The 57671-nt window shown below is 32.9% G+C and carries 57 protein-coding genes and 1 pseudogene; 7 read left to right on the top strand and 51 right to left on the bottom strand.

The annotated features are described in order from the left end of the window. Positions 1 to 596: 596 nt before the first annotated feature. The 7 genes from ACX6U0_RS18940 to ACX6U0_RS18910 form a co-directional block, all read right to left on the bottom strand. The gene (locus tag ACX6U0_RS18940; RefSeq protein WP_464961413.1) at positions 597 to 797 is read right to left on the bottom strand and encodes a hypothetical protein; all 201 of its coding nucleotides are present in this window, start codon (positions 795 to 797) and stop codon (positions 597 to 599) included. After that, on the bottom strand, positions 794 to 1108 hold the full coding sequence (locus tag ACX6U0_RS18935; protein WP_464961412.1) for an AbrB/MazE/SpoVT family DNA-binding domain-containing protein: 315 nt from the start codon (positions 1106 to 1108) through the stop codon (positions 794 to 796). The genes ACX6U0_RS18940 and ACX6U0_RS18935 overlap by 4 nt, the downstream gene beginning before the upstream one ends. Positions 1109 to 1177: 69 nt before the next feature. Then, complete coding sequence (locus ACX6U0_RS18930; protein WP_464961411.1) at positions 1178 to 1855, bottom strand: response regulator transcription factor; 678 nt, start codon at positions 1853 to 1855, stop codon at positions 1178 to 1180. Positions 1856 to 1956: 101 nt separating this feature from the next. Continuing rightward, positions 1957 to 2175 (bottom strand): DUF2187 family protein, encoded by a 219-nt coding sequence (locus ACX6U0_RS18925; RefSeq protein WP_464961410.1) that lies wholly within the window; start codon positions 2173 to 2175, stop codon positions 1957 to 1959. A 58-nt stretch (positions 2176 to 2233) separates the two neighbouring features. Next, complete coding sequence (locus ACX6U0_RS18920; RefSeq protein ID WP_464961409.1) at positions 2234 to 2923, bottom strand: LuxR C-terminal-related transcriptional regulator; 690 nt, start codon at positions 2921 to 2923, stop codon at positions 2234 to 2236. Between the two features lie 22 nt (positions 2924 to 2945). Further along, the gene (locus ACX6U0_RS18915) at positions 2946 to 3314 is read right to left on the bottom strand and encodes a hypothetical protein (protein WP_464961408.1); all 369 of its coding nucleotides are present in this window, start codon (positions 3312 to 3314) and stop codon (positions 2946 to 2948) included. Between the two features lie 47 nt (positions 3315 to 3361). After that, entirely contained in the window at positions 3362 to 5068 is a 1707-nt protein-coding gene (locus ACX6U0_RS18910) for a HAMP domain-containing methyl-accepting chemotaxis protein (protein ID WP_464961407.1), read from the bottom strand. A gap of 747 nt (positions 5069 to 5815) precedes the next feature. Here ACX6U0_RS18910 and ACX6U0_RS18905 point away from each other — a divergent pair. Continuing rightward, positions 5816 to 7267, top strand: coding sequence for a helix-turn-helix domain-containing protein (locus tag ACX6U0_RS18905; protein ID WP_464961406.1), 1452 nt, complete (start codon positions 5816 to 5818; stop codon positions 7265 to 7267). Positions 7268 to 7690: 423 nt separating this feature from the next. Here ACX6U0_RS18905 and ACX6U0_RS18900 read toward each other — a convergent pair whose 3' ends face one another. From ACX6U0_RS18900 to ACX6U0_RS18890, 3 genes are read right to left on the bottom strand one after another with little or no spacing between them, the layout of a single operon-like run. Then, positions 7691 to 8419: a DUF4386 domain-containing protein gene (locus tag ACX6U0_RS18900; protein ID WP_464961405.1), complete on the bottom strand. Its 729-nt coding sequence runs from the start codon at positions 8417 to 8419 to the stop codon at positions 7691 to 7693. A gap of 59 nt (positions 8420 to 8478) precedes the next feature. Further along, positions 8479 to 8700, bottom strand: coding sequence for a helix-turn-helix transcriptional regulator (locus ACX6U0_RS18895; RefSeq protein WP_335426401.1), 222 nt, complete (start codon positions 8698 to 8700; stop codon positions 8479 to 8481). After that, the gene (locus ACX6U0_RS18890) at positions 8701 to 9147 is read right to left on the bottom strand and encodes a hypothetical protein (RefSeq protein WP_464961404.1); all 447 of its coding nucleotides are present in this window, start codon (positions 9145 to 9147) and stop codon (positions 8701 to 8703) included. A gap of 441 nt (positions 9148 to 9588) precedes the next feature. Between ACX6U0_RS18890 and norA the strand changes: the two genes are divergently transcribed. Then, positions 9589 to 10788: a multidrug efflux MFS transporter NorA gene (gene norA / locus ACX6U0_RS18885; RefSeq protein WP_464961403.1), complete on the top strand. Its 1200-nt coding sequence runs from the start codon at positions 9589 to 9591 to the stop codon at positions 10786 to 10788. Positions 10789 to 10820: 32 nt separating this feature from the next. Continuing rightward, a complete protein-coding gene (locus tag ACX6U0_RS18880; protein WP_464961402.1) occupies positions 10821 to 11666 on the top strand; it encodes a MerR family transcriptional regulator in 846 nt (281 codons plus the stop codon). A gap of 319 nt (positions 11667 to 11985) precedes the next feature. On the opposite strand, the gene ACX6U0_RS18875 is transcribed toward ACX6U0_RS18880, so the two are convergent. Continuing rightward, complete coding sequence (locus tag ACX6U0_RS18875) at positions 11986 to 12342, bottom strand: DUF2500 domain-containing protein (RefSeq protein ID WP_464961401.1); 357 nt, start codon at positions 12340 to 12342, stop codon at positions 11986 to 11988. Positions 12343 to 12498: 156 nt separating this feature from the next. Then, the gene (locus ACX6U0_RS18870) at positions 12499 to 12840 is read right to left on the bottom strand and encodes an ArsR/SmtB family transcription factor (protein WP_464961400.1); all 342 of its coding nucleotides are present in this window, start codon (positions 12838 to 12840) and stop codon (positions 12499 to 12501) included. 123 nt (positions 12841 to 12963) lie between these two features. Between ACX6U0_RS18870 and ACX6U0_RS18865 the strand changes: the two genes are divergently transcribed. Next, complete coding sequence (locus tag ACX6U0_RS18865) at positions 12964 to 14340, top strand: MFS transporter (RefSeq protein WP_464961399.1); 1377 nt, start codon at positions 12964 to 12966, stop codon at positions 14338 to 14340. Between the two features lie 196 nt (positions 14341 to 14536). Here ACX6U0_RS18865 and ACX6U0_RS18860 read toward each other — a convergent pair whose 3' ends face one another. The 5 genes and pseudogenes from ACX6U0_RS18860 to ACX6U0_RS18840 all read right to left on the bottom strand — a co-directional run bounded on the left by ACX6U0_RS18860 (position 14537) and on the right by ACX6U0_RS18840 (position 18025). Further along, complete coding sequence (locus ACX6U0_RS18860) at positions 14537 to 14872, bottom strand: hypothetical protein (RefSeq protein WP_464961398.1); 336 nt, start codon at positions 14870 to 14872, stop codon at positions 14537 to 14539. A gap of 138 nt (positions 14873 to 15010) precedes the next feature. Continuing rightward, the gene (locus ACX6U0_RS18855) at positions 15011 to 15706 is read right to left on the bottom strand and encodes a class I SAM-dependent methyltransferase (protein ID WP_464961458.1); all 696 of its coding nucleotides are present in this window, start codon (positions 15704 to 15706) and stop codon (positions 15011 to 15013) included. A 36-nt stretch (positions 15707 to 15742) separates the two neighbouring features. Further along, positions 15743 to 16393, bottom strand: a pseudogene (locus tag ACX6U0_RS18850) (glycosyltransferase family protein); the annotation flags it as partial. Positions 16394 to 16870: 477 nt separating this feature from the next. Next, positions 16871 to 17365: a GNAT family N-acetyltransferase gene (locus ACX6U0_RS18845; protein ID WP_464961397.1), complete on the bottom strand. Its 495-nt coding sequence runs from the start codon at positions 17363 to 17365 to the stop codon at positions 16871 to 16873. A gap of 273 nt (positions 17366 to 17638) precedes the next feature. Further along, positions 17639 to 18025, bottom strand: coding sequence for a cupredoxin domain-containing protein (locus tag ACX6U0_RS18840; RefSeq protein WP_464961396.1), 387 nt, complete (start codon positions 18023 to 18025; stop codon positions 17639 to 17641). A gap of 337 nt (positions 18026 to 18362) precedes the next feature. Between ACX6U0_RS18840 and ACX6U0_RS18835 the strand changes: the two genes are divergently transcribed. Further along, positions 18363 to 19061: an FHA domain-containing protein gene (locus ACX6U0_RS18835; RefSeq protein ID WP_464961395.1), complete on the top strand. Its 699-nt coding sequence runs from the start codon at positions 18363 to 18365 to the stop codon at positions 19059 to 19061. A gap of 104 nt (positions 19062 to 19165) precedes the next feature. Here ACX6U0_RS18835 and ACX6U0_RS18830 read toward each other — a convergent pair whose 3' ends face one another. Beyond that, positions 19166 to 19333: a hypothetical protein gene (locus ACX6U0_RS18830; RefSeq protein ID WP_464961394.1), complete on the bottom strand. Its 168-nt coding sequence runs from the start codon at positions 19331 to 19333 to the stop codon at positions 19166 to 19168. 422 nt (positions 19334 to 19755) lie between these two features. Here ACX6U0_RS18830 and sspL point away from each other — a divergent pair, with 422 nt between their 5' ends. After that, positions 19756 to 19890, top strand: coding sequence for a small, acid-soluble spore protein L (gene sspL / locus ACX6U0_RS18825; RefSeq protein WP_088071561.1), 135 nt, complete (start codon positions 19756 to 19758; stop codon positions 19888 to 19890). Positions 19891 to 20215: 325 nt separating this feature from the next. On the opposite strand, the gene ACX6U0_RS18820 is transcribed toward sspL, so the two are convergent. The 32 genes from ACX6U0_RS18820 to hag all read right to left on the bottom strand — a co-directional run bounded on the left by ACX6U0_RS18820 (position 20216) and on the right by hag (position 54037). Then, the gene (locus ACX6U0_RS18820) at positions 20216 to 20509 is read right to left on the bottom strand and encodes a hypothetical protein (protein ID WP_464961393.1); all 294 of its coding nucleotides are present in this window, start codon (positions 20507 to 20509) and stop codon (positions 20216 to 20218) included. A gap of 10 nt (positions 20510 to 20519) precedes the next feature. Then, positions 20520 to 20906: an SHOCT-like domain-containing protein gene (locus tag ACX6U0_RS18815; RefSeq protein WP_464961392.1), complete on the bottom strand. Its 387-nt coding sequence runs from the start codon at positions 20904 to 20906 to the stop codon at positions 20520 to 20522. A 13-nt stretch (positions 20907 to 20919) separates the two neighbouring features. Beyond that, complete coding sequence (locus ACX6U0_RS18810) at positions 20920 to 21285, bottom strand: DUF2089 family protein (RefSeq protein ID WP_464961391.1); 366 nt, start codon at positions 21283 to 21285, stop codon at positions 20920 to 20922. Between the two features lie 284 nt (positions 21286 to 21569). After that, positions 21570 to 22103: a DinB family protein gene (locus ACX6U0_RS18805; protein ID WP_464961390.1), complete on the bottom strand. Its 534-nt coding sequence runs from the start codon at positions 22101 to 22103 to the stop codon at positions 21570 to 21572. Positions 22104 to 22398: 295 nt separating this feature from the next. After that, complete coding sequence (locus ACX6U0_RS18800) at positions 22399 to 22887, bottom strand: VanZ family protein (RefSeq protein WP_464961389.1); 489 nt, start codon at positions 22885 to 22887, stop codon at positions 22399 to 22401. A gap of 237 nt (positions 22888 to 23124) precedes the next feature. Further along, complete coding sequence (locus ACX6U0_RS18795) at positions 23125 to 23634, bottom strand: DinB family protein (RefSeq protein ID WP_464961388.1); 510 nt, start codon at positions 23632 to 23634, stop codon at positions 23125 to 23127. A gap of 213 nt (positions 23635 to 23847) precedes the next feature. Then, positions 23848 to 25041 (bottom strand): PDZ domain-containing protein, encoded by a 1194-nt coding sequence (locus ACX6U0_RS18790; RefSeq protein ID WP_464961387.1) that lies wholly within the window; start codon positions 25039 to 25041, stop codon positions 23848 to 23850. 238 nt (positions 25042 to 25279) lie between these two features. Beyond that, positions 25280 to 26713 carry a S41 family peptidase gene (locus tag ACX6U0_RS18785; protein ID WP_464961386.1) on the bottom strand — a complete coding sequence of 478 codons (1434 nt, stop codon included), beginning with the start codon at positions 26711 to 26713 and terminating at the stop codon, positions 25280 to 25282. A gap of 174 nt (positions 26714 to 26887) precedes the next feature. After that, positions 26888 to 28354: a catalase gene (locus ACX6U0_RS18780; protein ID WP_464961385.1), complete on the bottom strand. Its 1467-nt coding sequence runs from the start codon at positions 28352 to 28354 to the stop codon at positions 26888 to 26890. Positions 28355 to 28652: 298 nt separating this feature from the next. Beyond that, complete coding sequence (locus ACX6U0_RS18775; protein WP_464961384.1) at positions 28653 to 29954, bottom strand: murein hydrolase activator EnvC family protein; 1302 nt, start codon at positions 29952 to 29954, stop codon at positions 28653 to 28655. A 131-nt stretch (positions 29955 to 30085) separates the two neighbouring features. After that, a complete protein-coding gene (ftsX, locus tag ACX6U0_RS18770; protein ID WP_088001093.1) occupies positions 30086 to 30979 on the bottom strand; it encodes a permease-like cell division protein FtsX in 894 nt (297 codons plus the stop codon). Beyond that, on the bottom strand, positions 30969 to 31655 hold the full coding sequence (gene ftsE, locus ACX6U0_RS18765) for a cell division ATP-binding protein FtsE (RefSeq protein WP_464961383.1): 687 nt from the start codon (positions 31653 to 31655) through the stop codon (positions 30969 to 30971). Before ftsE ends, ftsX begins: the two co-directional genes overlap by 11 nt. 340 nt (positions 31656 to 31995) lie before the next feature. Beyond that, on the bottom strand, positions 31996 to 32322 hold the full coding sequence (gene cccB, locus ACX6U0_RS18760) for a cytochrome c551 (protein WP_464961382.1): 327 nt from the start codon (positions 32320 to 32322) through the stop codon (positions 31996 to 31998). 78 nt (positions 32323 to 32400) lie between these two features. Then, positions 32401 to 33264 carry a YitT family protein gene (locus ACX6U0_RS18755; protein ID WP_464961457.1) on the bottom strand — a complete coding sequence of 288 codons (864 nt, stop codon included), beginning with the start codon at positions 33262 to 33264 and terminating at the stop codon, positions 32401 to 32403. A gap of 377 nt (positions 33265 to 33641) precedes the next feature. Then, a protein-coding gene (gene prfB, locus ACX6U0_RS18750) for a peptide chain release factor 2 (protein ID WP_464961381.1) occupies positions 33642 to 34740 on the bottom strand; the annotation gives its coding sequence in 2 pieces (ribosomal slippage) (positions 33642 to 34667 and positions 34669 to 34740; 1098 coding nt in all). A 138-nt stretch (positions 34741 to 34878) separates the two neighbouring features. Further along, complete coding sequence (secA, locus tag ACX6U0_RS18745) at positions 34879 to 37389, bottom strand: preprotein translocase subunit SecA (protein WP_464961380.1); 2511 nt, start codon at positions 37387 to 37389, stop codon at positions 34879 to 34881. 496 nt (positions 37390 to 37885) lie between these two features. Next, positions 37886 to 38428: a ribosome hibernation-promoting factor, HPF/YfiA family gene (gene hpf, locus ACX6U0_RS18740; protein WP_464961379.1), complete on the bottom strand. Its 543-nt coding sequence runs from the start codon at positions 38426 to 38428 to the stop codon at positions 37886 to 37888. 322 nt (positions 38429 to 38750) lie between these two features. Next, on the bottom strand, positions 38751 to 38948 hold the full coding sequence (gene cspD, locus ACX6U0_RS18735) for a cold-shock protein CspD (protein WP_088001105.1): 198 nt from the start codon (positions 38946 to 38948) through the stop codon (positions 38751 to 38753). 210 nt (positions 38949 to 39158) lie between these two features. Next, on the bottom strand, positions 39159 to 40982 hold the full coding sequence (locus ACX6U0_RS18730) for an APC family permease (protein WP_464961378.1): 1824 nt from the start codon (positions 40980 to 40982) through the stop codon (positions 39159 to 39161). A gap of 200 nt (positions 40983 to 41182) precedes the next feature. Continuing rightward, positions 41183 to 41533, bottom strand: a complete 351-nt coding sequence (gene fliT / locus ACX6U0_RS18725) for a flagellar protein FliT (protein ID WP_464961377.1) — start codon at positions 41531 to 41533, stop codon at positions 41183 to 41185. Continuing rightward, complete coding sequence (gene fliS, locus ACX6U0_RS18720; protein ID WP_464961376.1) at positions 41533 to 41934, bottom strand: flagellar export chaperone FliS; 402 nt, start codon at positions 41932 to 41934, stop codon at positions 41533 to 41535. The genes fliT and fliS overlap by 1 nt, the downstream gene beginning before the upstream one ends. A 25-nt stretch (positions 41935 to 41959) precedes the next feature. Next, on the bottom strand, positions 41960 to 43465 hold the full coding sequence (locus tag ACX6U0_RS18715) for a flagellar hook-associated protein 2 (RefSeq protein WP_464961375.1): 1506 nt from the start codon (positions 43463 to 43465) through the stop codon (positions 41960 to 41962). A 15-nt stretch (positions 43466 to 43480) separates the two neighbouring features. Next, a complete protein-coding gene (gene flaG / locus ACX6U0_RS18710) occupies positions 43481 to 43834 on the bottom strand; it encodes a flagellar protein FlaG (RefSeq protein WP_464961374.1) in 354 nt (117 codons plus the stop codon). 168 nt (positions 43835 to 44002) lie between these two features. Beyond that, the gene (pseI, locus tag ACX6U0_RS18705) at positions 44003 to 45037 is read right to left on the bottom strand and encodes a pseudaminic acid synthase (RefSeq protein WP_464961373.1); all 1035 of its coding nucleotides are present in this window, start codon (positions 45035 to 45037) and stop codon (positions 44003 to 44005) included. Then, positions 45034 to 46563 carry a UDP-2,4-diacetamido-2,4,6-trideoxy-beta-L-altropyranose hydrolase gene (gene pseG / locus ACX6U0_RS18700; protein ID WP_464961372.1) on the bottom strand — a complete coding sequence of 510 codons (1530 nt, stop codon included), beginning with the start codon at positions 46561 to 46563 and terminating at the stop codon, positions 45034 to 45036. The genes pseI and pseG overlap by 4 nt, the downstream gene beginning before the upstream one ends. A 4-nt stretch (positions 46564 to 46567) precedes the next feature. After that, entirely contained in the window at positions 46568 to 47293 is a 726-nt protein-coding gene (locus ACX6U0_RS18695) for a cytidylyltransferase domain-containing protein (protein WP_464961371.1), read from the bottom strand. A 14-nt stretch (positions 47294 to 47307) separates the two neighbouring features. Next, entirely contained in the window at positions 47308 to 48486 is a 1179-nt protein-coding gene (pseC, locus tag ACX6U0_RS18690; protein WP_464961370.1) for a UDP-4-amino-4,6-dideoxy-N-acetyl-beta-L-altrosamine transaminase, read from the bottom strand. Continuing rightward, complete coding sequence (gene pseB, locus ACX6U0_RS18685; protein WP_464961369.1) at positions 48470 to 49474, bottom strand: UDP-N-acetylglucosamine 4,6-dehydratase (inverting); 1005 nt, start codon at positions 49472 to 49474, stop codon at positions 48470 to 48472. The genes pseC and pseB overlap by 17 nt, the downstream gene beginning before the upstream one ends. 244 nt (positions 49475 to 49718) lie before the next feature. After that, the gene (locus ACX6U0_RS18680; protein WP_464961368.1) at positions 49719 to 50978 is read right to left on the bottom strand and encodes a motility associated factor glycosyltransferase family protein; all 1260 of its coding nucleotides are present in this window, start codon (positions 50976 to 50978) and stop codon (positions 49719 to 49721) included. 8 nt (positions 50979 to 50986) lie between these two features. Continuing rightward, positions 50987 to 51331, bottom strand: coding sequence for a DUF8042 domain-containing protein (locus ACX6U0_RS18675; RefSeq protein WP_464961367.1), 345 nt, complete (start codon positions 51329 to 51331; stop codon positions 50987 to 50989). Continuing rightward, a complete protein-coding gene (locus tag ACX6U0_RS18670; RefSeq protein WP_464961366.1) occupies positions 51328 to 53109 on the bottom strand; it encodes a motility associated factor glycosyltransferase family protein in 1782 nt (593 codons plus the stop codon). The genes ACX6U0_RS18675 and ACX6U0_RS18670 overlap by 4 nt, the downstream gene beginning before the upstream one ends. 112 nt (positions 53110 to 53221) lie before the next feature. After that, positions 53222 to 54037 (bottom strand): flagellin Hag, encoded by an 816-nt coding sequence (gene hag / locus ACX6U0_RS18665; protein ID WP_464961365.1) that lies wholly within the window; start codon positions 54035 to 54037, stop codon positions 53222 to 53224. 375 nt (positions 54038 to 54412) lie between these two features. Here hag and nagE point away from each other — a divergent pair, with 375 nt between their 5' ends. Further along, a complete protein-coding gene (gene nagE, locus ACX6U0_RS18660) occupies positions 54413 to 55765 on the top strand; it encodes an N-acetylglucosamine-specific PTS transporter subunit IIBC (protein WP_464961364.1) in 1353 nt (450 codons plus the stop codon). 71 nt (positions 55766 to 55836) lie between these two features. Here nagE and ACX6U0_RS18655 read toward each other — a convergent pair. Beyond that, positions 55837 to 57671, bottom strand: a 1835-nt coding sequence (locus ACX6U0_RS18655; RefSeq protein ID WP_464961363.1) for a hypothetical protein, incomplete at its 5' end; no start/stop codon positions are given.

Raw genomic sequence — 57671 nt, 5'->3', positions numbered from 1 at the left:
GTTTTCAACAGTCTATTTATCATTAAAATAGCACATAAATCAGCATAGACAATGGTTATTGTCCAATGTTAATTAATATGTTAATTTACTGCTATTTTTAGTTCTTATTTAACGAAAACCTTGATTTGACAATAAAAAAGACAGACCATTTTCTTGTTAATTGGCTGTCATTAATCAATTTAATTTCTATTTTTCTCTCCCAAAGGTGAACCCGTTACAAAATAGCTACTCGTTTTTATTTTTGGTTATAATACCATTTTAGAATATTAAATATTGCTCAAGCTTTTGTATATACGATTTTTCATAAATCAGTGTTGGCATTACAACAAAACAATCTCTATGAAACTCACGAACTTTGTTTGTTAACAATGATAAAACACAATATGAATATAATAATTGTATAAAAAAAATGTATATTGAATAGTAATTCGTTCATCTGAAAACTCCTAACATAGCAATCCAGCATATCGAAGTTGTTTTGCTTTATATCAATTAGTTTTTAGTACTTTTGATTACCATTTGATCAGACTTATGGTGATTAAGTAGTGGAGTTTTGTGCATTGTATGTAAAGATTACATCCATTACCTTTTCACTTTTATAGTTTTGTATATCCAATGATTTTAAATTCTTCAGTTTGTCGATTAATAAATTTTGCTAAAGCTATTTGTACTCTTTTTGTAAGCTCTTCTTCGTTTTGGATGTTTTCAACTTCAACTGCTGCAAAAGTATCAGTACTATTCATTATTATTTTCCCTGCAACTTTAACCGATGACCTGTATTGCACCATTACTCTCATTTATTTGTCTCCTTGCTAGTATTCTGTTTAACTTTTGCTATTTTGATTTCTTTCGTTATTTCAGCCCTTAAGATTTTAGCTCCTTCAGTGCTGACAACAATTTTCCCGTCTGCTAGTTTAATCATATTACCTGTGTTATCACCAGTAATCAGACATTTCGTATCAACACCTTTTCTAACAATAATATTACCTGAATCTATTAATACTTCCATCATGTCACCGAATTCGATATTTAATAATCTTCTGATTTCTTTTGGAATAACAATTCTTCCTACTGAATCCACTCTTTTCTCAATCCCAATTACTTTCAAAGATACTACCTCCATTACGTTGTAAAAGTAAATATGAATCTTATAGGACAATACAAGTAAATTAAAGCTTTACATTTTTCCCCACTTAAGCTTTAAAAACTTTATAACAGCATTTAATTTATCTTTTACTTCCAGCTTCTTTATGATATTAGAAATTTGAAATCTAGTTGATCTTTCTGAAATGGCCAGCTTATCAGCTATTTGTTTACATGAATAACCTTCTGCAACTAGATTTATAACCTCATATTCTTTATTCGTTAATAATTCCTTTAAATTTATTGCTTTTATCGGTTTATTTTGAAGTGAATCTATCTTTAATCTACGATAATCTTGTATTAATAATTTTAAATACCGGTTTTCTATGAATATATACCCTAATAAAACTTGCTGAAAAGCTTGAACAAGTTCATCCTCTTCCATTTTATTCGATAATATTCCCCTCACACCTAAATCTACTAGCTTCTCAATCTCATTTATTTCTACCTTGTTACTGATTGTGATAATTCTAGTGGATGCATCCTTTGATAATAGTAACTTTGCTTTACGTAGCATCGATTTTTTTGAAACCTTTGTTATCAATATAGTGTTTTGATATTGAATATCCAATAAATTTTCATATTCTATCATCTCTATTTTTAAGTTATAGCAATCTAAAATTCTATAAACCCCAAGGACAATTAATGAATTCTCTACAAGTATTACCGTATTATGTTGATAAATATGATCTTTTACTACTTTTGTTATCACTTGCTAACTCCTTTTTTGGAATTTCAATTGTTTCTTACATTCATGAAACAACTAGTGTAGATTAGATGAAAAGAATAGACTCAATGAAACCATCTATTTTTTCATATTAAAATCGTGTAGTTTTTATGATTTACAACTGTAAAATCTTCATCGAATATTTTTAATTTGCGAACGTCTACGAGTACACAATTCTCATAAACCATGAGTACTTTAGCTTTTACAATCTTTGACTTGATATTGTTTATATGGATTTTTGCATCAAAACTTATATAATCTCCGACTTTAACAATTTGATTATGTAGTGTTGTTTTTTTCTTCATAACTGACTTCTTCCCATTTTATTTTTCCGTCTTAACTACAAATTTTGAGAACACTTACCTAACAAGCATCAATTGTTATCCAATTATGTCTTAATCCTTTAATTACAGCATTTAAGCGATCTTGAACTTGCATCTTTGCTAATATATTAGAAACATGATTTTTAACTGTTTTCTCTGAAATGTATAATCTTTCGGATATTTGGGAGTTTGAGCAACCTTTAGCTAAAAGAGTTAATATTTCATATTCTCTTTTTGTTAATACGGTATGAATTGATTCAAAATCAACTGGTTGTCTTTGTTTGTGAATTCTTTTATACGATTTATATTCACTTAAAATTTCATTCGTAAAACGGTAATCAATAAATAAATTTCCTAGATGAACTTGTTTTACAGTCGTCACTAAATAAACTTCATCTAAGTCAGATAGCAAACATCCCTTTACTCCTAGGTCGATTAATGCTTCAATTTCATTTACCTTGAGTTTATCTTTTATGACAATCACTTTAGTAGAGCTATCATTTTTCAAGATTGATTTAGCTTTTGTTTCCATATCTTTACTAGCTACTTCACAAATAAATATAGAATTTATGTCATTTGTTTGAAACACCTCATCAAAAATCGGAATTCTTTCAACCTCTATATGATGATATTCTAGAATTCTACAAATTCCTGAAAGAAATAATAAACTTTCCACAAATATAACAGTATTATTTTTTCCTTTAATGAAGTCCAACTTAGTTGCTAGCATAACTGTCTCTCCTTTTGTGATATCATTCAAATTTTCTATTCATTAGATTAATTAGATAAATACAAATCTCATATAAAATGATTCTCTGATTCTTGCCCCCACTACCATTTAAAGCCTCATCAATATCTTCTGCTTTATAATTAACTTTCATAGCTAAATCATTCATACTCAAATCATTCTCATTCATAATCATGAAGTTAAACTTACGTAGATTATTTATAAGCTTTTGTTCATTTACTAAAAGTTCATTTTTTATTTTATTAATCTTTATTTCTATCATTTGTTCTTCTACATTATTGATGATACTGAATAATGAATCCTCTGAATGCTTGGTATCCATTCTCATATGAATTACATTCGAATTTCTACTTTCATTTTTTACTACTGTCATATTTACAACCCCACCTCTAAGCCTATATTTCCAGACATACGGTTTTACTAAACATTAAATACGCTAGTTCTTTTTTGTAAATCTTCTGCCATATCAGCCAGCGCAGTTGATGAAGCTGAGATTTCCTGCATCGTTGCTAGTTGCTCTTCTGTAGCAGCTGAAATATTCTGAGTTTGTGAAGCTGTATTTTGTGCAATTGAACTGATATCCTCAATTGATTCCCCTAATTGTTCTGTGCCTGCAACCATTTGTTGAACAGCCGAGGATACTTCATGAATTTGAATTGAAACTTCATTTATCGAACCTTGAATTTTTCCAAATGAAATACCTGCATTACTTACATTGCTAGAACCAACTTCAACTTGCTTATTCGTCATTTCCATGACAGCTATCGCATTGTTAACCTCTTTTTGAATGCCAACAATCAATTTAGAGATATTATTAGCAGAGACCGCCGATTCCTCAGCTAACCCTCGAACTTCTGCAGCAACTACTGCGAACCCTTTTCCATGCTCTCCTACACGAGCCGCTTCAATTGCAGCATTTAATGCTAGTAGATTGGTTTGATCTGCTATTCTAGTTATTACTTGGACAATTTCACCAATCTCCCCTGAACGTTCTCCTAGTATATTAATCGCATTATTCAGACTACTTATTGTGTTATGAATTTCTTCCATTTGCGCTACGGCCACTAGAACAACCTGAACTCCATCAATCGAAAGTTGCTCTGCTTCTTTTGCAGTCTCATTAACTTTTATCGAATTGCTCCCAATTATTTGTGCTTGTGTGACCATACTACGTACAGTTTCATTCGTTTCCATAACTGTTCTTACTTGATCTTCTGAACCACTTGCAACTTCAACTGTGTTTGTTGCAATATGCTCGCTAGCTTCGCTTGTTTGCTCAGCACTAGCAGAAAGCTCACTTGAATAAGCAGCCACTTGATCAGATATCTCTTGGACTTGACTAATGAGCTCACACAAATTAGTCATTGTTTCATTGTAAGCACTCGTTAATTTACCTAGTTCATCTTTTGATTCATAATCTACTTTCTGTGTAAGATCTCCGTTTTGAGTTGCTCGTAAAGACACCAGTAACTGATTAATTGGTTTTGTTATGAGTCTAGAAATATAAGTTCCTAGTCCTATACAAATGAATGTAACAATACAGAAGAGCATTAGAGATTGATTTACCGAACTGCTAGCAAGCTTTTCATTATCTTCATACAAGTCTTTAGAAATATTAGAATTTACTTGGTCTAATTGATCATAAAGTGTAGTCAGTTGATGAACATATTTAATTATTTCGTTATTGTATAAATGAATGGCTTCTTCATTTTTGTTTTGTGTTCCAAGTTCAACAGATTTTTGAATACTACTTTCAAATAATGGCATTGTTTTCTCAATATCTTTAATGATCTTCGCTTCTTTAGTTGACATTTTGGTTGATTTATAGTTATTCAATAGTTGCTTATTTTTTTTCATGGTTGTATCTATATTGTTTCTTAGTTGGTTACTAGTTGAAAAATCAGTATGTGTAAATAGTCGCCACATGTCTGCAATTACTATTTCATTATTTAACCGATATTCAGAAAACACTACAGTCGGAATTAATCTATCCTTATACAATTCACCAGAGTTTTCTTTCATATCTGCCATTTTTTTAAATGTGTTTACTTGTAGAAAAACCATCGATAAAATAAAAATGAGGATAATTAGGCCAAGCTTAAACTTTGTACTTACATTACGAATCACTTTTCCATCTCCTTTGTTTATGTATTTTGTGAAACATATCACATTTATAGTGGTACTACTGTAATCACTCCTTATATTCCATACCTCTAATACCTCATATTTTTTATCATTCGATATGCCATGTACTCGCTTCGTATTCCTCGTGATGCACGTTTGTGTATTTATTCACAAAAATTTCTTTCAAAAATGCGTCTCATTGCCCTTCCCTAGCAAATTCTAATTCAAAAAGATTGAAGACTGTTGTGAAATTCGTAACAAACTTTCATTCCAAACTAGCTATTTATGAGTTAGATCACAAGTAAAATATAAAATAGTTCAGACTATATTACCACGTCTTTTTTTAACTTATAAAAAGATAAAAAATGATAATTTTTTTGAAAAAAAACCTATTTTTACCCTGAAAAAAGTTATGATTTTGATTTATTAAACTAATTTTTGATTTCATTACTATATTAAAGATCATTTTTTAACTGTATTAGTTTAGATTCTAGTACCGTTTTCTCTTTTTTACCTAAGTCAAAAGTAAAAAAACGTGTTTATTAGCCTACTTAGTTGAATTAAAATAATTTCTAATAGATTTAGTTTCTTAATTTATTTATTTTTAAGGGATTTGCACACGCAGATTTCAGGTAGGGTACTAACCGAACCTTACGGAATTACTACACGTAATGACAAATAAAAAACAGAACTAAATAATTGATAAAAAAAGCAACTTTTGGTCCACTTGGAAAGGAAAGTAATCATATTATGGATAAGGTTAGTTTTCGTAGAATAAAAATAATTGATATTTTATCTGAAGAGGATACGTGGTTTAAAATTGAAGATATTGCTTGTTCTTTAGCTTGCACTCAAAAAACCATACGTACTGATATACAATTTATCAATTCTATCTTCCCAGAGAATTGGCAGATTGAGACGATTAAGGGGAAAGGTGTTTATCTTCACAAGCCAAAAATCTCATCAAATGAAGACATCTATACTTTATTTGTTAAGAATTCTTATACCTATCAAGCTATTCTACATATTCTATTAAGAAATGTAACTGTCATTAGTGAACTAGGTAAAGAATTTCTTACACAACAATACAGCACGGTATACAAAGTACTAGATCTGGTCGAAGAATTATTAAAGTATTATGATTTAACTTTAAAACGTGCACCACTACAAATTAACGGATTAGAAGAGGATAAAAGAAGATTATGTACTGATGTTACGTATGAACTCTATTCAAATTCAGACGATTGGCCATTAGAAGCTTATTCATATTCATATATAGAGAAAGTTGTAACAGAAGCAACAGAAAAATATCATATATTTTTATACCCTACCTCTATGAAAAAATATATATACTTTATTGGTACTTTAATCAGTCGCATTCATTTTGAAGTTGAACTAAACCTTTCAAAAATGCTTGAGAACAAAATAAAAGAATCTGTATTCTATTACATTGCAAATGAAATACTTGATCAAATTGAAAAAAACGATAGATTAATTTTTTCTTCCTCTGACCGGTTATCCTTCGCAATATATATTTCTCACATCCCATATTTTAGCCCTGACCAACAAGACGAGGATACAATTTATACTTTATTTAAAAATAAAGCAAACAGTTATTATAATGAACTTTTTGTCTTACTAGATTTATTAGAAAGACATACAGGCATTCATTTAATGGAAGATAAAAGTTTTGTATATACTTTCCATCAGCAATATAAAATATACTCATTAAAGAAATATTTCCCGCAAAGAAATATACCTAAAGACATTCGTAGATTCGATAAGATTATTAAATATGCGCAAAAAAATTATCCAGAATTGTACAAAAAAGTTGATGCTGCATTTGAGTGTTTTACAAATAATTTTTCTCTTCCATCTAGCCATAATATTGCCACAGCAAGAGCTACATTAAATATCCAAGCTACTGTCAACTATTCAAAAATGAAAAAACGAGTTCTTTTTTTAAATAGTGAAGGTCCCGGTGTAAGGCGTTATAATATGTCAAAATTAGAAAAGTATTTTGGTAATAAAATTACTTTTGTTAGTTACAATAAACTAAAAATTACTAAACAAGATTTGAAAGAGCTAGCAATTGATTTCGTTATTTCTGATTTTTCTTTGGACATTGAAAATTTCCCATTTATCAGCATTGATCCCGTCATAACTCAGCGTGAACTAAATGAGATTGCAAAATATATCTAGCTTAATTTTCCTATGAAATAATAAATCTTCTAATCATCTTTCTTGGCCCATGAATAAGTCGTTTCAAAAAAGCTAAATATAAAGAGCATAAAAATAAAAACGGACATGTTGGTGATATGATGGAGCAAAATAAATTTAAGCATTATATAAAAGTAATCTTATTTCCTATAACTGTGTTTTGTATATTGATGGCTTTCATAGATAAAAATATACAAGTAGCACTCATTGGTGTAATTCTTCAAATACTTGGATTATTAACTGATTATGCTATATACGGAAGAGAGTCAAAGGAATGATTAGATTAAACTGGTAGTGTAAGTACAATAAAAATTAACGTAAATAAAAACCTCTAATGATAACATTAGAGGTTTTATATTTTGGTAAATCTTAAAGATATTGACTAATACATTCCCCTATGCATTATTATGTGTGCGGTATAATCTCGTCATCTTGCTTTTTTACTGAAATAGAAGCAAGAGCAGATTCATTAAATCCTTTAACGATTAGCCACACAGCTAAAATGATTTCATTAGCTGCAACTGGCAGCGCCATAATAGCACCCCAAACAGAAATTTGTTCAATGACCCCAAACATTACTAACAATGCATATATAAACACAACAATTGCCCCTGTGATGCCTAAGCTAGATATAAATCTAGGTACAAGCTTTGATTTATAAAATATATAACTGTACATCAACGTATTTATACCTAACATAAACAATGGACCAAGCATAAATGTCCAGTCATGTACTGCTTTTAATAGAATTCCAGACGTTTGATAAGACGCTATTTCTGGAACTCCTGCTGCTACAAACTCCCTACTAAGCGTTAACAATGCCAGGACACTGATCACACCTACTGTAATAATAATCGCTTCTAGAAACCTGAAGCAGACATGCCAAAGAGCGATTGTTTCATTATACTTCCTTAAAATGGGAAACATTGTTGTGGCAGTGCCAACCGCTGAAACGACTAGAATTAACTCCATTAAAGCTCCTAGTATCACTTGGTTGGCGTGTTCAGAACCATTGATCAAATAATCTGGGCCTTTAAGAATCGGATCATACAATTTAAGTCCAATCATCGCCGATACTGCTGCAAGTATAAACAGTACTCCAACTATTTCTGCCGATCTTCTATTTGAATTCATTTTTCATCTCCACCTTTTATTCAATTTATAAACGGTAAAGCATATCATCATCTTTCTTATTACTTAGTGTTGTCTCCATAGAAAAATACTTCCTCCAACGGTAAATTAAAAGCTTGAGCGATGCGAAAAGCAAGCTCTAGAGATGGTGAATAATTTCCCTTTTCGAGAGCCACTATTGTTTGTCTTGTTACGCCAACCTTGTCAGCTAATTGCTGCTGGGTCATTTCATCATGGTTGAAACGTAATTTACGAATATGATTGCCGACAAGTTTTTTTCCCATTTAGACGCCTCTCCTATAGTGATAAAGTTTCGAAATCGAACCGGTCACATCGGAAAGAAATCCTGAAAAAATTAGAATCATAAACATAACCTGTGAAGGCTGATAAATAATAAGTGATCCCATTGCAAGAAGAAAACCAACAATAAATACAAAAAATGAATTTCGGTGTGCTTTCAATTCTATTAATTTATCTAATTCATCTGCAAATGATGGTTCCTTTTCTCTAGTCGTAATTCTGTAGATAATATTAAAAATAATACTGATAATGATGTGCGCTGCGATAGAAACTAAAGTCAAGATCAGGACGAAGGAACCCCAGTAGCGAAAGGTTTCGTTTAACTCCAGACCACCTTTAGGGTACTGAGGGTACATGTACAAGCAATAAGATACAAATATAATGATTGTGCTGATTAACAAGACAGTACTTTTCTTTTCTTGATAAGTCATTATTTACACCCCCTGTAAACGCAATTTTACTTTGTGTATAGTATTCTATGCACGATGTAAAGGAAAGTATACATAAAGTTAAATATAAGTTACACAGGACTGATGAATTCCGCCTACAGTTCGCAATTGTCTAGAATTTCACTAAAGGCTAATCTGTTGGAACAAATTAAAAAACCCTTGAATTTTCAAGGATTTTAAAATGGTTTATTTACCGTCAATGACCTTTAAGTCAGACGAACTTGCACTTATATTATGCCTCTTTCATTTAGAGTTTCCCTTTCTATTTTCAAACCTGCTTGCATTACCATATGACTATTCAAATAGGCAGTTTCAAATAGCATTATTTATTTTTATTCAGATAAAGATAATAAAAATATTGACTCTCCCCTTATGGGAGGCTTTACATTATGTTTTGTAAGCTTTTGAAAGGAGTAAAACAACATGAAAAAACAAAACATGATGTTAGCGATTGTATTAACAAATTTATTTATCGTCTTTTTAGGAATTGGCCTTGTTGTCCCGGTTACTCCTTCCATTATGAATGAGTTGAATATATCTGGTTCGGTTGTGGGCTATATGGTAGCCGCATTTGCTTTCACTCAGTTAATCATCTCACCGATTTCAGGTCGCTGGGTAGACCGTTTTGGACGAAAAAGCATGATTATTATAGGGTTAATTATTTTTAGTTTTTCAGAACTTTTATTTGGGATTGGTAAAACCGTTGAAGTATTATTTATCTCGCGTATGCTTGGTGGTGTCAGTGCAGCATTCATTATGCCAGCTGTAACGGCATTTATTGCGGATGTCACAACGGTTGAGACACGAGCAAAAGCACTCGGCTATATGTCGGCAGCTATTTCAACAGGATTTATTATTGGACCTGGGGTTGGTGGGTTTTTAGCAGAGATTAGCTCACGATTACCGTTCTTCTTTGCTTCGGCCTTTGCAGCATTGGCAGCCATATTATCCATTATATTCGTACAAGAGCCAGAACGAAATATTGAAAATATAGAAGTAAAAGGCAAAAAAGAAGGACTAAAACGAATATTTGAACCGATTTTCTTTATCTCATTTATGGTTATTTTCATTTCACAGTTTGGATTAGCAGCCTTTGAATCCTTATTCTCCTTATTTGCTGATCACAAATTTGGTTTCACACCAAAAGATATTGCGATTATGATTGCAGGTGGAGGCATTTTTGGAGCGATTTTCCAAGTTTTATTATTCGATCGTCTTACACAATGGATCGGTGAAATTCGTTTGATACGATATAGTCTAATTCTCTCGACGATCCTTGTGTTTCTAATGACGCTTGTGAACTCATACTTTATGATTTTATTTGTTACGGTAACAGTATTTTTAGGATTTGATTTAATGAGACCGGCATTGACTACTTATTTATCAAAAGTTGCAGGGAATGAACAAGGATTTGTTGGTGGCATGAACTCGATGTTTACTAGTATCGGCAATATAATCGGACCAATTATCGGTGGAATTTTATTCGATATCGATTTAAACTATCCGTATTATTTTGCGACAGTCTTATTAGCTATCGGTATTGGGTTAACTCTTGCATGGAAGGAACCTGCATATCAAACAACTAAAGTAATCAAAAAGCGAGCTATTTATAATGAAAATTAGAATGCATTTCTTTTACTAAGGAGGTGTTAGCAATGAAGGAAAAGCTTTACACTATTGGAGAAGTCTCAAAACTGGTAAACATTTCAATTAAGGCCCTTCGTTATTACGATAAAATCAACTTATTTAAACCTGCATATGTCGACCCGGACACTAATTATCGGTACTATAAAGACTCACAGCTTCACCTTCTAGATTTAATCAAATCATTAAAATATATTGGTACACCACTAGAAGAAATGAAGGAAGTACAAGGTTTACAGAGAGATGATTTTTTCGCTTTTTTAACTGAACAAGAACATATTGTAAGAGATAAAATTGAATCCCTAGTAGAAATCGAAAAAATTATTGCAAATGCCAAAAAGGGATTGCAAAGGCAAATGGAATATCCTTCTCTTGGTGAAGCATTTATTTTGTATGAGGATGAATTAAAAATTATACAGACAAAAGCTTATGGTATTGATCCGAAAAATATCTTAAATGCTTCATACAGTAAATTAAAGAAATTTGCTGCATCAACAGAAGGTTTTCGAAACAATGGTTATGGAGTTATTTTTTCCTATCAACCTTATAAACATATTGATGAGGTAAGTTATCAATATTTATTTACTCCTGTTCTAACGAATAAACAGATATCTTTGCTTACTAGTGATACAAATGTTGCTGTCATTCCAAAAGGTAAATACGTATGTATTACATTTAAATCTGTTTCAATAGACGATTATTTTTTAAACCTACAAAAATTAATTGACTATGTGGAAACCCATCAATTACAAGTTATTAGCGATATATACGAGTCATTAATTTACAATCATCATTCTCTTATTCAAAAAGAGGAGTATCTGATAGAGATGCGGGTTCGAATAAAAGAAGTAGATTAATTTCAAGTTTTGGAGTGTTCTACGGTTAATTTAAGTATGCGATAGTTGATTACAACTCCAGGTTGCTCGCTTTCCGTGGGACGAAACCTGAGCCTCGGGTCCACAGGATGTGAATCATGCATGCGTTACGACAGGACGTCGTGGTTTTAGCATGCCTACCTTACTTGCCCTGCGGGGTCTCAGGCTTTCCGCATCTCCCACAGGAGTCTCGCACCTTCCGTTGTAATCAACTTCTGTGGTTATAAAGAACCTTTCTAAAAAAGACACCCTCAGAGTGTCTTTTTTTTAGAAATTTAAGTAAATACATCCCTTTTTTGTTCTATCGAGATCTATTATATCCTAAAAATCTTGTTCCCTGAAAAGCTAGTTCACCATTGTCACCTTCAACAAGCATGCCGTAGTCAGAGTCATTTACCATTAGTTCGATTCTATCTCCACTTTCTACTTCAAACGTTACAAAATATCTACTGTATGACGAGCTTTCTCCACCGCCATGTACGGCTGTTCTTTTTGAAACAACTCTTGCCTTTACATTTAATTTTGGAGAATTGTTATTTTGATTCCATTGAGTAATTCCCTTTAAAAGTGAAAAAACAATTATGGATGCAATAATGACAAATATGATTCCGAAAAAAATAGGAAAGTACGTAAACATAAAATCCCCGCCTGGTGTCATTTTCCCACTCCTAAAAACTTATTTACCTATTCTAACTTATGAGTTGTTTAGGTAGGTTATTTATCGTATCTAACTAATATTAATCGACGTCTAATAGCCACCAGTCCTTTTAATATCAGATTTGGTGGCTTTTTTATATTATACGGAATAATAAAGTTATTGTTCTGGATTTAGTAATTGTTTCTTCTCTTCTGAGGTTTCAAATGCGTCTAATATAGATGAGAGTAACCCTGGAAAACGGTTTTCCAAATCATCTTTTCTTAAAGACAGAATACGCTGTGTTCCTTGTACACGAACATTCAAAATTCCAGCTTCCCTTAAGGTACGAGTATGATGTGAAAAAGTGGATTTTGCGACAGGCACTCCTATATCTCCACAAGACCGCTCACCTGCATTGTTAACATTAGAAACAATTAATAAACGAACAGGATCGCTTAAAGCAGATAGAACGTTTGATAAATGAATATCTGCGCGATCTGGGTGAAATAAAATCTTCACAATATTCCTCCTTACAATTATTTTCGGGTTTTATGATTGCATTATATCATAACGCATGATATATTTCTATTGTTCGATAAACATCGAAATATAGAACTTAGGAACTTAAAGCGAGGGGAAAAAATGATATCTGAAACTACAATTCATTCTATAAAGGGTAAAGAAACACGTGTAATGAACGAAGGAGTGGTTACACTCCTGCTTGGTATATCGATTGTACTCGTTATCATGAACACAATGATGTTCAATTTAGCTCTGCCTGACGTTGCGGCTGCATATCAATTATCAGCATCTACAACCTCTTGGATCGTAACTAGTTATTCAATTGTATTTGCAATTTCATCCATAACATATAGCCGACTAGCTGATTTTATTCCCATCAGAAGACTCTTCATTATTGGAATTTTATCTCTAAGTCTTGCGGCAATTATTGGTTTGTTTAGCAATAGCTTTATTATGTTGCTGATTATCCGTATTTTTCAAGCATCTGGAGCTGGTTCAATCCCAGCATTGTCACTTATATTAATATCCCGCTATGTTCCAATTGAGCGTCGCGGTAAAGCAATGGCTATGATTTTGTCTTCAGTATCACTCGGGTTAGGTCTAGGACCTGTCGTTGGAGGAGCAATTGTAGAATTTATGGGCTGGCATATTTTGTTTGTCGTAACTTCGATCACTATATTGTTAGTTCCTCTTTTTGCGACTCTCATTCCAAAAGAGAAACCAAAAAAAGGTTCATTCGACGTTTTAGGTGCACTATTTATTGGCGTTGGTACAACAGGACTTCTGCTTTTCTTAACAAATCATTCCTTCATCACGCTAGTGGTTGGACTAATTGCGATTGGGTTGTTCATCGTTCGTATTCGATTAGCAAAAGAACCTTTCGTACTTCCATCACTATTCCTAAATCGCAAATATCTTATTTTAGGAGCAGTTGGTATTGCGGCATATATCTGTAGTTTTTCAACGCTATTTTTATTGCCACAAATCCTTGTAAAACAATACAGCCTTAGCGCGATCCAAGCCGGGCTTGTGATTTTTCCAGGTTCATTTTTAGCTATGCTTGTATCACAAAAGGTAGGACGAATCATCGATTCAAAAGGAAACAGTTCGATCATCAGATACATTCCGTTTCTTCTTTTGGCATCAGTCGTATTATTCGCTCTATTTGAAGGAACATCATTTCTTGCAATTATGTGTATTTACATGCTAATGAGTGTTAGCTTCACGATCTTATCGAGCAGTATATCGAATGAAATGTCAAGACTACTATTACCAGCACAAATTGGTTCAGGACTTGGATTGTTTCAGCTTCTCCAATTTTTCAGTGGTGCATTCGGAGTCGCTATATCAGCAAGCGCTTTAAACTGGCAAAAGAACATCCCAATAGCCCATGCATACAGTAATATTTATTGGGGGCTAACAATCATCGTTATCCTATCGATTGGCTGTGCAATGGTTTATGTTAAATCAGCATTTCGTAAACCCATGACTTCATAGTCTAAGTTTTACTCTTTAAGTAGACTAGGGGCGAGAATATTTTCTACTCAGTCCCTAGTAATACTACTTATTAAATACTGATATTTTATAGTAAGTAATATTCACCTTATGGGCTGATTTTACATATCTGTTTTTAAAAAAGCATTAGTAACTAAAAAAGACTAGTGAATAGCCCATATCGTTTTGATACAATCTATCAATGAACTCCATCAATTACTTTCTTTGTCTTTGTGTTCACATTTAGCCACGCAATTCCCTCATTGTAGTTACCCATATCACGATAAACATGAACGGTGTATGTTCCATCTTTTTCTTTTTTTGCATCAAAATGCTGATTTTTTGTAAACTCGCCATATGTTTCTTTCACATATTTTTTTGCAATTTGAATTGCTAATCTTTCTTCTGCTGCTTTTTCTTCTTTAGTCAACTCTGTGTGCTCTTTCGGTTTATATGTTGTATCTACTTTTCCACATCCAGTTAAAATGACAGTAGTTAAGAGAATAATTAACATTTCTATTTTTAAATACTTCATTTCCTCACCTCTTTGTGTATGAATTCGGTAGAGTATAGATTTGTACCTTCTCAAACTTTTCCCTATTTTCAATCTGATTTATTCCAACTATTCTACACTTATCCTCAAAAAAAATAGCCGCAATAGCGACTCATATAACTAATCTGCAATTGATGCTGTTACAATAAATTGATATGTTCTAATATCCGTAGTGAACGGTTCATCTCCCATCAGTAGCAACTTTCGTAAAGGTATTAAGTGGCTAATCCACTGTTCACAATACTGATTTGTACTGGTTATCGAGTCAATTTCTTTAATATCATATCCTGTGCTATTAAATAATTCCAAAATCGTACTGCGAGTGAAAAAGCGAAGATGAGTTTGATCGAGAATTCCATTTTTCGTATAATTCCAATTTCCCGCTATTAATTCTATCAATGATGCAATATGTCCAATATGAGGTATACAAGCTAAGATGGTACCATCGTTCTTTAAATAAGGTTTCAACTTTTCAAGTACAGCCCATGGATTTTTTAGATGCTCCAATACATCTCCAAAAATAATATGATCAAAAAATTGTTCAGGATATGGAAGGTCAATTTTTTCAATATCACCGATTATTACATCAGTGAGTTTTTCCTTAGCCTGAATTGCAGCTTCTGGAAATAACTCAATACCATATACTTTTGCCTTATATCGCTGTTGTATATAAGCTCCCAGTTTTCCTTCTGAACAACCTACTTCTAATATGGTAGAGCTATTTGGAGATATCTTTTGGAATAGCTTAACATTTAGACCTTTAAAATAATCTGAGTTTTTATGTTCGTATAAGCCTTCATAAGCGTCTTTATCCATTCTAATCTCCTTTGATACTACCTTATTCTCTGTCATGTATTCCTCAAGAAAGGTTTTACGTGCTTTTTCAAAAGCCTCTACATCCAAATATCTACCACTATCATGGATACACCATGGATTTTCCATTTTAGGTACGCCAACCTCAAAACCATTCCGCTTCATCTCAAACGAGTGAGAAATATCGTAGAAATGAAATCCTTTAAATAGATCTTCTCTCCAAGGAATATCTTTTTGAGTAATCATCAACAAACCGTCTATTGCTTCTACTTCCATATAAGGCTCTTGTCCTTCAGGTTGATTAAATGATAATAGTCGGTATGTTTCTGGTATATCGATAACCTTTCCATACAAATCTTCGCCTTCCCACCATTTCCCATTATCCGGAAGTTGTTTACAACCTGATACTCCAATCATTCCAAGTTTAGGGTGGTTTGAAAATAAATGAATAATATCAAATAATATAGATCGATTAATGATGTGGGTGTCTTGATGGAGATAGATTTTATATTTGAACTGATGTTGTAAAGCCCTATTGTATCCCTCTGCCATACTTTTTGCATTGTCAATGAACAGAAAATCGATTTCATAACCTGCTGGGACTTCTAATAAGTCAATATGTGCCCTGCAATAGTGATATTCTTCTAGATTGTTAACACAGGTTACAAATAAAAAGCCTTTATCATTCATACCATTCACCTGCTTCTACCGCTTTCTTGGTGATCTTTGTTATTGAAAATCAACATCTAAATCAGATATGGAAGTGACATTTCTTTCTATCTAAATTGTATACACCCCAACAAGCAGTATAGAACAAAAAAACTAGAGCTTTTACTCTAGTTTATGAATTCATTATTTTTGTTTTGTATTGGTAAGAGAATTTAATAATTGCTCAGTGCTGGCAGAAATGTACTTAGCTTTTCATTCGCTTCGAAGAATCCCCCTAAAAACGCCCAAAAAAGCTTGGGGACTAATCAAGCTTTTTTGGGTGTAAAAGTATTAAAGGGAATGGGGAATTTTCAACAAAATAGTCCAGTTAGGTTTCATTACATTATTAATCAATACTAGGGTGTGTATTGATTTTTACTACACTTTAAATGATAATGATTATCAATTTCATTGTCAATAGTTTTTAGTCTTTTTTTCTAAAATATTTTAAAATAAATTTTATGCTACTATATAGCGATAGAATTTTTTATCAACCTGTAACACTGGAAAATTCTCAGGTAGCTCTTCCATTCCTACTACTGTAAATCCATTTTTTTCATAAAATCTATGAGCAGCTAAAAATTGTGGTGTCGTTCCTAGATAAATTTCTTTAATTGCCTTTTTCTGAGCCCACTTAATTGCATTATTTAATAGTAGACTTGCAGTATTATATTTAGCACCTCGGTAATCCTTATCTACAAACATCTTTCTTAATGCAACTTGTTGATTTCCAATATCTAAAAAACTAATTGTACCGACAACTTGATCGTCAATTAGAGCAACCCAAAAATTTCCTTTACCTTTTTGATAAAACTCCCCTATCGTAAACAAATCAGGCTGGTCCCTTTTTGTTATCGGGATATTATATTCGTTTTGTTGAATATTGAGTATTAAATCCACAACTTGTTCTTGGTATTCACTAGAGTATTCTTTCACAATGAGAGTATTCTTCATAATTTTACACCGCCTATCAGTATTTTACTGTCTAATTTGCAGCCCTTCACATTCTTACTGTTACATCTTTAATTCACTCTAGTGATCTAAATACCCTCTTTCTCATCTCTATAAACTTATTGAATATATGTATGTATTAGCAGTAAAAATAGGCAATGCCTAATTGGCAATGCCTTCAGTTTGTTTACATTTACAAAAACTAAAAGATTCAGACTGATTAACGCTTGTCTATCGAGGCGCGAAGTCTGAGGGCAGGCCTGTTTGGCCCTCATTCTATTTGACTATTACATTTCCTACCATACCTTGATTGTAATGGTATCGACAAGCAAGTTCATATGTACCAGGCATTTTCGGCTGCACGGTAACGGTTTTTGTTTGTCCAGACTGAACTTCGGCATCAATGCCGAGCTTCGGCACTGTGAATGTGTGCTCTTTACTACCTACGTTTTTTAATATCAACGTTGTCATTTTTCCATTCGGAATAGTGATGACTTTCGGATTGAAGTAATCATCGTTCAACTGGACCTCAATCGTATTTGCTGTTAGGGGCTGTGTTGCATGACTAGATTCAGCGAAAACACTAAGTGAGCCAGTAGTCGTTACCACCATAATCATCGCCAACAAAAACACCATTCCATTTAACCACTTTTTTATAGACATTTACATTCCCTCCTTTCCTACATTCTATTGTTTTCCAATACTTAAAATATTATCACTATAAATTGTTCTCTAACCTACTTGCATTAAGAAGTGCTGAACCAACATATATCTTTATGGAAAGTGTTAAGTTAAAATTCTACATCAACATTCAATCGTATACTGGTCACCACATCTACTATATAAATCTTGTTTATTTTATAGTACTTTTCCAATTTATATCTTGCTCATTTTATTAACTTACAAAAGAAATCAGATACTATCATTTCTTTACAAATCTGTTGCGTGTGTTATACTCTTCTTGGTTAATGACTAGATTTGTGTTCAAAGGAGTAACCACATGATTATTCAAGATGTGTACCTTTCTGTAAAACAGGGAGAAACAGCTACGAAAAAGAATAGAATACCTATTTCCTATAAAGAAACTTTGATAGGACGCACTTGGGGTAATATCATCCCCGATATTCCTTTTACAAACCAATATATTTCTAGAAAACATGCCTTAATCCAGTTTGATAAGGAAAATTACACGATAATTGACCTTATGAGTAAACATGGAACCCAGGTCAATCATACGTTTATAGAAAAAAACAAACCAGTTTTTCTTCGCGATGGTGATATTATTAGTCTTGCAAGTGGGGCGGCAGTACTAACTTTTCATAACCCTTCTGAAAAAAACTTCGGAGACACACTAGATATGCCATTATTTACTGAAAAGCTCTTAAACGAATTGAATGGCTTAACTGTAAATGTTGTTAGAAGAGAAGTTTTAATTGATGGCGTTAGGATTCATCTAACTAGTAAAGACACAGAATTATTTTTGTTACTATATCAAAAAGCCAATAGTGCGGTTAGCTATAACGAAATTAAAGTAAATGTTTGGCAAGAACGTTTTACAAATGAATCAGATCAGCCAGATGTTGGTCGTGAAGAAATTAATACTCTTGTATATAGATTGCGGAAGAAGTTAGGTAAATACGGTCAATGTATCGTTTCCGTCCCTCGATTTGGTTATATATTAGATCTAGAAGACAAGTAATGTCCTTTTATATATAGATATATTGTATAAAACAGAAAAAGAGTGTGGATATATTTTCATATATTACACTCTTTTTTATATTTATTAATTGTTCTACACAAATCTTAAGATAGTGTAGCTTTTAGCTTTTTTTCAATCATAATTAATTCAACATATATACCAATTAGAGTACTTAATACGCCTCCTAAAAGAATCATTGCACTTACATAATCAGGTAAGCTTGAAAGAAGAAATACCAGTAATGTTCCAACGATTATTAATAAAAAAATCAATTAAAATACCCCCTTTTCTTTTTAGAACTTAACCATTCATTTACTGTAATGACAAAATTCCATTTCGTACTACTACTCCATTTTTCGTTTTAACTCAAATGACTGTAAAAAGACTGATCATAACCTGTTTTTCTAATTCCAAAAGCTTAAATCCATTATTCGTATGTAGACTAAAATGAAAATGATTTACTCTTGTCATGGTATACCTACTTGGTTTTTCACTCAATAGCAGACTGATAACAAAACACTAACATTTATGAAAGATAACTAAGTTTAGTAATAATTTTCTTTTGCCATTTTTGAATGAATACAAGACGTTTGTCAGGATAACAGAACACTATGGAATTGGTACGATTCATTGGTATTTCCAAATTCATAAATCACTTATGATAGGAAATACTATTTTTGGAGGTGAAGACGTTATGAGTAAAAAATCAAGTGGAAGAGGACAAAAAGCTCCAAGTGTTAATCCACAAGGATATGGAAAAGACGTTGAATTTTCAACGGAGCCTAAAAGTGAGTTACAGAATTTAGCAAAAAAATCGAACACAAAATGAATCCATAATTAGGAATGGTAATTGCTTCTTTTTGAAGTGAAAAATAAAACCATCAGTTGGTATAATAAAACTCCCACTGATGGTTTTATTTATTTTCATAACTTCTTCAAATACACTACAACACAAAGTATATCATCAGATATCTTCAAAATCTGTGATTATATAACATTTCAAAAAAACTAAAGAGACTAGCAAAGTACATACTCTTGTATTCTCAAACAAAAAAAGACATATTTAAAAGGATTAAGCCCCGTGCAATTAAGGGATCAATCCTCGAATATAATTAAGAAATATTTTTCTGTCTAGAACTATGTGATGAGCTCAATCAAACCTTTACTAAAACCTCAGTACCATCATTAGCTTTGACATCTACTAACACAAGCCCTTTATGTTTCTGTAATTCTTTAATAACTAATTTAAGTAGTTTTTTGTCTATTTGTGGAATGGTCAGAGAGAACTGTTTATCATTCTTCTCTTCATTTTGATGTTGTTTTAACCATTTATTCATTTGGTTATGAAGAATTTTAGAAGAAAGAATAGAAATACCAAAATGTAAAATGGCATATGGAACTGGGATTGTGAACCGAACTTCTTTAGTTTTCACTTTTAGTTGTAGCATAAGAAAGACCCTATTCAATAATGACAGAAACTATGTCACCGTTTCCAGTCTTAATATCAACAAGTTGACCATCCAATTCATTTTCGATTGCTTCAATAATAAGATTTATGTCAATATCCTTAACATATTTTTCTGATTCAGGAATACTTGCCAAGATACTATTTCCAGCAACTAATAATGCCTTAACAAGTTTGATTGGCACATTGACTTTAACGTTATCATTTTCAGCAGATTCAACACGGATTTTCAATATTTTTTCTGCATAATTAGATGATTTATAAGAGCGATTACTTCCGGCTTCTTTTTCCTTTAACACGTCAATTAGTTCCGATGCCTTTTCTGCATCAATTTTTCCATCCTGTACCATTGTTAATACTTTTGCAATTTCTTCTTTCATCGTAAATTCCTCCCTATTCCTCTTTTAATAATCTAATTGCTTCTTCTGTAGAAATTTCTCCATTTTCCAGCATTGCAACTACCTTTTTCTCGTCTACTTCATTTTTCTTTTTTGTTTCGTAGCCGAGTGATGTGATAATGTCAGTGAGTTTACCTCTTACCGTCGGATACGAGATCCCAAGTTCTTTTTCTACTTCTTTGATGTTCCCTCGACATATTAAGAATACTTCTACAAAATGAAGTTGTTCCTTCGACAGGGAAGAAAAAGGTGAAAGCTCAAACTCATTTTCAATTATTGTGTGGCAGTGAGTGCAATTTAGTTTTGTAATTTTTAAAGTCTTGCTGCAAACAGGGCAATTTGTAATAACTGGATAAGCCATAATCAAATCCTTTCTTTCATTTGATTAGATTATATGATGGTAAGTTTAAAAAGTAAACACTTTAATTTTAAAATATTTAATATCGTTATTAACATTATTAATGTTGCGATTAATTATTTTAACTTTAATGAATCATATTCTTTGAGGAACTCTTTCTTTTTCGGTGTTTTTTATCATGAGCTAAATTCAAATGACTGGTAACCGATAAAATTGAAAAGACGATTAACAAAGTGATATCTGTTAATCGTCCTTTTTGTAATAAAATCTTATATTTAAGACATATACTATTTTAAACTATTTGCATATAACTTACGGATCATACGTATTTGTCCTCTATGATTGATTTCATCTTCAAAAACATGGAACCATTTAAAGTAATTTGTCGCTAAATTTCTTCCAAATTTTGACTTCTCATATAACCATTCATCTGATAGTGTATTAAATTTAGCAAATGTATCTTCTCGAATCGTATCTAAAAGATTAATATAATAATCTAAATCATTACCTTTAATTTTCTCTCTTGCCTCTTTATCTAAATCTAAACCAGGTAACCATTTCTCTTCTTCCTCTTCATTTAAATCTCTATTTTCGAAGGTATTAAGTTGATACCAATATTCAACGCCCGCCATATGGGTAAGCAACATCCCAATTGTGTTACCTGTAGGAGAGTGCAGATAGTCAAGTTCCTCCACAGTAATATTTTGAATAGCTTCCAGCGTTGTATATCTTACGTAAGTCATCATTGATTTTAATGTATTAAAATCTCCTTTAACTCCATCTTGTTCCCCAACTAATAAAATATTGCTTGTATCGATCATTGTTGTTACCCCTCCCATTTTTGTCCAACCTATTAATTTCTAGATATGTTAGTAAATTCCCTACATAAATTGAAATTCTTTTTTCCGTTTTCATCAGTATAATTTGAAAATTATACAATATGAAATACTAGCAAAATAAAAAAAGTCGACTATGGAGTCGACCAGGATGTTTAAATTTTATAACTTTAGTTCAATTTAGGGAGTCAGCATATTCAATACTAAATTCCCCCCTAACGCATACGTCCGTTCAATAAAGAGCTACTTTTACTAACTATATCTTCTCATAATCTTAACATTATAAATTAAGTATTATGTGCCTATTAAATATAAAGATAATAAAAAATAGTACACAAGAAGTTAACACCAAAGCACATAAATTTATAAATATATGTGTTCTGTTTTTTAGAATCCAAAATAAAAAATAATATATTCCAATACCGATTATACCTCCAAGTGTATTGGCCAGTATATCAGTAATATCACTTCTTCCGATTGCTAATACAAATTGGATCATCTCAAATGATAGAGTCAAACCAAAAGTTGAAAGAACTTTTTTCAACATTGACCAGTTACTTTTCAACATACAAATAAAGATACCAAATGGCACAAAAATCCTTACGTTGTTATACACTTCAGAAAAGACAGAATTATTAAGTGGAATCAAATTTATTACTTGCACTTTGTCTATTTGATCAAAAGAAAAATGTAACTTTAAAAGGACTAACCAATTAAGAGCTAAAAAATAGATTACGAACAATATGAATGTTAATTTTTTATTTCCCAATATTTCTCCTCCAATTCTTGTTACAACAACACCCTGAAGATAAAAACTCACATTTGCAATGTTCATTTCTGTTATATATACTCTCTACGTTTTTCTTCGAGTTGCTCCAACAAGCCTTATTAATACTCTAAGGATAGGAAAAACAATTTAAAAATCGAGTGGGGTAAATCTTAAATTTTTCTTAAATCCAGTTATTTGTTCTAAAGAAATTAGGTTTTTTCATTAATAGAGAAAGACTTATAAGTATTTATCACTAATCACTTTCATATGGTGTAACTCGTGCCCGGCAATGCCATATGCAATGGTACCTAACGAAACTGTGCTGTTCATTACAGTTCCATTACGAACCCACGCTGCTTCATCAATGGTTGAAATTAGGCTTAACGTGCTGGAGCGTACCGTGTCTAAACCAGCTAATAACTGCTCCCAGGATAATTTGTTGAAGTTTGCCGCAGAAACGTATTGATCCTGATCCATTGCTGGGAGTGGTGCAGTTTCATTCCGTGCAATGGCAAGCATTCGATACGACATCACACGTTCCGAGTCGGTCATATGTCCAACCACTTCTTTTAAAGTCCATTTCCCTGGTGCGTACGCCTTCCTTGCTAACTCCTCTGTTACGCTGTTTAAGAGGGTAATGGTCTTAGTTCGTTGCTTACTAAGTATTTCTACAATATCTCCATCTGGCACAAGACTAACATATCTATCATGCTCTGGATTTTCAATAAATAATGGTCGTGGACGCACAAGAATCCTCCTCATGAAAATAGTTAATTAAGGTTCTAGGCTAATATTAGACTGTCAAGAAGATATTTCCTTTATTTGTAATAAATAAAAAAGGAACTTATTTCGATTATGAAATACGTTCCTTTTTTGTTTTACCTTCCATTTCGGAGGTTTATGAAAATTATTCCAGAGGTTTTTGACAAAATTCCGGGAGTTTATGAAAAATCACAACTACTAACCAACCTCACCACTATACTTCGTTTCCTCTTCAGGGAAGATGAAGCCCAGTTCATGGTGATCGCCTTCGTATACTGCACATTGTGTAATTCGAATTTCAGCATTGAAGTCGATTACTTCAAGCTTACAGTATGCTCGGTTGATTTGAAGTGCATTGTAGAATTCATCAACGGTGGAAACGCTTTGACCATTTACTTTTGTTATGCTTTCACCAACAAGTATATCCATTTTATCTGCAACTGAGTTTGGTAAAATGCCTAATACAACCAGACCAACAGCTTTTGATGTAAAGTAAGATGGCGTATTGAAGTCTCTATTTTTATGAATATAGGAAATAGCTTCACGCCCAACAATTGCTAATGCTACAGTAACAAATGCGACAAATCCAACAAAGTAGCTTACGATTCCGCCAATACAAATTAATAATGAAAGTGTCACAATTTGTTTTCCAACAAGTTTGATCGATTCTTTTGGAAGCATTCCCTTCATTAATTGATAGAAACCAATTCCAAAAGGTACGCATAAAATTGAATAGCCGCTATCTCCTAATGATAGAATTGGCCACCAGGCAAAATCACTCACTATAGTTCCATTTGGAATAAGTAAAAATACTGGTACAATCCACAGTTTGTTTGCTTCATGTGCACCGACTCTTTTACCTCGTTTACTTTCTACCAATAATGGTGATGTATGATTTACTGCATTTCTTTGTACTAAAACTCCTTCAGCTAACAACAACAAGCTTAGTAGAATTGCAACTGCTGGTAGCATGCCATTCATATCTTTTGGGACAACGTTTTCTAAGATTGACAGTGATGATACGCCTTTATTTAGTAAAGGAATAGCAATCAGTGCTAGTCCAATTGTATATGCGGGCGATAACCAACGAAATTGTAAAGTTATTGTACATATAATCGTTATGATACTAATCAAGATAACCATTTCAATTGGAATACTGATACCAACCAGTAATGAAACGACTGATAATATTGCACCTAAAAATAAGCCATACAATAAAGATGTCTTCCATTCAAACGAAACATTAAAAATACGTGTAGAAAAATGTTTTCGTTCTCTTTTCACACGTAAATAACCGCTAAATAATGCAGCGATAAAAAATAGATAAACAAATGGATGTAAAAATAACTTAGCAAAACCAACTAGTAATTCTGATATTACATTTGACCACATATCATTCACCACCTTTTAAAAGATTTGATAGATTCATATATATTTATGTTATCGGTTTATATCATTTTTTTCAAAGGGAAATATGTAATATACAAAATAAAAAAGCACACTTACCCCTAAAGTGTACTTTTCGACAATCATCTTCCGTTCTCCTGCCTGAAATGTAGTAAAGTAGCTATTTCCCGGGAATTATGTCAAAAGAGGACGAAAAAGCTTCGTCCTCTCTCTCATACAATATTTATTCAGATATTAATTCTAAAGCTTCTTCTAATTGAACGTCATTCTTTTCATCACGTATTTTTTCAATTAAAGATGCTTCTAATTTTTCAGATGTAAGTTGATCAAGTTTCCCATTTACAGTAATTCCAACTGCTTTCTGATATTTTTTAACTGCCGATTCCGTATCTTTACTAAAATATCCATCTTCACGTCCAGGATCATATCCTAATCCTTTTAACATGATTTGAGCCTGTTTAATATTTTCGTTATTGTCATCATATTTAAATGTCTTCGATTTATCAATTGGCGTTACATAGAAATAATCAGGTTGTTTGATTTCAATATCTGGCTTAATTCCTTTTTTGTGAATCCAAGTACCATCCGGTGTTAACCATTTAAACTGAGTTAATTTAATGTTACTACCGTCTTTGAAATCAAGTGTCGATTGAACTGTACCTTTACCAAATGATTTTTCACCAATTAGTTGATAATCTCCAGCCTCACTTAATGCTGCAGCTAAAATCTCTGCTGCTGACGCACTTCCTTTGTCTATTAATACGTTAATAGGATAAGGTTTAGCTTTGCTTAATTTCGTATAATACTTCTCACGCTGACCTTCTCTGTTTTCTACTTGTAAATATGGTTCATTTTTAACAACTAATTCTTCTAGAACACCCTCTACAGCTTGTAAATAACCACCAGGATTTCCACGTACATCTATTGTTAATCCTTCAATATTCTGAGATTCTAGTTTATCCAATTCCTTCTTAAATTCATCTGCAGTCTTTTCATTAAAAGATGTAATATGAAGGTACCCAATTTTTTCGTTATTAACATTCTTAACAGAACCAAAAACTGTGTACATTGGAATGTCATCACGTTTAATATTAAATGTTATTGGTTCTGCAACACCTGGTCGTTTAATCTCTAGTGTTACATTCGTACCCTTTTTACCTCGTATTTTTAATACGGCATCATATTGTGATAAACCTTTTATACTTTTCCCATCAACTGTAAGGATTTCATCTTTTGGTTTAATACCTGCTTTCTCAGCTGGAGAATTTTTAATCGGTGATACGATGATTAGTTTTTCTCCATCCTTCGATACCTCTGCTCCAATTCCTTCAAACGATGAACCTAATGATTCATGGAATTGCTGCGCAGTTTTTCCATCCATATAAGATGAAAAAGGATCATCTAAGGTCGTTACCATTCCTTGTATTGCACCTTCAGTTAATTTATCAGGATCAATTTTTTTCACATATTGATTTGCAATAATTTCGTAAGCTTTTTGTATTTTTGCAATATTTTCGTCCTCAGACGCTTTTATTTCTTTGCTTTGTGTTAAGTTTGAAACAATTGAACTTGTACTATTATTAAAAGCTAATGAGCCCACTCCAATTCCAACAACAAATGTTGCTGAGGCAAGTAGTGCTGATGTTTTACGATTCATATAGAACCTCCTATCCGTTCATGCTTGAACGTATCAATCTACTATTTAGTGTATGTATTGAAAAAGCATCACACAGACGTGCGATGCCTTTTCTGTTCTATTATATGATAAGCCTGTATCACTTATGTTTGCAAGTAGAACACTAATTAATAAAATTTTATTAAAAGGTTTTAATTATTTTGTCGTAAGGTGTTGTAAATATGGAGATAAATCTAATCCTAACTCATTTGCTAATCTTTCACCTAACTGTACATTCGCACGGTAGAAGTTGCATACAGCACGAAGCTTAATCTTTTCATCAACCGATGCAATATCTGCACTAATGTTTTTAATGACCGTATCCTGTTCTTCTTTACTATATCTATTCCAAACTTCTCCCGCTTGCCCAAAGTCATTTGTTTTTTCTATTTTCTTACGAGCTGTCACACCATTTAATGGTTGATCAACTTCTACATAAGCTGGATCTTCTTTAGGTGTATCTGAATAGCTGTTTGGCTCAAAATTAATTTGATGAGTTTGTTGACCAAATGGCATAGCCCCATCACGTTGATTGTTCGCTACTTTTGCAAATGGGCAGTTAATTGGTAACTGTTGATAATTTGCACCGATACGGTATCTTTGTGTATCAGAATAAGAGAATAATCTTCCTTGTAATAATTTATCCTCAGATGGTAGCATACCAGGAACTAATACGCCTGGATTGAAACCAACAGATTCTGTTTCAGCAAAAACATTTTCAGGGTTACGATTTAAAATCATCGTTCCTACTAATTGACGTGGAATCACATCCTCAAACCAATCCTTCGTAGGATCTAATGGATCAAAATCAAAATCATCCATATCAGCTGGATTCAGGACTTGCACATATAAATCCCATTCTGGATAATCTCCATTTTCAATTGAATCATATAAATCACGGCTAGCATGGTTAAAATCATTCGCTTGAATTTCACTTGCTTCTTCCATTGAAAGGTTTTTAACACCTTGCTTAGGAACCCAACGAAGTTTCACATAAACTGTGTTTCCATATTCATTCACCCATTTAAATGAGTGAACACTTGACCCTCTCATTTGACGGTAGTTTGCTGGAATCCCTTCATCAGAGAATAAATGAACTAACATGTTTGTAGTTTCTGGTGTTAATGACCAGAAATCCCAATAGCGATTACCTGTTTGTAAATTTGTTCTTGGATCTGGTTTTAATGCATGAACCATGTCAGGGAATTTCATAGCATCACGAATAAAGAATATAGGTAAGTTATTACCAACAAAATCGTAATTTCCATCTTCAGTATAGAATTTTACTGCAAATCCACGTGGGTCACGTAATGTTTCAGGAGAATGCAAACCATGGATTACTGTTGAGAAACGTGCAAATACTGGCGTTTCTGTTCCGGCATCCTGTAAGAATTTTGCTTTTGTATATTTCTTCATACTATTTTTTGTAATAAACACACCATGTGCACCTGCGCCTCTAGCATGAACTACACGCTCAGGTACTCGCTCACGGTCAAAATGAGCTAACTTTTCAATTAGTTGATAATCTTCTAAAAGTGTTGGCCCTCTTTGTCCTGCAGTTAGTGAATTTTGGTTATCTCCAATTGGTACACCTTGATTTGTTGTTAAGCGATTATTTGTCATATTTTGTCTCCTTAATTAGAATTATTATTATTTAGTATTAATTATATGATAATGTAATTTAGAATGAAAATCAATATTAAACTATAATTATTATAAACTAGGAAATATTTAGGAGAATTCACCACCTTTTTGCTATGTAAAAGCATTACTAAATACTTATCTCTGCATACTATTAACCCTGTCTATTTATATCTATTTCATTGGTTTATTTTTTAGCATAAGAAATTAATGAGAACAAAAATGAACACAAAAAAACCTATCACCAATTTTTAGGAGATAGGTTCATAGAGTATAATAATTAGAAATTAATATATTTTTGTGGATCTACGGCATTTGATTTGCTAGCATTCCACTCACCTTTATGAAGTTCAAAATGTAAATGCTGACCAAAAGAATGACCAGTGTCACCCATATAACCAATTTTTGTACCTTTTGAGACAGTTTGTCCAGTTGACACGTTAAAGCTATCTAAATGTGCATAAACCGTTGTCCATACTTGTCCACCGATATTATGTGTAATAAACACACAGTTACCATATGATGAAGAAGTATATGCTCTGATAACTACACCATCACCCGCTGAAACAACAGGAATTGTTCCACTACCTGCTATATCAATTCCATCATGGAAACCTCCACCATCAAAAGATCTGTTACCAAATCCTGAAGAAATATAGCCTGCAGCTGGTCTAGTAAAGTTTCCACTTGAGATAGGTGGTGTACTTCCCCCTCCAGAGTTTCCTGAATTACCAGAACCACCATTTGATGGTTTGTTTTCATTTTTCTCTTTCTCTCTTTCAGCTTTTATCCTCGCTTCTTCGGCAGCTTTTCGTTTTGCTTCTTCTGCTGCCTTTTGCACTGCAATTTGCTGACTAGCTAATAACTCATCCTGCTCTTTTAAATTTAATACGTCTTCATGCGCTTCTTTTTCTTGTTCTTTTAGAGACGCCATTAAATTGTTTTGTTCATTTACTTGATTTGCAAGCTGTTTATTTAAGCTTTCTAAGTTCGCCAAATCTCGCTCCATTTTGGCTTGTTTAACCGTCATTTCATCTTTTTTACTGTTTACGATCTTTAAATCTAAGTTCTGCTGCTTGATAATGTCTTCATCTGCTTCCATGATCACTTGTACAGCACTCATTCGTTGAACTAAATCTCCGAAGCTATTAGAACCTAAAATAACATCGATATAAGATAACATTCCGCCAGACTTTTGAAGTGAACGCATTCTATCTTTTAATAATTCTTGTCGTGACTCAATGCGTTTCTCAATAAACTTTATTTCTTCCTTCAGTTTACTAATTTGTTTTTTACCACTATTAACTGCATCCTGTGTTTGGTTAACTTGGCGTTTTGTTTCTTTCATTTTTACGTCAAGCTGTTCAAGTTTTTTAACAACATTTGCTTGATCTTGTTGTAAATCATCAATCTTGTCATTTGTTGCTTCTGTCTTTTCCTTAACCTCACTACGTTTCTTTTTGATACTGTCAATTTGTGTTTGGTACTTACTCTCAGCAAAAGAAACGGATGGGATGGCCCCGATGATGAAAGTACTGCTTAACACCATAATCATTACTTTCGATTTTTTATTATTCTTCATCTAAGATCCCTCCTTATGTATATAGAAAAGCTTTAGTACCTTAATCAACTCAGCTAGACGTTAAAAATAGACACTAAAGCTCATCATTTCATTACTCTATTAAAACAATAAAACTTTTCAATGCATTTATATTATTTACGTAAGAATTTTCGAATTGACATGACACTACCCCACATACCAATAACAGCGCCGATTCCAATTAAAATGGCAGCAATTTGATAAACAAAAGGTGAGAATGGAAGTAATGTAAACATTGTTCCTGCTAATTTTGGCATTAACATATTGTAAACAACATTATAGCCAGTTAAGATTAATGCGATTGGTAGAATCGCACCCATAACCCCTAGTAATAATCCCTCTAAAAGGAATGGCCAACGAATAAAGTTATTTGTTGCACCTACTAATCTCATAATCTCAATTTCACGTCTTCTCGCCATAATTGTAATTTTGATTGTGTTTGAAATTAAGAACATTGCAGTGAACAGTAGACCTACAATCAGCACTAAACCAATATTTCGTCCAACTGAAACTGCATTGAACAGTTTTTGAACTTGTTTTTTACCATATATAACTTCATCAATATAATGTAAACCTTCAATTTTTTTCGCAACTGGCGCGATTTTATCAGGTGAATCTGTTTTTACAATATACGTATCATTTAATGGGTTTTCTTGTTCGAACAGCTCAAAGGCTTGTCCATCTTGCCCCATACTCTTAATCAAATTATCTAATTCTTGATCTTTTGACGAGAATTTAACTGTCGTAACATGATCAATTTTTTTGATTTCGTCTTTTAAAGCTCTTTGTTGTTCTTTAGTAGCCGTTAAATCGACTAAAACTCGTATCTCAACATCTTTTTCTAAAGTTGTACCAATATGGTTAACGTTTAAAATAACAGTTAAAAATACGCCAACAAGCATTAAAGTAACCGCAACAGCACTTACAGATGCAAATGTCATCCAGCCATTACGTCTTAAATTTCGAAGTCCTTCACGAACATGTCTTCTCGCAGTTCTAGCTTTCATAACCGTACACTCCTCTCGCTTGGTCGCGTACAATTTTTCCGCCTTCAATTGCAATAACACGTCTCTTTAAATTATTTACTATATCCTTATTATGTGTAGCCATTACAACAGTTGTGCCACGGTCATTAATCTCTTTAAATATATCCATGATCTCCCAAGTAGTTTCAGGGTCAAGGTTACCTGTAGGCTCATCGGCAATAACAACTTTTGGTTTATTTACGATTGAACGAGCAATCGAAACACGTTGTTGCTCACCACCAGATAGTTCTGTTGGTAAGAATCGAGCTTTATGCTTTAACTTTACAAGATCAAGTACTTCCATAACTCTCTTCTTTATTGTTTTCGGATTTTCTTCTATAACTTCAAGTGCGAATGCAATATTTTCATATACAGTTAAAGTCGGTAATAATTTATAGTCTTGGAATACAACTCCTATATTTCTACGTAACAAAGGTACTTTGCTATCCTTCATTTGTGCTAAATCAATACCGTTAATTAATATCGTTCCTTTTGATGGTTTTTCTTCACGATACATCATTTTAATGAAAGTCGATTTCCCAGCTCCACTAGGTCCAACGACATATACAAATTCACCTTGGCGAATTTTTACATTAATACCATTTACCGCAAGAACACCATTAGGATACGTCTTATAAACTTCTTTTAATTCAATCATGACATTCTCCTTATAGTAATTGTTCCTTATTATTTATATATCGAATCGGATATGATCCATTTTAATGATGACTTAACTTAACATTTTACGAGTTTTTTTGCTTACTGAAACATATTCCCAAATCTGTTCTTATCTACATAATTCGATATTTTTCTGCTAAGCTCCTCTATTATACCATTTTAAAATTGTCAATACTGATAAATTTATGTTACATTTTGTTTAATAGTCAATATTTATTTCGACCTATTTCTATTCACTCTTTTAACAATAGTGGTTTTTGTAATATAAATGAAAAAAACAGACCAATTCTAAGTAATTAGAAAATTAGTCTGTTTTTTATTTATTTCTTAGATGCTAACCATTTTGCAACACTTTTTGCGTCATTTCCTTCAACTACACCACCAGGCATCTGTCCTCTACCCTCATGGATGATGTTTTCAATATCTTTTTCAGAGTACTTTGAACCAACAGTTTTTAATGCTGGTCCAATTCCACCTTCAAGTTGCCCACCGTGACAGCTTGAGCAGCTTTGTTTGAAAAGTTTTTCTCCAGCACTAGCTGATACAGGCTCACCAGAGTCTTTATTACCAGCATTATTATTTGAACCACAAGCTGCTACTGTTAACAGCATTCCACCAGTGACAAAAGCAAGCAGTAGCTTTTTCACAAAAATCGCCCCTTTGATAAATCCAATAAGTCTTATACTTTTAGTGTACTACTGATAGGATGTCACAACTTTTCCTTTTTATGTCAAATTTGTGAAACCTTCTCCAAGTACTTCGGTCGCATCGACTACTGTTATAAAGGCATTTCTATCAATAGATTGTACAATATCACGTAATGTTATAAATTCTGATTGGTCTAGAACACACATTAATACAGGGCGGTTTTCATTCGTGTAACCACCAACCCCACTTAATTTTGTTACACCTCGATCTAACTCATGCACGATTGCATTTGTAACTAGTTCTTCTTCTGAAGTAATAATTAATGTCATTTTTGATCTAGCAAGACCGATTTGTACTAAGTCAATTGTTTTACTCGTTACGAATAATGCGATTAATGCGTACATACCACTTTCTAAATCAAACACGATTGCCGCTGTTAAAACGATTAATCCATCGATAACTGCTACACAAATACCAAGTGATAACCCTGTATATTTATGAACAATTTGAGCTGCTAAGTCAGTACCTCCTGTTGATGCTTTTCCACGGAATACAATCCCTAGACCTAAACCAATACAAAGTCCTCCAAAAATCGCAGCTAAAAGTGGATTATCAGTAGCTGGGCTCAAATCTTCCGTTAAAAGAACAACGAATGGTAAGAAGATCGTACCAACTAGTGTTTTAATGCCAAATTGACGACCTAATAAAACAACACCTGCAATAAATAATGGGATATTAAAAGCCCATTGTACAATTGCTGGTTTAAAACCAAGTGTACTTTTTAGGATTGTTGAAATACCGCTTACGCCACCTGAAGCGATATTATTTGGTAATAATAAGACACTGAATGCAGTGGCAATAATTGCTGAACCTAATAAAACAAAAAGATAATCAATAACCGTTTTACCCCAACCTACATATAAAGTGGTACCATACTTAATTTTCCTCAATGTAATCCCCCATACTTTCTCTAGTTGATAATTTTAAATTTTGTAACCTTTTTTAAGGTCTATATCTCTATTTTTATTAATCAAAAAGACTAAAAGCTTTCTTACATAATGGCTGAAAATTTACTTTTTAATTTTTGTAAAAAAATTATAATTGCAATACTATTTAAATAATCCCCAATATAGCTAGTTGCTATCTCCTAAAGATAAAATATTATAAAGAGAACATCTTCTATAAGAAGATGTTCTCTTTGAAAAACTTCAGTTATACCTCAATAAAATGGCTGTTAAGAACGCAAATTTCCCCTGTATTCTTAACAGCCAATTTTTTTTAGTCATTTCAGAATTTCTACAAGAATTATCTATTTACATTAAATTTTAGAACGTAAGTATGCATCGATAAATGGATCAAGTCCACCATCCATTACTGCTTGTACATTACCTACTTCGGCACTTGTTCGATGATCTTTAACCATTGAATATGGGTGGAAGACGTATGAACGTATTTGGCTACCCCAACCAATTTCTTTTTGCTCACCACGAATCTCATCGAGTTGTGCTTGTTGTTCATCTAACTTACGTTGATATAACTTAGCTTTCAACATTTTCATCGCTGCTTCACGGTTCTTGATCTGTGAACGTTCAGACTGACATGTAACAACTGTGTTCGTTGGTGTATGAGTGATACGAACTGCTGAATCAGTTGTATTAATATGCTGACCACCCGCTCCACTTGCACGGTAAGTATCAATCTTTAAGTCTTCTGTACGAACTTCAATTTCAATTTCTTCATTGAATTCAGGCATAACTTCACACGACACGAATGAAGTATGACGACGACCAGAAGAGTCAAATGGAGAAATACGTACTAAACGATGAACGCCTTTTTCCGCTTTTAAATAGCCATAAGCATTGTGCCCTTTGATTGCTAAAGTAACACTTTTAATTCCAGCTTCATCACCTGGTAAGTAATCTAAAGTTTCCACTTTAAAACCACGCTTTTCAGCCCATCTTGTATACATACGTAATAGCATCGAGCCCCAATCTTGTGACTCAGTTCCACCTGCTCCTGGGTGAAGCTCTAAGATTGCATTGTTTTTATCATAAGGCTCACTTAATAATAATTGAAGTTCAAAGTCATTTAGTTTAACAGTTAATACTTTCACTTCAGATACTAATTCTTCAAAAAGTTCATCATCGTTCTCTTCTTTAACTAACTCATATGTTAATTCAAGATTTTCATAGCCGTCATTTAAATCATTGAACTCATTAATGACCTCTTTTAAACCACTTACTTCACTGATTACGACTTGAGCTGCCTTTTGGTCATCCCAGAATGTTGGTTCTGACATAAATGCTTCAAGTTCATCTAATCTAGCTTGCTTAGTTTCTACGTCAAAGAGACCCCCTAAATGCTTGAAGGCGTTTCGCCATCTTTTCTAATTCTTGCTTTACTTCTACTAATTCCATTACTTACACCTCAATTAAAATTTTATGAACAATAAAAAGCAGGTAAAGACAAGTAATAGGAAGTGTAACCATTAATCGTTACACTAATTTCCTAATAACTACTTGCCCTTGCCCCTTTTTCATACAGTTTCTATCCTATTAGATTCCTTTACCGTGGCAGTTTTTATACTTCTTACCTGAACCACAAGGACAATCGTCATTTCTGCCAATTTCTTCGCCTTTTACAACTGGTTTTTTCTTCACTTCACCTTCATCAGTTCCTACATGAATTGCTTCACCTTGAACTGCTTCACGTTCAACATCTGCTTCTATTTCAGCCTTCATAATAATACGAGAAACTTCTTCTTCAATAGAAGCTATCATTTCTTCAAACATAGCGAAGCCTTCCATTTGATATTCGCGAAGAGGATCAATTTGTGCATATGCACGTAAATGAATACCTTCACGCAATTGATCCATTGCATCAATATGAGCCATCCACTTACTATCAACAGTACGTAATAAGACAACTTTTTCAAACTCACGCATTTGTTCAACTGGTAAAAGTTCTTGTTTTTCTTCGTAACGGTCAAATACTGCCTTTTGAATTAGTTCAACCATTTCATCCGGCTCAATTAAACGTAATTGTTCTACACTAATTTCGTCTTCATTTAGTAATGTAGCTTCTACGAAATCAACAATACCTTCTAAGTTCCACTCTTCTTGAAGTTGTTCATTAGGCGTATGAGCTGAAACAACACGATTAATCGTTCCTTCGATCATGCTCTTCACAATTGGTTGTAAATCTTCTGAATCGATTACTTCAGAACGTTGAGCATAAATTACCTCACGTTGCTGGCGTAATACATCATCGTATTGTAATAATTGTTTACGAGCATCAAAGTTATTACCCTCAACTCGTTTTTGTGCAGATTCTACTGCACGAGAAACCATTTTACTTTCGATTGGTTGAGAATCATCTAAACCTAAACGGTCCATCATAATTGATAAATTATCTGAGCCAAATCGGCGCATCAATTCATCTTCCATAGAAAGATAGAAAGTTGTAACACCTGGATCACCTTGACGACCAGAACGTCCACGTAACTGATTATCAATACGACGGCTTTCATGACGCTCGGTTCCAATTACTGCTAATCCACCAAGTTCACGAACACCTTCACCTAATTTAATATCCGTACCACGACCAGCCATATTCGTTGCAATTGTAACAGCACCTTTATGACCTGCTAATGCGATAATATCTGCTTCACGCTCATGGTTTTTTGCATTTAATACCTCATGCTTAATCCCTTTACGTTTTAATAACTGAGAAATTAATTCAGATGTTTCAATCGCAACAGTACCAACAAGAACTGGTTGGCCAGCTTTGTGACGCTCTGCAATTTCTTCAGCTACAGCATTAAATTTACCTGCCATTGATTTATAAACTAAATCCGCCTTGTCATTACGAGCAATCGGACGGTTTGTCGGAATAACTAGTACATTCATATTGTAGATATTACGGAATTCTTCTTCCTCTGTTTTCGCAGTACCAGTCATACCAGATAACTTTTTGTACATACGGAAATAGTTTTGGAAAGTAATCGTAGCAAGAGTCATACTTTCATTTTGAATTTTTAAACCTTCTTTTGCTTCAATCGCTTGGTGAAGACCTTCACTGTAGCGACGACCTTTCATTAATCGTCCAGTAAATTGGTCTACAATTACGATTTCACCGTCTTGAACAACATAATCCACATCATTTGTCATCGTAACGTGTGCACGAAGAGCTTGATTAATATGATGGTTTAAGTTCACATTTTTCAAATCAAATAGGTTTTCAACGCCAAACGAACGTTCAGCACGAGAAATACCTTCTTCAGTTAATAATACAGATTTCGTTTTTACATCATAGGTATAATCTTGATCTTTTTGAAGCATTCCAACAAAAGCATTCGCTGCGATATAAGCTTGCGCTGATTGTTTTGCTTGTCCAGAAATAATTAAAGGAGTACGTGCTTCATCGATTAAGATTGAGTCAACCTCGTCAATAATTGCATAGTTTAATGGACGTTGAACTCGTTGCTCTGCGTAAACTACCATGTTATCACGTAAGTAGTCAAAGCCTAATTCATTGTTTGTACTATACGTAATGTCACATGCATACGCTTCACGTTTTTCATCTGATTCCATACTATTTAAATTTAAGCCTACAGTTAGACCTAAAAATTCATATAATTGACCCATTTCGCGCGCATCACGGCTAGCTAAGTATTCATTTACTGTAACAACGTGAACACCTAATCCACTTAATGCATTTAAGTAAACTGGCAAAGTAGACGTTAATGTTTTACCTTCCCCAGTTTTCATTTCTGAGATATTACCTTCGTGTAATGAAATTCCACCTAATAATTGTACAGGATACGGCGTCATACCAAGTACACGAGTTGCACCTTCACGAACAACCGCAAAAGCTTCAACTAGAATATCATCAAGCGTTTCACCATTTTGTACACGTGCTTTAAACTCACCTGTTTTCGCTTTTAATTCATCATCTGATAATTTTGCATACTGATCATGTAATGCTACAACTTGATCAACCTGCTTTTGCATTTTATTTAATTGTCGTTGATTAAGGTCAAACACCTTTTTTAACATTCCAAGCATTCGTAACGCTCCTCTATTTTAAAGTCATAAACAAATGTCTTAATTAATTAGATACTATTTCTAATTTTATCATTAAATGAAGATAAGTGACAACCTTATGGACAGATTGTACCATTAGAATTGTTTAATTCTTTCGAAAATATCTGTTTTCACTAGCATTTTCACCTAAAAACGATGCGAAACTTAAATAATACTCTGTAAAAAAAGTTTTTGATTTCCACTCCAGGATGCTCGCTTTCCGTGGGGCGTGCGGTGAGCCTCCTCGACGCCTTCGCGTCTGTGGGGTCTCACCTGTCCCGCTACTCCCACAGGAGTCGAGCACCTTCCGTTCCAATCAACTTCTAAATAATCGTTTGAATGCTTATAAAAACCATCTTTTTAAATAACTACTTCTAGATAAAAATGCTATTTTAACAATATAAACAATAAACAATCTCATAATAAAAAAGGACTAAGCAAGAAAATTCTGCTTAGTCCTATTCACTCTATTATTCTATTATTTTGCTTCAATCAATCCATAACGACCATCTTTTCTTGAGTACACGATGTTCGTTTTATTTGTTTCTCCATTTAAGAATACGAAGAAGTTATGACCTAACATGTTCATTTGTAGAACTGCTTCCTCTGCATCCATTGGTTTTAAATCAAATTGCTTCGTACGAACTAATTCAATTTCATGTTCATGTTCCTCAACTGCAACTGCAGCTTCAGAAGATGTCGCAAACATATATTTTAAAGATCCTTTTTCACGAAGTTTGCGGTTTACTTTTGTTTTATGCTTTCTAATTTGACGATCTAGCTTATCAATGACTAGATCAACAGCTGCATAAAGATCAGCATGTTCTTCTTCTGCACGTAATAACATATACGTACCTGGAATAGTGACTTCAATTCTTTGCTTGTCGTGGAATACCTTTGCGTTTACTCGAGCTGTTAGATCCTCATTAAAATGACGATCAAAACGTGATAATTTCTTTTCTACGTATTCACGAATTGCTGGAGTAATTTCAATATTTTCGCCTCGGATGTTTAGCATCATATGGGTTTCCTCCTTCATCAAGCTCCAAAAATGAAAGCTGTCTATACTTATATTCTACACTAGATAGATATATTCCTTCAAAGAATATTTGTCCAATATCAGAACTTTTTTATCTTTACAAGAGATTATATTTAAAGATTTCGTTAAAGATTCTCTGTATTTTTTTCCAAGTTGTAAATATGGTAGAAACTTTTCCAAACCGTCCTATAAAATCTAGGGACTAGACACGGAATTCAAGTTAAAAACAAACAAAGGCTTACTCAAATGAGCAAGCCTTTGTGTTCCGAATCTATATAAGCAAATATTTACTTATTAACGGATATTAGATTTTAGTTACGTTAGCAGCTTGAGGTCCACGGTTACCTTCAACGATTTCGAAGCTAACTGCTTGGCCTTCTTCTAAAGATTTGTAACCATCAGCATTGATTGCTGAGAAATGCACGAATACATCGTCTCCATCTTCGCGCTCGATAAATCCAAAACCTTTTTCTGCATTAAACCATTTTACTTTACCTTGCATTCAAATCCATTCCCTTCAGTCGAAAACTTGTGAATCTTCTCCACAATTCAACTATACATCAAAAAAGTGGGACAAGTCAAAAATAGCTTGTCGCCTTTTTTTCCGACAATTCGACAAATTCCAAATTCAAGAAAAAAGGGTTAAGGGCATGGATTGAAACAAGTAAATTCCAACCATACATTTCCCTTAACTCCTTAATTGAAAAGCCTTTTACACCTTAAAACGATAAGGTACTGTCGTAACAATTACACTTCGTTTATGCAGTAAATATGCACGAAGTAATAAACTAGATTGATTATGTAAAACATTATGCCAGTTTTTCTTTGTAATAAATTGTGGGATTAAAACAGTGATTTCAAATCCATTTTCATGCGCTTTTGTTTCCATTTCATCGATTACTTTTAATAATGGTCTAGTAATTTCTCGATATTCAGAATGAACAACAATTAGCTTTACATTTGGATTCCACGCTTCCCACTTATCTCTCATTTGTTGTTCACTTTCTTTATCAAATGAAATATATACTGCGTAAACTTCATCTGCAATTCCTTGTGCATACTGCATCGTACGCTCCACAACTTTTGTAATACCAGCTACTGGTACAATCATGACATTCCCTTTAATTTTTTCAGGAATATCATTATTTAATCTAAGCTGATCTCCTACTGCCTCATAATGACTTCTAATTCTTAAGAATAGATACACGATGATAGGTAAGAAAATAAGAATTGACCAAACTTGATTGAATTTAGTTGTTAAGAAAATAATTGAAACTAGTGCTGAAATAAGTGCTCCAACAAGATTTGTTAGCATTTTAGGGAACCAATTTGCTGGCTTTTCTCTAAGCCATTTTAAAACCATACCTGTTTGAGAAAGTGTAAACGGTACGAATACACCCACTGCATATAATGGAATCAATTGCTCTGTTTTCCCTTGGAAAGCGATGATTAAAAGAATCGATGCAACACCAAGAGTGATAATTCCATTTGAATAACCTAAACGATCTCCACGAAGTAAATACATTCTCGGCATAAACTTATCACTTGCTAAATTGTACGCAAGTAATGGAAACGCTGAGAAACCTGTATTTGCTGCTAAAACAAGAATTAAGGCTGTTGTTCCTTGGATGAAGTAGTAAATAATATTACGACCAAAAATTTCTGATCCCAATTGAGACATAACAGTTTCTTCATGACTAGGCTTAATTCCGTAGTAATAAGCTAAAAACATAATTCCTGAGAATAATATAGCTAATATTGTTCCCATCATTACAAGTGTTTTTGCTGCATTTTTGGCAGCAGGTTCCTTGAAGTTTGGAATTGCATTTGAAATTGCTTCTACACCTGTTAGTGCAGAGCAACCTGATGAAAATGCTCTTAACAGTAAGAACGTAGTAATTCCTGAAATTGCAGTATCACCAATTGTTGTATGATCCGCAGGTGGTGCTTGCCCTGTAATGACATTATATAATCCAACGACTATGATAATTAAAAGTGCTACCACGAATAAATACACTGGATAAGCTAAGATAGACGCGGATTCAGTTACTCCACGTAAGTTCAAGATAGTAATAAAGATAACTAAAATAACTGCTATAAACACAGTATGACTATGCAATGCCGGAATAGCAGACGTAATCGCATCCGTTCCAGCTGATACACTAACTGCTACAGTCAAAATATAATCGACAAGTAATGAACCACCAGCAACTAAACCTGGAATAACACCGAGATTTTGCTTAGATACGACATAGGCTCCTCCACCATGTGGATAGCTAAAAATAATTTGGCGATAAGACAAAATTAAAGCTAACAATAAAATAAGCACGCCAATACCGATTGGAATCGAATACCAATATGCGACAGCACCAACTGTTGCTAGCACAATTAATATTTGCTCCGGTCCATAAGCAACAGAAGACAAAGCATCCGACGATAAAATGGCCAATGCCTTTGTATTCGAGAGCTTTTGCTCTCCTAATTCTGTTGTCTTAAGTGGCTTACCAATTAAGTATCGTTTTAATATCGATAACATAAGTACACCTCTACATAATAAGTATGAAACTAAACCATTTGAGTTTATCACATAAATGGCAAAAATTGTGTTAAATTCATGAAAATAATACCAATATTTATTACACTTTACGTAAATTCATTACTATTAAGTTACCTCTATTCTTAAATAAAATACTACAAAACAAAAAAGTATCCCGTTCCCACAGGATACTTTGTTTTTTATTCCTTTTTATCGAAAAAAGCTGAAAGATTATTTAATGATTTATAAGGGTTAATATATTGATTGTGTACCTTTTTTTGTTCATTTAACCCTGATAGATCTTTCTTAATATCAGTTAGAATGAAATTCATCGAACGATTAATTTGAACATTTAAATCAACAATCTTCTTCATTATTTGTCGTTCATTTTCATCTTTAGGGGGCTGCACATTCGGAAGTAGTTCATCCCTCTCGTCTAATAAAGAAAAGATTTGCTCAATTACCTCATCACGTTTTTCCTGTGACGGAACTTCTGATGTTAATTCTGCAAGTTGTGTAGTAACCGAAAAAAGTGTTTGGTTTACATCCATTATGCTTGTCCACCATTAGCAAACGTTTTTTGACGATTGATTTGGATTACTTCTTTCCATGTATCACGGAATTCTGTAACAAATCCTGCAACTTCATCTAAAATTGCAACATCATTTTTGAGGTTTGCTTGAACTAATTGGCGATGCAGGTAATCATAAAGTTGTAATAGATTATTTGATATTTCCTGATCCATATCTAAAGTAACCATTAATTCATGAATAATCTTTTGCGCCTTAAGAATATTCATATTTTTTGCTTCTATGTTATTAGATTCAATTGCTTGTTTACCTAATGTAATAAATTTTAAGCAACCATTATACAGCATTAGCGTCAACTCACCAGGGGAGGCTGTTGTTACTGAATTCTGCTGATAGTTTTGTAAAGGATTTAAAATTGCCATTTACACTTTCACCTCTATTTGATTATTAACCGCCAAGGGAACTCATAAATTGTGAGCTTTGTGCATTAGCACGTTCAATCGCCTGTTCCATTGCTGTAAATTGACGATAATAACGATCCTCAATTTGTGTTAGACGATTTTCAAACTTATTTATACGCTTATCTAAATCACTCATATCGCGACCTAATGTATACATAGATTGAACATAAGTTGATTTACCAGCTTTTTTCGCTATATTATCGATTGCATTTTTTAAAGAATCTTTTAATCTTAATGCAAAACCTTGTTCACTCGATGTTAATCCATTTGCTGCAAATAAATTTGCTACAGCACTTGGGTCATTATTAATGGCATCTTTTAGTTTTGTTTCATTAATTACTAACTTACCATGTTCTAAATAATTTGAACTTGTGGTTATTCCAATATCACTTAAAATTTTAGAGACTGAAGAAATCCCACTAACAGGTGAAGATAAATCTAGACGCATCTTATTTAATACACCTGTTAAAATATTATCACTTCGTATTAATCCACTTTGAGCCTTTTCTTCCCATTTTGTGATCTGATCATCTTTCATTGCTTCACGTTGGTCGTCCGTTAATGGTTGATAATCACGATATCTTTTTTCAGTTACCTTTGAATTTACTTTTTCAATTAAATTATTATATTTATCCACAAATGATTTAATTGAATCAAAAATCTTTTGTGTATCTGTTGAAGAAGTGATAGTTATAGGGAATGCAGATGTTTGTTTTAAGGTATAAGTTACATCTCCCACCGTAAACGTGTTTGTTTTTCTTGTTGTTGTTATACCATTTAAAGTAAAGCTTGCGTCTTGTCCCGTACCTACAACTGAGCTTAATTCAGTTGTTGGATTAAAGTTTAACTTTGTGAATAAGTCCTTCGTTGCAGCATCCGAAACATCAATTTTTGCACCTGAACCAGTATTCTTCTGTGTAAAAACTAATTGATGTGTACCTTCATCAAGATAAGCATTTATTCCTAAATTCGCATTGTTAATTTTTGTAATGAAGCTACTTACTGTTTCATTTGCATCAATTGTAATTGGAGAAGACACAGTATCTTTTGTTGTACCATCTGGATTTGTTACAGTAATTTTTAAGCCCGTACTACTGATACCTGCATTGATATCTGATAATTTGCTATTTAATGTAATAGATGCACCTAAATTACCTGATACATAACTTGCGGGATTTGCTAAATTCGTTATTGAATTGATTGTTGAAGCTGAATTCACTGAAGAACCTTTTGATGTCGCACTTACTGCAGATTCGTTTGAACTAACAACTGACTTTGATTGAAATGTAGACTGTAATCCAAGACCTGTTACTAATGAATTACGTAAATCTTCCATTAACAAGTTCATATCTCTATATTGTTGAGTCTGCCACTCCATAATCTGTTTTTGTGCTTTTAATTTGTTTAATGGCATACGTTCAGCATCCATCAATTTTTTGACAGTACCATCGATATCTAACATACCTGAAAATCCATTTATTCGATTAACCAAATTTACTTACCACCTTTATATCTTTTTATCGAAAAGAATACCTATAAAGTCTTCCATAGCGGCGTACATGTCTAGCATTTTCTTAGATGGAATTTCCTTAATCACTTCACTAGTAACACTATCAACGAGTACAGCATAATAATTATGTGTTTTTTCATGTAATTTAAATTGAACAGATGTATAAGTTGGAGTTAAAAAATCATTCATCTGTTCTATTGCTTGCTCCAATCTCTCTTTTGAAACCTTGCTTTCACTACTATCAAAATTACTATTTTCTTTCAGCACAATTTCTTTTACTTCTTGGCCTTGTTGCTGGGCAGGGATGTTTGTAACGTTCTTAGCCAAAGTCGATGTTGAAACTAAATTCATCTGACTTCCTCCCTTTTATGAAAACTTCTCTAATATTTATATCGGAGAAATAATCAAAATTTGTATAGGAGAGTAAAGCAAGATAATTATCACAATTTATTTCTGTATATTTTTCAAATTAAAAAAATAGACTCAGTGTATATACCGGGTCTACTAAAAAAGCGTTTATTAAACTAAATCCCATGAAACTGGTGTGCCTTTTGGAACATCCATTTTTACTGTTTTCCCAATAATTTGATTAATAAATTTAGGTGGTAAACCGTAACCTGGGCGAATGCTGCGGACATTTTTTTCTGTTAAGACCTCCCCAGCTTTTAAATCCGCTGTAATGTATAGGGAGCGCCTAAATTTTAATGAAGCCCTCTCTTTTTCAGTTATACCATAAGAAATTTTACCTAAAGACTCCCAAGCTCTCTTGGATTCTTCCACTAACATTTTCATTTCCTTTGGTTCCAGTGAAAATGCAGAGTCAACTCCTCCGTCCTCGCGAGAAAGTGTAAAGTGTTTTTCTATTACCATCGCACCTAATGCGATACTTGCAATTGGAACACCAATTCCTAATGTATGATCTGATAGACCAACTTCGCAATTAAACATCTGTTTCATATGGGGAATAGTTAATAAATTGGAATCCTTTGGAGAAGCTGGATAAGTACTAGTACATTTTAGAAGAATGATTTGATCATTCCCCTCTTCACGTATTGCTCGGATTGCTTCATCCATTTCGGCTATTGTAGCCATACCATTTGAAATGATAATTGGTTTTCCAGTTTGTGCAACTCTACGTATTAATGGTAAGTCCGTATTTTCAAATGAAGCTATTTTATAAAAAGGTACATTCAGTGATTCTAAAAATTCAACTGATGAAAAATCAAATGGCGTACTAAATCCAATAATTCCTTTTTCCTTACAGCGATCAAAAATCGGCTTATGCCATTCCCATGGAGTATGAGCTTCTTTATACAAGTTATATAATGAAGTACCATCCCATAAGCTATTTTTATCCTTTATAAAAAATTCATTCGTATCAATATCAATTGTCATTGTATCTGCAGTATATGTTTGTATTTTTAAGGCATGTACTCCTGACTCTGCAGCAGCATCTACAATCTCTAAGGCTCTTTCTAACGATTGATTATGATTACCAGACATTTCCGCAATAATAAAAGGAGATTGTTCATTTCTATTTAAGAATTTGCTCATCGTTTGTAGTGCTCCTTTGTTAAACTATAGACATATACGTCGTAATTTTCATTATCCCTTATATATCCGTTACTTTTTATTGTTTCTAATGTAAATCCCAAATTACGATGAAAGTTTTTACTTTTTACATTAAATTCAATTACTTCACCATAGATTTTCTTAATATCTAAAGAATTAAAAATCAAATCTAATGCAAGTTCACCTAGCATAAATCCACTACCTTTAAGGCTATTTGGAACTCCGATATAGAATCCCCATTCAGCACGGGATTCCTCAGAAACTTCTATGGATACCACACCGACGGGAAGATTATTTATTTCAAATAGTTTATTAATTTTACTTTTATCGCTAGATACCCTTTTAAACCAATTAGCATGATTTTCCCATTCAATTAATTCATGATGGTACATATATTGACGAATGAAATCTTGATTTCTCCACTTTAGTATCATCGGTAGATCCTCGGTAGTGATATCTCTTAATCTCCCAGCAATATATGTTGATACCCTAAATGTTCCGTATCCGTCTACCATTTCTATCATTCGTTCTCTCTTTGATTCTATATCTTCAATAAATTTAGTTAAAACCTCTTCACTTAATTCAGATATAGAATTTAAGAATTTATCTATCTTTAACTTGCTTAGTGATTTTGCGATCTCTGATTGGTTTTCAGCTACAATTGTCGTTATTGCAGGAAGTCCCATGCAAAATCTTTCCCATGTAGTGCTTCCCGTTGCCATTATGCCAAATGAAGCTTTAGCCATCATTTCAGCCATATTGTTTATTTGGCAATGATAGTTTAATCCAGAATATAGATTACATAATTCTTTAATTTTATTTTTATTAGGATTACTGTTACTGACAACTACATCAATTTCCCAATTTTTTAGAAAATCGATGCCTGTAAGTATTTTGATAGCTTTTTCAGTTTCATTAGTAGAATCACTTCCGCCAAAGAATACTAAGATACGATTTGAATCCCTAACAAACTTTAATTTACTTGCTTGGGTAAATTCTTTTCTTAACAATGTATAAGTAGGACCAATAAGTTTTTTACAATTTTTTGAAAGAAGATCGTCATATCTGTATTCCATGTTAGAAACATAGTTTTGATCTAACAAAATATCACACTCATGTTTCCGATTCGCCAAATCATCAATGACAAAAATTTTGTTAACAAAAGGCTTTATCTTTTGTTCCCAATTAATATCTATCCCATAGTGATCTATAATTAACCAGTCAACCATTAGTCCCTTTATTACATACTGAAGTTCTTCAACATCCTGCAAAAATGATGCACCAAGCCAGCTACTATAGTCATCTCTGATTGGCTCTTTATAATGTCGTAACTCTATAACTTTAAAGCCTAAACTCATAATATATTGATTTAAGTTTCCCTCAAAATCTCTACAAACAAATGTACATTCATGTCCCAAATCCTTTAATGATTGTGCCAAAGTTAGACATCTCATTACATGACCTGTACCAATAATAATCGAAGAATCTACTCGAAAAGCAATATTCATACTATTACTCTCCTAATTTTTTCTGTTCAATATGAAAATTTATCTTTGCCATATTTGGATTTGCTTTCAATAAATTTAGTACATCTTCTAATGTATATAAATTATTTGGAAAAGAAGCTATCACCCATTCAATTAACTTAAAGTCCTCTATTGTATCTACTGTTAATCGAAATTCACTCTCATCATCTTTATATGCATAGTTTTTAATCTCAAATTGTTTAGAATTTTTATAGATATACGGTGTTACGTGCTCTCTTTCAATTTCATCGGTACCTAATTCGTATGCCTTTTTTAATGATTGAAAAGAGAATACTTCGGTATCCATACCCCGAGGATAACTACGTTCAATGCTATTTGAAACATAGTCAGACTTATGTTCTAAATAAAATCCAATAATTTGATCAACTATTAATGGATCAATTACTGGACAATCTGATGTCATCCTTATAACAACGTCCGCCTCTGCTTCCACAGCACATTCATAATATCGACTTAGTACATCATTTTCAGATCCTCGATAAGTTTTAACACCTAAAGTTTTACAAAGCTCAACGATTGCATTATCTGTTTCATTAATTGTAGTTGCGACCACAATTTCATCTATTTTTTTACTTCTTTTTAGACGGATTAACATATGTTTTAAAAGTGGTTCTCCATTTACCACTTTTAATACCTTTCCAGGTAAACGCGTTGAAGTCATTCTTGCTTGTATTATCGCTACAATTTTCATATTTTATATCCTCGTCACTTCTGAAGATTACTCAATATCTTTTTAACCGCATTAATTACATCCAATACATCTTGATCAGTCATAGCTGGAAATAAAGGTAATGTAATGATTTCTTCATAATAAGCTTCAGCATTTGGACAAATCCCTTTTTCATAGCCTAAATTTTTATAATAAGGTTGATAGTGTACAGGGATATAATGTACATTTACTCCAATATTTAGATTTACTAAATTATCAAAAAACTCTCGGCGACTAAGTCCTAAAAAATCCTTTTTAACTCGAATGACAAATAAGTGCCAAGCTGAATTTTTAATAGGAGATAATTTAGGTAATTCAATTCCAACTTGTCCTTTTAGTTCTTGTAAATATTTTTCGACAATTTTTCTACGTCGTGAGAGGAAGGAATCAAGTTTTTTTAGTTGGTTTTCACCTAAAGCTGCTTGAATATCAGTCATACGATAGTTAAAACCAAGCTCCTGCATTTCGTAATACCATGGTCCATGGTTCTCAATTAACTTATTAGGATCTCTTGTAATTCCATGAGTTCTAAATTGTAATAACTTTTCATAGTATTCTTTACTATTTGTTGTAATCATTCCACCTTCACCCGTTGTGATGTGTTTAACAGGATGAAAACTAAACATTGTCATATCACTTATTGCACCAATTTTTTTCTCTTTATACTCCGCGCCAAGTGCATGCGCTGCATCTTCTATTAAAATCAAATTATGTTTTGATGCAATTTCTTGAATTTCATCTAAATCTACTGGCATCCCAGTGTAATGCACAGGAATAATTGCCTTTGTTTTTGATGTGATCTTGGATTCAATTGAATCAGGTAAAATATTTCCGGTTTCAACATCAACATCAGCAAATACAGGTGTTCCGCCACAATATAAAACACAATTTGCACTTGCAGCAAATGTCATAGGTGTTGTAATTACTTCATCTCCAGGATTAATCCCTGCAGCAAAACAAGCACCATGTAAAGCGGCAGTGCCGTTAGAAAAAGCAACTGCATATTTTGCCCCTACATAATCTGCAACTGCTTTTTCAAAACTTTCAACTGCTGGTCCTGTTGTTAAATAATCACTTTTCAAAACATTAATTACTTTTTCTATATCCGCCTCATCTATATATTGCTTTCCATATGGTAAATAGCTTGAGCGTTTTTGATTATTTAACTGTTGCATCTTTTAAATCGGCTCCCTCGATTTCTAGTGTAGCAACAAGCTCTCTTATTTCTTCAATAGACAGCCAATGTGTATTACTATCACTTGAATATTCAAATCCTTCAAGCAATGGTTTTCCAGTTAGATAATATTCGTCTTTAATCATGCTAGCTTCAGGATAAATAACATAGTGATTATCGTATTCTATCGTATGACGAGCATCATCTCTCGTAATCATCATTTCATGTAGTTTTTCGCCTGTTCTTATTCCAACAAATTTAACCTTACATTCAGGTGCTATCGCTTCAGCTAAGTCCATAATAGTTGTACTTGGAATTTTAGGTATAAAAATTTCTCCACCATTCATATTGCCTAATGTATCAAATACAAGTTGAACTCCTTGATCTAAAGTAATCCAAAATCTTGTCATGCGCTCATCGGTGATAGGTAGTTCACCAGTTTTCCTCATTTTTAAGAAAAACGGAATTACACTTCCTCTACTTCCAACTACATTGCCATACCGTACAACGGCAAATCTAGTATCTCTGCTTCCGACATAAGCATTAGCCGATACAAATAATTTGTCTGAGGCAAGTTTAGTTGCACCATATAAATTAATAGGTGAACATGCCTTATCTGTACTTAAAGCCACAACCTTTTCTACACCTTTATCGATTGCAGCTTCTATAATATTCTGTGCACCGTGAATATTTGTTTTAATTGCTTCAAAAGGGTTATATTCACATGCATCTACATGTTTCATTGCAGCAGCATGAATAACAATATCAACGCCATCAAACGCTCTATATAGTCTTTCTTTATCTCGTACATCTCCAATAAAGAATCGAATTCGCTCGTCTTTAAACTCTTGTTTCATTTCATATTGTTTTAACTCATCACGACTAAATATGATTATTTTCTTTACACCTTCATTTAAAGCACGTTTAACAAATTTTTTCCCAAATGATCCCGTTCCACCTGTTACTAAAACTGTCTTATTTGATAACATTATTTTTTCATCCCCTACTTTAAAATTGGAATTGTATTTTTATAATAATCTGACATTAAATTTTATTAATATGAATTTCTATTATTATCATACTATATTATTCAAAATATTTAATATATCCTAGTCCTTATTAAAAATGGTTAAATTTCCAAGCAACCATTACTAATGGACTATTATTGTAATAAAACACTGCTCAATAATAAGTAATTCTTGCTAAATAGTTCCAAAATTTAAATAGTAATAATTATACCCGTTTATCTGTTATCCCTACTTCAATATAATCATTTAGAGTGACATGTTTCCAGCCTTCTATATGTGCGCCGCCCTCTGTGCAATTAAAAAATTCTGTTCTATGATTATTTTTTATATAATTTTCAAACCATTTCCGATAAACAGACAAATTTCTTGCAGTAGCTACTTTTTCTTTTTTATAAAAATCATCTACATATTCAATAAATGAATTTCCAGTAATTTCCCTTTGGTCGTGTGTATTACTAGCATGAGAATATCCATTTGTATATGCAAGATCCTGTCCAACTAAAGCAATCGATTTCGCTCCTAGGTTTACCATTGTATCTAATAAACAAGTGGCCACTGACCCACCAGTGTTTATTAATAATTCAGTCTCATGTTTTGCCTGATTCTCAGCTTCCAAATATCCTATTTGATATACTATCGTTCGACTTTCACCACATAAAACTGCATCATGATTAGCGGTACTTAAATAAAACAAATGAGTACCCAGCATATCTACATGTTCAAATTGATCTATAATAGCAGTTTTTGGATCAGAAATCATTACAAAATCTGGTTTAATTCCATAATTATCTAAAGGACGAAGAGCAGTCCCCACGCATCCAATTATAAATCTTTTATCATCTCTTAATCTTTTTAATGTATCTAACTGTTTTGTCAAAGAAGGACCGGCCGAAACGAGTATCATATTTTTGTTATGATAATAATTTTTCCATGCTTTTAAACCTGAATCATTAAGAGCAATATTTTTACGAAAATTTTCTAACAATAATTCTCTTTGCTCGCAAACTGTTTTTTGCATAATAAGTAAATCTTTTAAAACTGGTATTATTGACTCGAATTGTATTGGAATAATATTCAAGGATTGTTCATATATAAAAACCGATGACGTATTTTCAAATAGATCGTTTATTTTATTGTCCTTTAATATAGAACTAAAGGACTTAAATTCAATTCGATTATTTTTTATAAACAAAGATGTAGATTTAAACCACTTTAAATAATCATCATTAAATTCAATAACTGAGATTTTAATATCAGGATATTTTTCGTTAAGCTTCAAAATATGATAACCAGCACCAATACCAATTAGATAAACATGCTTTGCTTCGCAACTAGGAAAATACTTTTCAATCCAATTACTTGCTTCTTTTAATGGATCATATTTACTATGAAAGCAAAATTCTCGGTTATCATATTTTACCTTAACAGTTATCACAGTCTTAGTGGAATGTAAGCTGAATTCCATAGTTATACCTAACTATTTAAACATTCTTGTACTTGATTTAAGTAAGGCAGTATTTCATATTCGAATAAATCTGTAACTAAGACATAATCTTCCATTTCTAATCCAGATAACATTTCATTTATATTATCAAAAATTAAATCTACTTCTGGTAGATTATTTGAACTGATTTTATTTATTCCGTTGATTGCTTGAATTGTCCATTGCAATCCTTCAAGTACTTTACTTAATAAACTTAAGCCTTCTGTCTCTTTACCTGTATGAATTAAATTACATACTTGTTCAATTGCCACCATCAATTTTGGATTATATTCAAAAATGGATTGTTTAGTTTCTTGAATTAGTTGTTGATTCATTTTATTGTGCTTCCCTTCTCTAATTCTGTTTCAATTTCAATTATAGATTCTTCCAAATATGGTATAACACTTTCTATACTTTCTAATATACCTTTATATAAAGTTAATGATTGAGAATAAATACGATTATTTTTTTCATCTTCTGTTTCGCCATCTTTTTCTAAAAAATTATGTTTCACATCGTGAATAATAGGTTGAACAATATATGATAAAAATTCATTTTTTAATGACTTCATTAATAATTTATCCAATTCATCCAATTTACGATTATTCTTATACGTAATAATCATGCTTTTTTCTAATATATTTAGCGCATTTCTACAATAATTCTTTGCTACATTCATTATTGATCTTATTAAAGATACCCGTTTTTTTAAATTATCCCAATCATTTTTTTCTCTATTAATATGTTTATTGTGAACTATCATTTTTTCTACACTTATTTCTCTTTCACAATAAGTTTGGAGAAATTTATGATAAGGTATTTTCTTAACCCCTTTTATATTTATCCCGCCCTCAGTACAGTTAAATAATCTTTCTTCTAATTCCAACAAATTTACTAAGCTTATAAAATCATCTCTCATCGAAGAAAACACTATATCTGTTAAAACTTGATCCCCGTAATAGCCTTCAGCATAAAACATTTTTCTTGTTTTCATGTCTTCCTCACTAATTACTTTATGGAATGTGTTTCCGGATGCATGTGATTGCATGTTTGTATATGCTAAATCTTGGCCTATTAGACATATTGGACCACTAGTTATAAAATTAGCTACTTCAAGTGCAAAATTAGCTACTGAACCCCCACCGTAGAATTCAACTATTTTATGGTTTAATAAGTTTTCTAACATTGCATGATGATTTGAATTTGTAATATTATGAATAATAAATTTTCTGCCATTGTGCATACTAGGAATTTTCGGATGAACATGCATACTATAAACAATGGGTATATGAGAAATATTTAAGTCTTTAAAATGTTTATAATTTGGTTCGCCACCATCGATTGTTATGATTAGATCCGGTATTATATCATTTTTTAGTAATGTATTAATTGTAGAGCCTGCACAAATAATGAAACATTTATTAGCATGTTCTTTCAATAATTGTATTTGTTTAATTAAAGAAGGACCACCTGAAACTACGGTTACAGGACAAGTGAGTTTCTGTTCTAATGCGTATAGTGAAGTTGCTTCAAATCCGTTTTTAATATTTAAAATTAAATTTTTTTGCCATTCATTTGCAAATAAAAATTGTGTATTTTTTTCAACATGTTTCTTTAACGCTGATTCTTTCACACTCTCTAAAAACTCTTTACATTGAGTGGGAAATATATTTTTATAATTTGGTGATATTTCTACAATGATTCTTTTATCAAATTTAAGCATCTGTTGAAATAATATATTTGAAATATCCTCTTCACTATCATCATTTATCGCTATTACTTGCTCATGATTTAATACTTCTTTCAAAATTTCGCTATTATTTATTTGTTCAAATAGAATTTTGCTTGGTTCATAAATAATTAGAAATTCGTTTTTGGTAAACTTTTTTACCAATTCAATTATTACATATAAATCACCCATACCGAACAATATATGCAAATGATGCTTCTTAAACAAATCTAAGACATTTTTCTCTGCTTCTTTAATTGGATTATATTTACTTTGCAGCATATAATCATTTACTTTTAGAATAGGTAATTCGTTAACCTTACTTTTTTCCCAATCAACCTTTAGTTCTTCACGTTCAGTCATATTTGAAGTCAGTTGTTCCATAGTTGTCTCTCCCTTTTGAATATGCACTTAAGATAAAGTTCTTCCTCTAAAAACTCTATATTAAATTCATATAAAAATAGGGACTGAGAAAAATCTCAATCCCAAGTATTTATTAACGTAATAATTGAAGTACGCCTTGTGGTTGTTGGTTAGCTTGAGCAAGCATAGCTTGAGCAGCTTGAGAAAGAATGTTGTTCTTAGTGAAGTCCATCATTTCTTTCGCCATGTCAACGTCACGGATACGAGATTCAGCAGCTGTTAAGTTTTCTGCACCAGTTTGTAAGTTGTTGATTGTGTGCTCTAAACGGTTTTGAACTGCCCCTAAAGTAGAACGTTGAGTTGAAACTGATTCAATTGCAGTGTTAATTGCTGTAATAGCAATGTTTGCATTTGTTAAAGTGTCAACTTTAGTAGCGTTAGCAGTTAATTTTAATGCTGCAGCTGACATAGTTTTAACAGTTACACTGATTAATTGATTTGAGTTAGCACCAACCTGGAATTTGAATGTTTGAGATTTAGAAAGAATTTTTTGAGTATTGAATTCAGTTTCAGTAGCAATACGAGTTACTTCTGAGTTTAAAGCATCGATTTCAGCTTTGATTGCAGTACGGTCAGCCGTTACGTTAGTTCCGTTTGAACCTTGAACAGCAAGCTCACGCATACGTTGTAAGATTGAGTGAGTTTCGTTTAATGCACCCTCAGCAGTTTGGATTAAAGAGATACCATCTTGAGCGTTTTTAGAAGCCATGTCTAAACCACGGATTTGTCCACGCATTTTTTCAGAGATAGAAAGACCTGCAGCATCGTCGCCAGCACGGTTGATTTTTAAACCTGAAGATAATTTTTCCATGTTCTTAGAAGCGTTAACTCCGTTTGAACCCATTTGACGGTAAGTATTTAAAGCTGTGATATTGTGGTTAATACGCATAATTAATTTCCTCCTTGATTGTGTAAGTTCACTTCCTTGTGAACTCTATAATATTTAGGTGCCTTCGTGAAAATCTCGAGCTTTTCACCTTAGCTCCTTTACATTATTTATATCGACTTTTTTTTTGTAGGTTTAAGTCTATTTTGAAAATAGTTTTTTCGACAAATTGAATATATAGTTCGATGTTCCTATTTTAATAAAAGAGAAATCGTTTATTTTCAATACGAATTTTAAAATTAAATAGTTTTTTACATATTAAAAATAGGTGTTTTTCCTTACTTTTTTGTACTAACTATCTTTTTATCTCATAGACTTGTTATGAAGCGAATAATAGTTTTTCTTCTACTATTTTATTTTAAAAAAGGGGGAATTACTTTGTTAAAGTTTCTGCAACGAATCGGGAAGGCATTAATGCTTCCGATTGCAGTACTTCCAGCAGCTGGTTTGTTACTTAGATTTGGGCAAGGAGATTTACTGGATATTCCTTTTATGGCAGCTGCAGGTAATGCAGTATTCGCTAATTTAGCTCTTTTATTTGCAATCGGTGTTGCAGTTGGTTTAGCAAAAGATCAAAATGGTGCAGCTGGGTTATCAGGTGCAATAGGGTATTTTATTTTAGTTGAAGGTGCAAAAGTAATTGATAAAGATATCAATATGAGTGTTCTCGGAGGTATTTTATCCGGGGTGATTGCTGGACTTTTATATAATCGTTATAAAGATGTGAAACTACCAGACTTTTTAGGATTCTTTAGTGGTCGCAGATTCGTTCCAATCGTGACAGCAGCTGTAATGTTTGTACTAGCAGGGTTGTTCGGCTATATTTGGCCACCAATTCAAGATGCGTTAAATACATTTGGAAATAATATAATTGATTTAGGTGCAGTTGGAGCTGGGTTGTTTGGATTCTTTAATAGATTATTAATTCCACTTGGCTTACATCATGTGTTAAATAATATCTTCTGGTTTGTATTCGGAGACTTCAATGGTGTTACAGGTGACTTAAACCGCTTCTTCGCAAATGATCCAAGTGCAGGAATTTATATGGCAGGTTTCTTCCCAATTATGATGTTCGGTTTACCTGCAGCTGCATTTGCTATTGCAACCACTGCAAAAAAAGAAAATCGCAAAGTTGTTTTAGGAGCGATGTTAAGTTTAGCATTTACTTCATTCTTAACTGGTATTACTGAACCAATCGAATTCTCATTCATGTTTTTATCACCAGTTTTATATTTTATTCATGCGGTATTAACTGGAAGCTCACTCTATGTTGCTAATTTATTAGATATTCATGATGGTTTCACTTTCTCAGCCGGGGCAATAGACTATTTATTAAACTATGGTATCGCAACAAAGCCAATACTACTTTTACTCCAGGGCTTAGTCTACGGGGTCATTTATTACTTTGTATTTGTTTTCTTCATTAAGAAGTTTGATTTGAAAACTCCTGGACGTGAAGATGAGGAATCGGTTGAAGAATACTCATCGAACAATACAGGAAATGCGGAAAACTATGTAAATGCTTTAGGTGGTACTGAAAATATAGTTTCGGTTGATAATTGTGCGACAAGATTACGCTTAGAGTTAGTTGATACGAGTAAAGTTAATGAAGCAGCGTTAAAAAAAGCTGGTGCAATTGGCGTACTAAAACTCGGTACTTCGAGTTTACAAGTAATTGTCGGTACAAATGTCGAATTTGTAGCAGAAGAAATTAAGAATTACTTAAAATAGTATTTAAAAATAAAAACGGTAATGCAGATCAGATCTGACATTACCGTTGTTTTGCTTTATTTAATAGTATTCTATACTTCAGCTACGTAAGATTTACTTGTACGAGCACTCTCGTGTTTATCTATTTTCTTATTAGAAACTTGAATACTTCCCGCTGTTGAACTTAATTGTGGAACTGTAATTGTAATCGTTGTTTGGCCAGCGGCAACAGTCCCTGTACCTAATACAGTCGTACCAGTAGAATTATAAACCGTGATTAAATCTTCTTCTACTAAACCTGTTACAACAATTGTATCATCTGTTCCTATCTTATTATTTATAACAGTAATTGCCGTTGGTGATAATTGTTGAGTAGTCGGTTCTACTAAGTAAGCTTTACCCATTCTTGCACTTTCTAGTTTATTTACTTTCGTTACAGTCACATAAAGCGTTCCCGCAGCTGATCCAATTTGAGGAATTGAAATTGAAACAGATGTATTCCCTGAAGCTACTGTCCCGGTTCCAATTAAATTCCCTCCAGATGCTGCATCATACACATTTATGATATCTCCTGCTGATAAATTCGTTACTGATACTGTATCGTCTGTACCGACATAGTTATTCACGACTGTAATATAACTTGTTGAAATAATTGCCGTCGTTTCTGATGTAAATGTTTGAGCTATTCTTGCGCTTTCTAATTTCCCATCTTTTTTAACAGTGACGTAGACACTCCCTGTACCTGTGCCTACTTGAGGAATCATAATAGTCTTTGAAGTTTCTCCAGTTTCAACAACTGCACTTCCTAAAATTGTTCCTCCTGTTGCTGCACTATAGACTGTAACAGTATCTCCTTGAACTAATCCAGAAACGACAACTGTATCATCAATTCCTGCCTTATTATTTGTGACAACAATCGATGCTGCGGCAGGAGCTGTTGTTGTTGGCTCACTTGCATAAGTCTTTGCTAATCTTGCACTTTCTAATTTATTTACATTCGTGATGCTGATATATGCTGTACCCGCAGCTGAACTTAATTGAGGTATAGAAAGTGTAATTGTCGTTTTTCCGTTTTCAACCGTTCCAGTTCCAATGATATTCCCACCTGTTGCTGCATTATAAATTGTAATAATATCTCCTGCAGCTAGTCCACTAATAGTTACTGTATCATCAATTCCTACATAATTATTCACAATAATAACATTACTAGTTGAAAGTGTTGGTGTTGTTTCTGATGTATATGATTTGGCTGTTCGTGTACTTTCTAATTTTCCATCTTTCTTAATTGTAACGTAGACACTTCCAGAACCTGAACCTAGCTGAGTAATATTGAATGTTTTTGTCGTTTCGCCAGTTCCAACAGTTGAACTGCCTATCACAGTGCCTCCTGTTGCTGCACTATAAACGGTTACTACATCTCCTTCGACTAATCCAGTAACCACTACAGTATCATCAATTCCCACTTTATTATTTGTTACTGTGATTGAAGACGCAATCGGTGCTACAGTTGTTGGTTCACTTGAATACGCCTTAGCTAGTCGGGCACTTTCAAGTTTATTTACTTTTGTTACACTTACATAAGTTGTACCAGCAGATGATCCTAATTGAGGAACCGATAGTTTAACAGAAGTGCTTCCTACTCCTACCGTTCCTTCTACAACTAAATTACCACCTGTTGCAGCATCATAAACTTTAACAATATCTCCTTCTACTAATCCATTTACAGTTATAGAGTCTTCTGTTCCGATATAGTTATTTACAACAGCTACATTACTTGATGAAAGGGTTGGTGATGTTTCTGATGTATATGTTTGTGCTGTTCGCGCACTTTCTAATTTCCCATCTTTCTTGATTGTAACGTACACATTTCCAGCTCCAGAACCTAGCTGTGGAATCACAAATGTTTTTGAAGTTTCTAACGCTTCTA

It is taken from the genome of Gottfriedia sp. ABJ_BB2_2, assembly GCF_055484705.1.
The sequence above is the reverse complement of the archived record's forward strand: the minus strand, read 5'-3'. Positions and strand labels throughout refer to the sequence as shown.

Excerpts from the sequence above, each read along its gene's own strand:
- pseC (WP_464961370.1), bottom strand. The coding sequence starts at position 48,486 with ATGCAACAGTTAAATAATCAAAAACGCTCAAGCTATTTACCATATGGA.
- ACX6U0_RS18900 (WP_464961405.1), bottom strand. The coding sequence starts at position 8,419 with ATGAATTCAAATAGAAGATCGGCAGAAATAGTTGGAGTACTGTTTATA.
- ACX6U0_RS18890 (WP_464961404.1), bottom strand. The coding sequence starts at position 9,147 with ATGACTTATCAAGAAAAGAAAAGTACTGTCTTGTTAATCAGCACAATC.
- ACX6U0_RS18920 (WP_464961409.1), bottom strand. The coding sequence starts at position 2,923 with ATGCTAGCAACTAAGTTGGACTTCATTAAAGGAAAAAATAATACTGTT.
- ACX6U0_RS18810 (WP_464961391.1), bottom strand. The coding sequence starts at position 21,285 with ATGGCTTATCCAGTTATTACAAATTGCCCTGTTTGCAGCAAGACTTTA.
- ACX6U0_RS18840 (WP_464961396.1), bottom strand. The coding sequence starts at position 18,025 with ATGTCTATAAAAAAGTGGTTAAATGGAATGGTGTTTTTGTTGGCGATG.
- ACX6U0_RS18845 (WP_464961397.1), bottom strand. The coding sequence starts at position 17,365 with ATGAAGAATACTCTCATTGTGAAAGAATACTCTAGTGAATACCAAGAA.
- ACX6U0_RS18675 (WP_464961367.1), bottom strand. The coding sequence starts at position 51,331 with ATGAATCAACAACTAATTCAAGAAACTAAACAATCCATTTTTGAATAT.
- ftsX (WP_088001093.1), bottom strand. The coding sequence starts at position 30,979 with ATGAAAGCTAGAACTGCGAGAAGACATGTTCGTGAAGGACTTCGAAAT.
- norA (WP_464961403.1), top strand. The coding sequence starts at position 9,589 with ATGAAAAAACAAAACATGATGTTAGCGATTGTATTAACAAATTTATTT.
- ACX6U0_RS18895 (WP_335426401.1), bottom strand. The coding sequence starts at position 8,700 with ATGGGAAAAAAACTTGTCGGCAATCATATTCGTAAATTACGTTTCAAC.
- hag (WP_464961365.1), bottom strand. The coding sequence starts at position 54,037 with ATGCGTATTAACCACAATATCACAGCTTTAAATACTTACCGTCAAATG.
- ACX6U0_RS18680 (WP_464961368.1), bottom strand. The coding sequence starts at position 50,978 with ATGGAATTCAGCTTACATTCCACTAAGACTGTGATAACTGTTAAGGTA.
- fliS (WP_464961376.1), bottom strand. The coding sequence starts at position 41,934 with ATGGCAATTTTAAATCCTTTACAAAACTATCAGCAGAATTCAGTAACA.
- ACX6U0_RS18915 (WP_464961408.1), bottom strand. The coding sequence starts at position 3,314 with ATGACAGTAGTAAAAAATGAAAGTAGAAATTCGAATGTAATTCATATG.
- ACX6U0_RS18905 (WP_464961406.1), top strand. The coding sequence starts at position 5,816 with ATGGATAAGGTTAGTTTTCGTAGAATAAAAATAATTGATATTTTATCT.
- secA (WP_464961380.1), bottom strand. The coding sequence starts at position 37,389 with ATGCTTGGAATGTTAAAAAAGGTGTTTGACCTTAATCAACGACAATTA.
- ACX6U0_RS18695 (WP_464961371.1), bottom strand. The coding sequence starts at position 47,293 with ATGAAAATTGTAGCGATAATACAAGCAAGAATGACTTCAACGCGTTTA.
- ACX6U0_RS18670 (WP_464961366.1), bottom strand. The coding sequence starts at position 53,109 with ATGGAACAACTGACTTCAAATATGACTGAACGTGAAGAACTAAAGGTT.
- pseI (WP_464961373.1), bottom strand. The coding sequence starts at position 45,037 with ATGAGCAAATTCTTAAATAGAAATGAACAATCTCCTTTTATTATTGCG.
- ACX6U0_RS18835 (WP_464961395.1), top strand. The coding sequence starts at position 18,363 with ATGATTATTCAAGATGTGTACCTTTCTGTAAAACAGGGAGAAACAGCT.
- ACX6U0_RS18805 (WP_464961390.1), bottom strand. The coding sequence starts at position 22,103 with ATGATCGATACAAGCAATATTTTATTAGTTGGGGAACAAGATGGAGTT.
- flaG (WP_464961374.1), bottom strand. The coding sequence starts at position 43,834 with ATGAATTTAGTTTCAACATCGACTTTGGCTAAGAACGTTACAAACATC.
- sspL (WP_088071561.1), top strand. The coding sequence starts at position 19,756 with ATGAGTAAAAAATCAAGTGGAAGAGGACAAAAAGCTCCAAGTGTTAAT.
- ACX6U0_RS18875 (WP_464961401.1), bottom strand. The coding sequence starts at position 12,342 with ATGACACCAGGCGGGGATTTTATGTTTACGTACTTTCCTATTTTTTTC.
- ACX6U0_RS18855 (WP_464961458.1), bottom strand. The coding sequence starts at position 15,706 with ATGGATAAAGACGCTTATGAAGGCTTATACGAACATAAAAACTCAGAT.
- cspD (WP_088001105.1), bottom strand. The coding sequence starts at position 38,948 with ATGCAAGGTAAAGTAAAATGGTTTAATGCAGAAAAAGGTTTTGGATTT.
- ACX6U0_RS18730 (WP_464961378.1), bottom strand. The coding sequence starts at position 40,982 with ATGTTATCGATATTAAAACGATACTTAATTGGTAAGCCACTTAAGACA.
- ACX6U0_RS18925 (WP_464961410.1), bottom strand. The coding sequence starts at position 2,175 with ATGAAGAAAAAAACAACACTACATAATCAAATTGTTAAAGTCGGAGAT.
- hpf (WP_464961379.1), bottom strand. The coding sequence starts at position 38,428 with ATGATGCTAAACATCCGAGGCGAAAATATTGAAATTACTCCAGCAATT.
- pseB (WP_464961369.1), bottom strand. The coding sequence starts at position 49,474 with ATGTTATCAAATAAGACAGTTTTAGTAACAGGTGGAACGGGATCATTT.
- ACX6U0_RS18865 (WP_464961399.1), top strand. The coding sequence starts at position 12,964 with ATGATATCTGAAACTACAATTCATTCTATAAAGGGTAAAGAAACACGT.
- pseG (WP_464961372.1), bottom strand. The coding sequence starts at position 46,563 with ATGAATATTGCTTTTCGAGTAGATTCTTCGATTATTATTGGTACAGGT.
- ACX6U0_RS18820 (WP_464961393.1), bottom strand. The coding sequence starts at position 20,509 with ATGCTACAACTAAAAGTGAAAACTAAAGAAGTTCGGTTCACAATCCCA.
- ACX6U0_RS18940 (WP_464961413.1), bottom strand. The coding sequence starts at position 797 with ATGAGAGTAATGGTGCAATACAGGTCATCGGTTAAAGTTGCAGGGAAA.
- ACX6U0_RS18780 (WP_464961385.1), bottom strand. The coding sequence starts at position 28,354 with ATGACAAATAATCGCTTAACAACAAATCAAGGTGTACCAATTGGAGAT.
- ACX6U0_RS18815 (WP_464961392.1), bottom strand. The coding sequence starts at position 20,906 with ATGAAAGAAGAAATTGCAAAAGTATTAACAATGGTACAGGATGGAAAA.
- ftsE (WP_464961383.1), bottom strand. The coding sequence starts at position 31,655 with ATGATTGAATTAAAAGAAGTTTATAAGACGTATCCTAATGGTGTTCTT.
- ACX6U0_RS18860 (WP_464961398.1), bottom strand. The coding sequence starts at position 14,872 with ATGAAGTATTTAAAAATAGAAATGTTAATTATTCTCTTAACTACTGTC.
- fliT (WP_464961377.1), bottom strand. The coding sequence starts at position 41,533 with ATGGATGTAAACCAAACACTTTTTTCGGTTACTACACAACTTGCAGAA.
- ACX6U0_RS18775 (WP_464961384.1), bottom strand. The coding sequence starts at position 29,954 with ATGAAGAATAATAAAAAATCGAAAGTAATGATTATGGTGTTAAGCAGT.
- ACX6U0_RS18790 (WP_464961387.1), bottom strand. The coding sequence starts at position 25,041 with ATGTGGTCAAATGTAATATCAGAATTACTAGTTGGTTTTGCTAAGTTA.
- ACX6U0_RS18785 (WP_464961386.1), bottom strand. The coding sequence starts at position 26,713 with ATGAATCGTAAAACATCAGCACTACTTGCCTCAGCAACATTTGTTGTT.
- ACX6U0_RS18880 (WP_464961402.1), top strand. The coding sequence starts at position 10,821 with ATGAAGGAAAAGCTTTACACTATTGGAGAAGTCTCAAAACTGGTAAAC.